The following is a 57,671-nucleotide window of genomic DNA, read 5'->3' on the forward strand; positions in this document are numbered from 1 at the left end:
CCTGGGATAACCAGCAGCTGTTAGCTGCCGTGGCAGAGGGGTTGGCGCAGTCTTCGTCTGGTACGCCAAAGTAAACTACTTACAGTGGATCGGTAGTAATATTACTTTACGGCAGGCTGTTCTGTAAAATGCTGGTGTTCATAATCTTCAGCGGTAAGAAAGGGTAAGCAGATGGTAAAACTGCTTCCTTCACCTTGTGTTGAAACGACTTTTATCTCACCTTTATGCTTTTGTACAATGCTATACGACAGAGACAATCCCAGACCAGTGCCTGTGCCCACCGGTTTTGTGGTGAAAAACGGCTCAAATATTTTTCCCAGGTTGTTTTTCGCAATGCCGGAGCCCGTGTCCCTGATGGCAATACTCAACGCCGAATCTGTTGCTGACACGTCAATATAGATATCTCCGCTCTCTTCAATAGACTGCGCAGCATTGACTAACAGATTCAGGAACACTTGATTTAACTGCATCGGCTGACAATAAAGCTTAGGCAGCGCAGTCTGATAATTACGATGTACTTCAGCTTTATATTTGATCTGACCAGCCGCAATTTTCAATGTGTTTTCCAGGCCGTCAACAATATCAGCAAGCTGCCATTCACTGTTATCAACATATGAGAATGATTTCAGACTCTTAACAATAGCCGCAACCCGTTCCAACCCCTCAATTGATTCAGAAATAAGCTCAGGTAAATCCGTACTGATAAACTCATACTGCTGACGCTGCAGCATATCCCTCTCGAGCGCTTGATAAGGTGGATGATTAACCTCAAGCATCAACTCCTGATAGAACTGCATCAGCTCAAATAATTTAACGCTATAATCCCGCAAACTTTGTAAGTTAGAGCTTACAAAGCCCACCGGATTATTAATTTCATGCGCTACACCGGCTGCCAGCTGGCCAATAGCAGCCATTTTCTCCGATTGCAGCAACTGATTCTGCGCCGCTTCCAGTTTTTTATTCAGCGCACTTAGCGCAACATGCTTCTGCCCGAGCTGCTCTGACAACGTCTTCTGCGCTTGATAGTAACTGGCTAACTCAGTCACGTCCTGCACGACTAAACACACTGTTTTTACGGCGCCGTTTTCAATATCCAGAGGAAAAAATTCAATATTCTGATACATCAGCGTTTCTTCGCCGGTAATAGGCCTGCTGCTGCTGAAGTTAAATACATGGGGCCTGTGTTCCCAATACGAGAAGCTGGCATTATTCAACACGAACACACTGTTTATCTTTTTGCTTAAATATTTTGCAGCGTCAGGATAAATAGCCAACAAATTTTTGTTGTCAGTGGCAATGTCAGCGTGGGGTAAGCGGTCAGTAAAAAAATTATTCCAGTAAACAATATCATACTTGGCATCAACAACACATATGCCAAGTGGTAAACGCGACGCCAGCTTTTGCAGCAACACCTGATGGCTCATAGTTACTCCAACAACTGCTGCAGTGTAATCAGCAATGTCTGAACTGACGACTCCTCAAGACAAATCACTATTTTTGAATCAAAATGACTGGCCTCCACATTAAACTTCACCTCCATCATAAGGGTGCTCGCCCAACGATATTGCTCAATATGCTGCATCGTCGGCGTATACATTGTTGGCATACTTAACTTGGCTTTTAATGAAAGTTGCTCAGCAAAACCCGTTAAACAGGCGCCGGCCAGAATATTTGCCAGCTCCAGCAATAATTCATCCAGGCTGTCCTGATTCAACGGCAGATCGTAATCCATTAAACGGCCAATAGCATCACTGCCCTCTTTCGAGAATACCGCAACAACCTCACCTTTTATGGTGCCGAGAAATGATTGGCGGGTGTACCATACAGCATCGTCAGTTAGCATAGACATAAACTGCTGTGGTGTAACGTCACTTATCTTGGGTATAGATAATGTTATCTTTGCTGCGATCAAACGCGCCAGGGCGTTAGCGGCTTGTCCCATTGAGATATTCATCAGCTCTTGTAAGGCATCACGCTGTTCTTCAGTAAGCAGCGTGTTCATATCAGCCCCACTTCAACAAGTGCTTGCTTCAACTCCTCAGGTTGCAGCGGCTTTTGCAAAAAACGAAACGCGCCTAATGAATCGACCAACCGTTTCGCTTCAGGCTGAATATCAGCGCTGATAACTATTACCACCGTTTTGGCATGATGCTCATGCAAGTACTTTAATACCCCAAAGCCATCTAATTCGGGCATAGTTAAATCTAAAAATAACACCTCAGCTTTACCGCTGTTTACCGCCGCCAGCGCTTCTGTACCATTACATGCTTCAGTAATCTCCACATCCCAATCAACTGGCAAAGCCCGCCTTACTACTTTTCTCGACAACGAGGAATCATCTGCAATAGTAACGGGAATAGGCATAGCATCCTCATTTCGTTCATATCTCATCTGCCTTAGCCTAGTCGGTATTCTGCAGTCGTCAACGTTTAACAAAAACCGCACCAGCCATTTGTTCTGCGTCAGAAAATCCTGCTACAAACTACACTACCATTTAGTATCAGTACGGTTCACCGTTACCAGTTCCTGCTCAATCTCATGCAGGCAGGCCGGTTTAGCATAAAAATAGCCCTGGCCAAATTCACAGCCCAACTGGGCCAGTAACGTTTGTTGCTCTGCGGTTTCTATGCCCTCGGCAATAACAGCCACCTCTATTGCCTGTGCCATTGCCAGCATGGCTTTGACCAAACTCAGGTTATGGCCTTTATCCAGAGCCTGTACAAAGGCTCTGTCTATCTTGATGTAATCAATCGGCAAAGACGTCAGATAAGATAACGACGAATAGCCGGTACCAAAATCATCAATGGCTACTTTAATCCCGGCGCTGCGAAACGCGGTCAGGTTTTCCGAAATGGTCGGCGAATTATCCATTGCCACACCCTCGGTAATTTCCAGCTGCAGACACTGCGGCGGCAACTCTAATTGCTCTAACTTAGTAGTGATAAAGCTATACAGTCCGGGGTCTGAAAAGTGTTTGGCGGTGATATTTACCGCCACCGGCTGCGGCTGCAAGCCGCTTTCACGCCATAACTTGATTTGCTGTAGCACGGTTTTCAACACCCAGCAATCGAGTTTTTTACCCAGGTTAACCGCCTCTGCTATCGGCACAAACATATCCGGCGCCACCGTGCCCAATACCGCATCATGCCAACGCAGCAGGGCCTCATAGCCGGTAAGCCGGCCGCTGAGCAAATGATACTTAGGTTGTAACACCAGGCTAAGCAAGTCTTGCTCCAGCGCCCTGCGTAAGCCCTGCTCAATCTCCAGCCGCCTGGTCAGCGCATTGTGAATATCGGCATGATACAAGCGCAACAGCAACGCCTGCTGCTTCGCATCAAACATGGCTGATTCTGCTTGCTGGATCAGTACCGCCAAATCAACCGAGTCGTCCGGGTACACACTGATACCCACACACATTGACGGTGAAATTTTTTCCTGCGCTAACCAGTATGGTTCTGTGCAGTTTTCAATAAGTTGATAAACAAAAGGCAGTAAATCAATCCGGTTAACCAGTGGCAATACCACAATAAAATCATCCGAGCCGGGCCGGCATGCTACCGCATCTTGCGGCAATAAACTTTGTAACCGGTGTGCCGCCTCTATCAGCATCAGATCGCCAAACTCGTAACCATATTTTTCATTAATAAGCCGAAACCGGTGACAATCAATAAACAGTACCGCCAGTGCCTGGCCGGCGTCTGAGCGCCGGCCGAACTGTTCCAGCAAGCCTTCTTTATTTACCAGTCCGGTTAAGGCATCAAAATTGGTAAGAAACTTAGCATGATTTTTCGCTTTAACCTGCTCGGTAATATCGATACCCACCCCCTGAACTTCGTCCGCGGAGTCTGCTGCACCGGCCAAGCTGCTAAAGGTCCAGTCGACCCAGTGCACTGTATTGTCAGGCCCCAGCATACGCACAGACAACGAAATAGTTTGCCCCTCGCCGGCCTGACGTAACTGCGTCAGCAGTGCTTCAACATTATGCCGCTCATCGGCGTGGATAAACTCGAAAATAGAAATGCCCAGCATTTGAAATAACTGCTGGTTTAACTGGCGACAAAAGGCATTATTTACAAACGTAAGCCTGGAGTTTTTACTTAACCGGCAAATAAACTCTTTCTGATTCTGCACAATATCGCGATAACGTTGCTCTGCCGAAATCAGCCGCTGCAATACCGCTTTAAATTCAGATAAATCGTGGCAGACACCAACAAACAGCCGGCCCTGCTCAGTATGCGACTCCCCCACCGATAAATGCATAGGAAATACGCTGCCATCCTTGCGCCGCGCTTGCACATCACGGCCAATGCCGATGATCTGTGCTTTACCGCCCCTTTTATAATTGCGCAGGTAGCTGTCATGCTGCGCTGCATGTGTTGATGTCATCAGCATACTGACGTTTTCGCCAATCACTTCTTGTTTGTTGTAGCCAAACAATTGCTCGGCACCGCGGTTAAAGGTTTGCACAATGCCCCACTCATCTATAGAGATGATGCCGTCTACAGTGGCTTCCAGCAGTGCATCCTGCATAGAGCGCAAGCTTAAATGCGCTTTTACACTGGCCTGATACGCAGTTAAGTCATGACAGATACCGACAAAATAACGCTTACTACCGGCTTTGGCTTCACCGACAGATAAATGCATCGGAAAAACGCTGTTGTCTTTGCGCTTTCCCTGCACATCCCGGCCTGAGCCAATAATTTTAGCGTCCATACCATGCTTAACATAGTTGGCCAGATACCCATCGTGCTCACTATGAAACGGCTCCGGCATTAACATACGTACATTCCGGCCTACACAGTCCGTCGAAGTGTAACCGAACAGTTTTTCTGCCGATGGTGAGAAAAAGCAAATTAATCCCTGCTGATCAATAACAATAATCGCATCTACAGCAGAGTGCACTATCGCATCCTGCAACTGACTAAGCTCAAAAGTATCCATACCCTGCGTAACCCTGTTGTTACCAGCAAATACAATAAACCACTAATTTAAGCTGTGATTAATTGATAAGTTTCACAAACTGTAGAAGTAATTTTTTCTTTTTTCCATACAGACAGTCGCATGAAACATGCGTTGTAGTAGTTACTACAGGAATAAAAGTAAAATATCAGGAATTTTGGACAATGCGGTGTGACAGGCCGGCTAAGTTCGTAACAGAAAGCAACCGACTGAACTACCGCCCAGTGCTGAAATAAACAAGGAAGTAAAATGGCGGAGCGGACGGGACTCGAACCCGCGACCCCCGGCGTGACAGGCCGGTATTCTAACCGACTGAACTACCGCTCCGGTGTGTATCGAAAATTGGCGGAGCGGACGGGACTCGAACCCGCGACCCCCGGCGTGACAGGCCGGTATTCTAACCGACTGAACTACCGCTCCGCACCAATTGCCCTGCAGAATTTCGTTTGGGTATCCTGCAGTGCGGCGGGAATGATACGGATTAGCCGATAGGCCGTCAACACCTTTTTTGCCGCTTTTGCCTAATCCTTAATCATCCGGCAAGGTCAGATCAAGAATGTCATCCATATCGTTGTTTTTTTGTGCATTAGCGTTATTTTTCGCCGTCGCTCCCTGCTGAGTTTCACTTTTTGCCGGCTCCGGCTCTGCGGCAACCGGCTTTTTGCGCCAGAACAGTAAATCGGCCCATTTCCGATCCGTTATCACAATCCAAATGGCCAGGCCACCGCCAGATAAAATCAGCAAATTAGCGCCTATCACCAAACCCCACGGAAATTCCGGCTCAGGTTCTGCCTGCTCGGCGGCAATCTCATCTTTAATACTTTGCGGTAGTTCGTCCAGCACCGGCGCTTCAAACACCGGCATTTTCACCACAAAACTGGTTTCCGGTAAACTCAGCATAAACTGGCGACCATCCTGCATGGCACCAAAGGCCTGCACCTCCAGTATATAACTGCCATGGCCGCGATTCTTCAGCATCACTTCACGCGCCGTTAAACCAGGTTCATTCAATGCAAACTCGTCTACCTCACCATTGGGGTAGCGCACCCGCCCCTGCAGCAACACTGTGGCTTTATCAATGCTGTCATCTGTAATGCGAAACAGCACCTGATGCGGCTTCCCCTGCTCTACAGGCTGGCCTTCCGGCAACGCCGGTGCGGCGATAATATCGGCTACAATAGGCGCAGCTTTCAGCACTACCGGTGGCTGCTCCACCTCGCGGGTATACAACGGCGTGCGTACTATGTATTTCGGGATCCATTCACCGGAGACAAACCGTAACTGAAACTCGCCGGTAAATACACCGTCGCGGGCGCGTTCATCGTAACCTTTACCGTCATCACGAAATTGCGCCACCTGCACCACGCCACGGCCAAAGTTATCATAATCAGCATTATTGGTACTGACAAAAATCACTTCCAGCATCAGTACTTCGCGAAAGTCCCGCGCATTCATTGGCTCATTACCGTTGGTTAGCCGTGCGGTTACTTTCACAGTTTCGCCAACCATTAAATTCTCCGGCAGCGGGTCGACATCCAGTTTAATGTCGGTCAGCACCATGATGCGGCTTTCCGGCAGCAGCCGGCCTATTGCCTGCCAGGGGCCCGGCATCGGGTTTTTAATTTCTATCAAATCGTAGCTGCTGGCGTCGTGCCAGCGTATTTTGTTCTGCTCTGCAGTACTAAAATGCAGCTTGCTGCCATCCGGCTGCACCAATACTGCCGAGGCCGAGCCGCGCCGGCGAAACAGCAGCAGGGTAATTTCCTCTACGTGTTCATCAATACGAAAGCGGTTTTCAAACAGCGGGATCTGATTTTTAGTCGGTAAGTCACTGAGCAGCTCAAAGCCGTTGTGCAGTTGCGGTTGTTGCTCTGCTTGCTCAGCAGCTGTCTGTGCTGTAGTCGTCTGCTCAGTGCCGGCTTGCCCGGTATCAGTCTGTTGCGCCAACACGTTAGCGCTGAACAACAGTATCGCTAACCAACTTATCAGTTTCGCCACAGGCAACTGCCTCCTTTTTTCTGCACCAGATCCAGCCGGCTTTCGTGCGCGGCCAACTCTTCATCCGAAGCGCGGATCACCTTTAAGCGGCCACTACGTTGTATGGCTATCGGGCCATCGCCGGCATTGTTGCCGTCTTGCTCGTTTGCCAGGTTTAAACTTACCTGACCACCGGTCATCAGCAGATACACATCTGCTAAAATCTCAGCATCCAGTAAAGCGCCGTGCAGCGTACGATGGCTGTTATTGATATCGTAGCGGCGGCATAGTGCATCCAGGTTGTTCTTCTGTCCCGGATGCATTTCCCGCGCCATCAATAAGGTATCGAGGATGGCACAATAGTCGCCAACCGGCGGCAGCTGCGGATGCAGCAGGGCAAATTCATGGTTAATAAAGCCGACGTCGAACGCGGCATTATGGATCACCAGCTCAGCGCCGTGAATGTAGTCGTAGAAGCTTTTGGCGATATCACGAAATTTGGGTTCGTGTTTTAACCGCTCGTTAGTAATACCGTGTACGGCAACGGCTTCAGCGTCAATAATCCGCTCCGGGTTAATGTAAACATGGAAATTATTGCCGGTAAAACGCCGGTTGATCAGCTCTACACAGCCGATTTCAATAATACGGTGGCCGTCTCTGGGGTTAAGACCCGTGGTTTCGGTGTCGAGAATAATTTGTCTTTTAGCCATGGCGGTTTCGTTTTCTACTGCATTTGGGTTAGATTATACGCCGTTTTGGTTTGAGGAAAGGCTTTATGCGCAAAACAGTTGCGATCTATACCGACGGCTCTTGCCTGGGTAACCCGGGCCCGGGTGGCTATGGTGCTGTGCTGATCTACAAACAGCACCGCAAGGAGCTAAGCGGCGGTTATCGCTTAACCACCAATAACCGTATGGAGTTGCTGGCGGCCATTATTGCGCTGGAGAGCTTAAAAGACAGTTGCGACGTAGACTTAACCACCGACAGCCAGTATGTGCGCTTAGGCATTACGCAGTGGCTGGCCGGCTGGAAGCGCAATAACTGGAAAACCAGCCAGAAGCAGCCGGTAAAAAACCAGGACTTATGGCAACGGCTGGACGCTGCGGCAGCAAGTCACAAGGTAAACTGGCATTGGGTAAAAGGCCATGCCGGCCACCCGGAGAACGAACGTTGTGATGTTTTAGCCCGCAGCGCAGCTGAGGCAAAACCGACCACTGTTGATACCGCGTTTGAATTAAGTCAAAAGGCATAGCACTGGAGACATTTTGCATAAAGCAGCTATCGGGTTACAAGGATAATCAACTGTACTTTCAGGCTGCCCGTCAACTGCTTGCGCTGCAACACTCGCCTTGGCTCATCACAGCAACTCGCTACCGCTTGCGCGTTCGCTCAGACACTCTGTGATGACCAAATCGAGGTTCCAGCCGCAGTTGACTAGTTCGGTGAAGTAATTACTCTCCTGATTTCTCAGTGCTAGCTGCAGCCGCATTTACCGCCAGCATTTTCTCCAGCTCAGCAATAAAGGCTTTATCATCCGGCGCCGTGCGGCTGCCAAAATGTTTTACCGTTTGCTCATCACTGCTTACCAGATACTTATTAAAGTTCCAGCTCGGTGACTCACCGGTTTTGGCAATTAAGGCTTTAAACACCGGGTTGGCGTCATCGCCTTTCACTTTAGAGCTGGCAAACATCGGGAATTTAACGCCATAAGTTAAATAGCACACTTCAGCGGTTTTCTCTGCGTCATCATATTCCTGCTTAAAGCTGTCTGACGGGAAACCCAAGATAACCAGACCTTTATCCTGATACTTCTGGTGCAGCGCTTCAAGGCCTTCAAACTGCTTGGTAAAACCACACTTACTGGCAGTATTTACTACCAACAGAGTTTTACCTTTATAGCTGTCGCATAAATTTACGCTTTCGCGGGTATTTAACTGCTGCATAGAATGGCCAAGAATGTCGCCACACTGGTTTGCCATCGCCGGCATCGCCAGCAAAGCTGTGGCCAGGGCCGCTGCATTTATTAACGTTTTCATTATTCTCTCCTGTAGGATCTGCATTTTAGACTGGCAATTATTACGCAGCATAACGCAAAGCCGATCTGTTTGCGCCTGGCGATAAAAATTCACGTGTGTTTTTTTGCGCATCCGCTATCATCCGCTTCCTTTTTTCTGCCGCTCTCGTATGCTTAGCGCAAAGTGGTAAACGTTAACGGCAAACCAGAGAAGCTTATGCGCATTTGTTTTTTAATGTACCCGTGGGAAAAAGTGCAGCCGGATGGCGACAGCACTATCCGTATGATCCACGAAGCGGTAAGCCGCGGCCACAGCGTCGCCATTACTCATGCTACCAATTTAACGGTGCGTGACAGTATTGCTCAGGCATTTTGCAAAGTGTTTGTTAAGGGCCAGAAAATCTCCAGCAATATTGCCAGCTTTTACCGCAATGCCCAGTTTAACCAGCAAAAACTGCCGCTGGCAGCCTTTGATGCCATCTTTATCCGCTTAAACCCGCCGCTGGACCCGATAGTGCTGAACTTTCTCGATTCTGTGCGGGAAGACACCTTTATTATGAATGATCTGGACGGTGTGCGGATTGCCAATAATAAGATGTATACCGCGTCGCTGCACGACCCGGATAATGAGTTTATTCCGGTAACCCATGTGTCGAAAAACAAAGATTATCTGGCGCGGGTGCTGGCAGAATCACCAAATGAAAAAATGATCTTAAAACCGCTGAATGGCTATGGCGGTAAAGGCGTTATTTTACTGGAAAAATCTGCCGCGCAAAGCGCGCGTTCATTACTCGACTTTTATATCGGCGATACTGAACGCGGTAACTACGTTATTTTGCAGGAATACGTAGAAGGCGCAGAGCTGGGCGATATTCGCATTTTAATGCTCAACGGCAAAGCTATCGGCGCCATGCGGCGTATTCCACCGGCAGACGATGTGCGCTCTAACGTGCATGCCGGCGGCAGCGTGGTGAAACATCAACTGACAGAGCAAGAGAAGCGGTTGTGCGCCCATATAGGCCCGAGGCTGGCACGTGACGGCTTATTTTTTGCCGGTATCGATGTCATAAACGGCAAGCTGATTGAAGTCAATGTGATGAGCCCGGGCGGCATAGCGCGGATCAACCGCTTAAACGGCGTGCGGTTGCAGGAAAAAGTTATCGATTTTATTGAGCAGGTGGTCTACAGCAAAACCTTGCTGTCGCCACGTAAACAAGCGTTCAGGCCGCTGTTGAGCGAAGCCGAAGCGCTTATTTAAAAACTTTTCATCGTCGGTAAAAAAATATTTCGCTGTGGCGAATCAATAAATCCGGTAAATAAGCAGAAAAAATCTGAGGTGCGCTTATGTCACAGGTAGAGAGTAACGATTTTGAGCTGGAAGAGCCGATAGACGACGTGGAGATCATCAAAGAGTTGTCACCCAAAGACAGCAAAGCCAGGCAAAAGCTGGAAGCCAGGCGTCGTATTGACGACCTGCTGGAGCAAAAGCGTCTGCGCCAGTTGCTGGATGACTGGGAGCTGGATGATACTGATGCATAAAACAAAACGGGCGCTTTAAGCGCCCGTTTTGTTTATCGGTGTTGGCTAACGTTTGTGATTAGCCGCGATATTTTTGCATGACTAAAGTAGCGTTAGTGCCACCAAAACCAAAGCTGTTTGACATCACGGTATTGAGCTCAGCCGGTGTCGCTTTAGTGACAATATTCAGCCCTTGCGCTGCTTCATCCAGCTCGCCGATATTCACCGACGGTGCAATAAAGCTGTGCTTCATCATCAGCAAGGAGTAGATGGCTTCATGCACACCCGCGGCGCCTAAGGCATGGCCGGTCATCGCTTTGGTGGCACTGATGGCCGGCGACTTACCGGCAAACACTTGCTGAATAGCGCCCAGCTCTTTTACATCACCTACCGGTGTGCTGGTGCCGTGGGTGTTAACGTAATCGACTTCAGCTGTCACGCCATGCATCGCCATTTGCATACAACGTATGGCGCCTTCACCGCTTGGTGCAACCATGTCATAACCATCTGACGTCGCGCCATAGCCGACCACTTCAGCATAGATAGTGGCGCCACGGGCCAGCGCATGCTCCAGCTCTTCTACTACCACCATACCGCCACCGCCGCTGATCACAAAGCCGTCACGGTTGGCATCATAAGTACGCGATGCCAGCTCTGGTGTGTCGTTATATTTGGTCGACAGCGCGCCCATCGCATCAAATTCCATCGCCAGGGTCCAGTGTACTTCTTCGCCGCCACCGGCAAAGACCACGTCCTGCTTACCCAGTTGGATCAGCTCTACCGCATGGCCGATACAATGCGCACTGGTGGCACAAGCCGAACTGATAGAGTAATTCACGCCTTTAATTTTAAACGGTGTGGCCAAACAAGCAGAACAGGTGCTGGACATGGTTTTAGGCACCGCATAAGGGCCAACCCGCTTTACGCCTTTTTCGCGCAGAATATCTGCCGCTTCTACCTGAACTTTAGATGAGGCACCGCCGGAGCCGGCGACCAGGCCGATACGCGGGTTGGAAATTTGCTCTTCGGTAAAACCGGCGTCCAGCATCGCTTCTTGCATCGCGATATAAGCATAGGCTGCAGCATCGCCCATAAAACGCATGGCTTTACGGTCAATCAGCTCTGATGGCTCCAGTTTAATGTTGCCCCACACCTGTGAGCGCAGACCCATTTGCGCAAATTCTTCTGCGCGGGTAATGCCTGAACGGCCCGCCTGTAACGACGCCAGTACTTCATCTTTGTTATTGCCAATACTGGAAACAATACCAATACCTGTGATTACCGCTCTTTTCATGCTTACTCCCATCAACCAGCCTGATGCCGGCAAGGTTAAAATAATACTGTGCGTCATTGTACGTATTTTGTGTTACTAAGTGGTCAGCTTTCAGCGCACACTTGTACTCTGTTTTCAATTCTGCGGTAGCTTAGGGTAAACTACAAGCCGAATTTTGTGGTGGACCAACCTGTTATGTCACAACCTAACGCCAATCAGATTAGCAACGCCAAAATACACTTTAATGACCAGGGTGCCCCGGTCGCGTCTGATTTTGACGATATCTATTTCTCCGAAGACGGTGGCATGGCCGAAACCGACTACGTGTTTTTACAGCAAAACGGTTTACCACAGCGCTGGCAAACACACAATAAGCCGGCATTTCATATTGTTGAAACCGGCTTTGGTACCGGGGCTAATTTTTTGCTGACCTGGCTGCGTTTTCGCCGGCACAAGCAGTTATTCGGCGGTGCAACTTGCCAACGGTTGTATTTCAGCAGCTTTGAGAAATTCCCGCTAAGCTATGCCGACTTAGAACGTGCACTGGCGGTACATACCGAGCTGCAGGAACTGTGTAAGCTGTTGCTGGCCGCTTACCCACCCGCCGTTGCCGGTTGCCACCGGCTGAGTTTTGACAACGGCAGCGTGATACTGGATTTATGGCTGGGCGATGTAAATGCACTGCTGCCTGAAGTGAGCGCCACTGTCGATGCGGTTTATCTGGATGGCTTTGCGCCCGGTAAAAACCCGGACATGTGGCAGGACGAGCTGTTCAACGGCCTGGCCAGGCTTAGCCAACACGGCAGCACAGTGTCTACTTTTACTGCTGCCGGCATAGTAAAACGCGGCTTGCAACAGGCAGGGTTCAGCGTAAAAAAAATTAAAGGCTTTGGCCGTAAACGCGACATGCTGACAGCCTGTTTTGACACGCCAGCAACGCTGCCACAGCCGGCGCCAACGCATGTTACCCTTGTCGGTGGTGGCATTGCCTCAATTTGCACCGCGCTGGCACTGCAACAGCGCGGCATTGCTGTACACCTGATTTGTGAAGACAGCAACGTGGCACTGCAGGCATCACAAAACCGCCAGGGCGCGGTGTATCCTAACCTGCACGCCAACCTGACCGACGACAGCCAACTGCATGTGCAGGCGTTTTTATATGCACGGCATTTTTATCAGTACTGGCATACACAAGGGTTGGATTTTGCCATGGATTGGTGCGGCTTATTGCATCTGGCCAGCAACAAGCTGCTGCAACAGCGCCAGCAAAAATTAATTGATAATGCCTTGTGGCCGCCGCAACTGGTGCAGGCCGTTGACGCGGCCACAGCAAGCGAGTTGGCAGGTTTAGCGCTGCCATACGGCGGCATTTATTTACCGCTGGCCGGCTGGTTAAACCCGCAGCAATTTTGCCAACAGGCACTGGCCTGGCTGCAACAGCAAGCCTCGTTCCGGCTTAGCCTGAACTGTAACGTCAATGCGATATCCGTCAATGCCAACGGCGACTGGCTGTTGCAAACAACGGCAGGCCAGCTTACCGCCCACAACCTGGTGCTGGCCTGTGGCAGCAAGCTGGCGCAATTTTCGCCAACAGCAAAGCTGCCACTGAATAAAATCCGCGGCCAGGTCAGCCATGTGCAAAGTAAAACCATGACAGCGCTGAAAACCGTGCTGTGCCATAAGGGCTATATCACCCCGGGCTGGCAGGGGCTGCATTGTGTTGGCGCTACCTTCGACCGTGGTGCAACAGAAGCTTTTGTCAGCGAGCAGGATAATAGCGAGAATTTACAACTGGTTAATGACCAACTTAACCAACCGGACTGGTTTGCTGACAGCCGGGCCGTAAGTGCGGCAGCGGCGTTCCGGGCTACGGTGCCGGATCATTTGCCGCTGGCAGGAAACATAAACGGACAACCGGGTTTATACGTGCTGGGGGCTATGGGAGCTCGCGGCATTATGTTGTCGCCACTGCTGGCAGAACACCTGGCTTGCCAAATCTGCGCCGAGCCACTACCGTTATCAGTGCAGCTAAAACAGCGGCTACAGCCGAACCGCTTTGGCGCGGCCCGGTAAAGTCAGGATGCAATATGACAAATAGAAAACGGATTTTAATCGCCGAGGACGACATGTACTTGCGCTCTTTGCTCGACGTACAGTGTCAAAGCCTGGGTGTACATACCTGCAGCGTTGAAAATGGTGAGCAGCTGGTTACGGCAGCCCTGAGCTACCAGTATGATATTGTGCTTACCGATATCCAGATGCCGGTATGTGATGGTATCCGGGCCGTGCATTTGCTGCGTCGTCTGGGCTATAACAGACCGGTGTTCGCCATGTCTGCCGACAGCGTTGCTGCTGAGGGTTTTGATCAGGTACTACAAAAACCTGTCGACATTGCCTTTCTTGCCACACTATTGCAGCAAACGCCGCAGCAACACATTGTGCCACTGCAGGTAACAGCGGAACTGGCCAGCTTGTTTTACCAGAACCTGCAGCAACTTAGCCAGCACTTTGCCGAAGCTTTGCAGCACGACGACCTTGAATTGATGCGGCAAATTTGTCATCAGGTTAAAGGTAGTGCCGCCAGCTTTGGTCATGCCGGACTAACGCAATTGGCTGATGCGTTGCAACAGCGTTTAGTAACTGAAGCCAGCAATAACGACTTAACGGAGCAATGCCGGCATTTTTTGCACTTTATCCGGCAAACAGGAGCATCAGATGAAAACGCCAAAGATTCTGCTCGTTGATGATGTTGATTACAGCCGGCAACTCCTGCGCAACAATATTCAGGCGTTATCTGATACCGGGTTGTTAACCCACACCACCTTTAGCTTTTTTAACGCCGGTACAGCAGCTGATGCCAAAGTACTGTTCACGCTGCACCAGCCACACATAGTGTTTCTGGATATTGAGCTACCTGACAGCTCCGGGTTGGAATTATTAGCACAGTTCAAGCAGACAAGGCCGCAGTGCCGTGTCGTTATGATTAGCGGCGCCAGCACTTTGGAAAATGTGACACGAAGTATTCAAATGGGGGCGGAAACCTTTATCGTCAAACCATTCAGTGGTGAGAAAATTTTGTCGGCTATGCGTTTGCTGGAGAAGAAGCAAGACTATGATTTGGCATTAGATATGCCATAACGCTGGGCAAAAGGCCCGGATATTTGCTAATGTATGGCCAGATTAATACTCACACCAAGGATAATACATGCGCGCTGCAGTTTTAATGTGCCTCACACTGGCATTCAGCAGTAATTTGGCCGCCCAAGATTTCTTTCAGATCCCTGTTGCATCTGACGCCCGGGAGTTTGCCCGGCTGGATAATAAAATACCGGCAGTGCTAAGCTATTTTAGTCAGCAGACCGAACAAAGTCTGCGTGATTTTTATATTCAACGTCTGGGCGAGCCGGTAAATGAGCAGACGCTGTACGGCCGGCAGCATTTGTATTTTAACGTCAACAGCAATCAAATCAGGATCTTAATTTCCAGCCAAGATGACTGGCGTCAGGTAGATATTATGGTACAAAACTAAGCCCTCAGGGCTTAGTCATTTGCAACACTACGCGGCGGTTTTTCTTACGTTCAAGTGCAGTATCATTCGGCGCTGCATGGCGCCGCTCACCAAAGCCCTCTACCTGCACTTTATCGGCACTCATCCCTGCTGCAACAAAAAAGCTTTTTACTTTCTCTGCCCGCTTTACCGATAGCTGTTCATTCATCCAACGGCCGCCGTAACTGTCGGTATAGCCCTGAATTTCTATGTATTCAATATCCTGGTCGTATTTTAAGTATTCGGCAATCTGTGCCAGCCGGCGCTGAGACTCACGCGTTAACTGGTCGCCGCCGGTTTCATAACTTAATACCGTAAAGGCGATATCGTCAAAGCTGTATGGCAGTAACGCTGAAATACATTGATTAAACTGCTGATATTGCTTTAAAAATTGTACCGGGTTTATCGAAGCCGCCACCTTGTCATAGGGGCTGTGCCAGTCGCTGAAATAAAAGGTCGGGCTAAAGCCCTGCTCTAATTCGGTGAGCAATGTCCAGGCAGCTTTCTTCGGTAAATCGCCGTTGTACTGTTTCAGCAGCTGCATATTGGCCACCGCTTTGGCCGGCTCTCCGGGCCGCCATGCCGGCGGTACCGACAGTACTTCGGCTAAATCATAGCCATCGGGCAAACGCAGCATTTGCAGTTCAAAATCTAAGTTCAGCGCTTTGCCGGCCACGCTGCGAAATACCGCCTGGCCAAAATGCGGTATTTCATGTTGCAACTGACATTCTAATGGCGTATTACGGTTTAACTGCCATACCGACTGCTCAATACCGGCAGAATATTGACGCAGCTGCGGCTGCGCCAGCAGATGGCAACTAAAGGCCATTACACTAAAAGCTAATAAGGTTCGCATTTTCCGGTTTCCCACCACTATCGGCATATCAAGCCATGCCCTTCAGGGTTTATCTGTACTACTGATACCTGTTACTAATGATATCTAAAGCAAACACTATGCCGTAACAAGACGCTGCGCTAATTTTTTGGCATAATAGCCGCTGATTTGTTAAATGGCGCCGTTATGACACAACCCAATTCTCAACTGGCTCAGCGTTTTCGTGGTTACTACCCTGTAGTTATCGACGTGGAAACCGCAGGCTTTAATGCTAAAACTGATGCCTTGCTGGAAATTGCCGCCACCTTGCTCGATATGGATGAGGACGGCAATTTAATTCCGCTTAAAACCCTGCACTTTCATGTTGAGCCATTCGAAGGCGCCAACCTGGATGCCAGCTCACTGGCATTTAACGGCATAGACCCGTTTAACCCGTTACGTGGTGCCGTACACGAACGTGAAGCCATTACCGAAATATGCAAGGCCGTGCGCAAAGCGCAAAAAGATGCCGGTTGTCAGCGTAGCGTAATAGTGGCGCACAATGCCGCCTTTGATCAGGGCTTTTTAAATGCGGCGATCGAACGGCTTAACTTTAAACGCTCGCCGTTTCATGCGTTTGTTTCGTTTGATACCACCAGCCTGGCCGCATTAGCGGTGGGCCAAACCGTATTGGCAAAAGCCTGTAAAGCTGCTGGCATAGCATTTGACAATAAAGAAGCACACAGTGCGCTGTACGACACCGAGCGTACTGCCGAATTATTCTGCTATATCGTCAATAGCTGGAAACAGTTGGGCGGCTGGCCGATGGCCAATATCCAGCCGGATGACAGTGCTGGGGATGATGACACTGACGCTGTCGCATAACAGCACGAAGGCCGCAAACAGCGGCCTTCGTTTTTTGCAGCAGGGTTTATTCTGCCGCAGTATCGGTTTTGTGTTTTGCCGCGGTTTCTTTAATTAACGGCTGCAATTCACCACGCTGAAACATTTCCAGCACGATATCACAACCGCCAACCAGTTCACCGTCAACCCACAACTGCGGGAAGGTTGGCCAGTTCGCGTACTTGGGTAATTCAGCACGAATATCCGGGTTTTGCAAAATATCGACATAGGCAAACTGTTCGCCACACGCTATCAGCGCTTGCGATGCCTGTGCTGAGAAGCCGCAACTGGGAAATTTCGGTGAGCCCTTCATAAACAACAGAATAGGGTTTTCAGCAATTTGCTGTTTTATTTTGTCCAGCGTTTCCATTAATACCTCACAACAAGTGCATTTCTACATTGGCTGACATTTTACGCTGTTCTGTGCGCTGTGGCACTTGAGATTTACGAAAAAATCCCCACTTCCGTGTTACAACGTACCAAACTGATCATCAAAGCGCGTTACACTGGATCAGCTTATAATCAGACACTGCAAAACTTGAGTATTTTAGTCAGGTTTTGTAGTCTACGCCATGCAGACATCATAAACAACGCCAACGGAGAACGACAATGGCCTTTGAATTACCCGCATTACCTTATGCAAAAGACGCCTTAGCGCCACACATTTCAGCCGAGACGCTGGAATACCACTACGGCAAACACCACAATACTTATGTAGTGAAGTTAAACGGCTTAATTGAAGGTACTCCTTTCGCCGGTAAGTCACTGGAAGAGATCGTTCGCAGCTCAGAAGGTGGTGTATTTAATAACGCCGCTCAGGTATGGAACCATACTTTTTACTGGCACTGTTTATCACCAAACGGTGGTGGCGAGCCAACCGGTGCTGTAGCTGACGCCATCAATGCCAAGTGGGGCTCTTTCGCCGCTTTTAAAACAGCGTTTAACGACAAAGCCGTAAATAACTTTGGCTCAAGCTGGACCTGGTTAGTGAAAAAAGCCGATGGCAGCCTCGACATCGTCAACACCAGCAACGCAGCTACGCCATTAACCGATACCAGCCTTACACCGGTAATGACAGTAGATCTGTGGGAACACGCTTACTACATCGACTACCGCAATGCGCGGCCAACCTACCTGGATGCATTCTGGGCGCTGGTTAACTGGAAGTTTGCTAACGAAAACTTCGCCAAATAACACTATTGTTCTGCACAAAACCCGGCTGATGCCGGGTTTTTTGTCCGCCTTGCTTTACATTTCGGCCGTTCGGCCTGACTAAACCTTTTCCCTGCCACAGCCTACAGCCTGAAGAAAATTGTAGATTTTTCTGTCAATTAGACAGGCGGGAATCCGCTTTACTGTCTAACCTTAGAGTAACAGCCAGGCTGCTACCCTTTCCCGATGTTTATAAGCCGGAGGTGCAAATGAGTATTTTTGAGCACTACAAATCACGCTACGAGGCTGCCAAAGAAGAAGAGTATAGTATTCAGGAGTTTCTGGCGTTATGTAAAGACGACAAGAGCTGCTACGCCAGTGCGGCAGAGCGCTTATTACTGGCCATCGGCCAACCGGAACTGACAGATACGGCACAGGACCCTAAACTGAGCCGGCTGTTTTCCAACCGGGTTATTGCCCGTTATCCGGCCTTCTCTGAATTTTACGGCATGGAAGAAGCCATAGAACAAATAGTGTCTTACCTTAAGCACTCGGCTCAGGGGCTGGAAGAGCGCAAACAAATTCTGTACTTACTCGGCCCGGTGGGCGGCGGTAAGTCTTCGCTGGCAGAAAAACTAAAACATTTAATGCAGCAAATTCCAATCTACTATTTGAAAGGCTCGCCGGTGTACGACAACCCGCTGTGCCTGTTCGATGTTAATGAAGATGGCAATATTCTGCAGCAGGAATACGGCATTCCCAAACGTTACCTGCGTAATATTATGTCGCCCTGGGCCAGCAAACGGCTGCATGAGTATAACGGCGATATCAGCCAATTCAGGGTCGTGAAAAAGTACCCGTCTATTCTTGACCAACTGGCGATAGCTAAAACCGAACCCGGTGATGAAAACAACCAGGATATTGCTTCACTGGTAGGTAAAGTGGATATCCGCAAGCTGGAGCACTTTGCCCAGAATGACCCGGATGCCTACAGCTACTCCGGTGCTCTGTGCCGCGCCAACCAGGGCTTGATGGAATTTGTCGAGATGTTTAAAGCACCGATTAAAGTGCTGCATCCGCTGCTTACCGCTACCCAGGAAGGTAACTATAACGGCACCGAAGGCCTGGCAGCGCTACCGTTTGACGGCATTATTCTGGCACACAGTAATGAGTCGGAATGGCAAACCTTCCGTAACAACAAAAATAACGAAGCCTTTCTCGACCGCGTTTACATTGTAAAAGTGCCCTATTGTCTGCGCGTAAGTGAAGAAATGCGCATTTACCAAAAACTGCTGGAGCACAGCGAACTGAATAGCTCGCCCTGTGCGCCCGGCACCTTAATTTCGCTGGCGCAGTTTGCGGTGTTATCGCGGTTGAAAAATCCGGATAACTCCAGCCTGTACTCCAAAATGCGGGTGTACGACGGTGAAAGCTTAAAAGATACCGATCCGAAAGCAAAATCCTATCAGGAATATCGTGATTACGCCGGGGTAGATGAAGGCATGACCGGCTTATCAACCCGTTTTGCCTTTAAAATTTTATCGCGCGTATTTAACTTCGACAGCACCGAAGTCGCCGCCAACCCGGTGCATTTATTCTATGTACTGGAGCAACAAATAGAGCGAGAACAGTTCCCGGCCGACGTTGCCGAGCGCTATCTGGAGCATTTAAAAGGCTATTTAATTCCGAAATATATCGAGTTTATCGGCAAGGAAATACAAACCGCTTATTTGGAGTCTTATTCTGAATACGGCCAGAACATTTTTGACCGCTACGTGATCTATGCCGATTTTTGGATCCAGGACCAGGAGTACCGCGATCCGGAAACCGGCCAGTTGTTTGACCGCGCCGCACTGAATGCTGAGCTGGAGAAAATTGAAAAGCCGGCCGGCATCAGTAACCCGAAAGATTTCCGCAATGAAATTGTTAACTTTGTGCTTAGGGCCAAAGCGAAAAACAACGGCAAAAACCCCACCTGGACCAGCTACGAGAAGCTGCGCACTGTGATTGAGAAAAAGATGTTCTCCAGCACAGAAGAGCTGCTGCCGGTTATTTCGTTTAACGCCAAAACCTCAACCGATGACCAGAAGAAACACGATGACTTCGTCAACCGGATGATGGAAAAAGGCTATACCCGTAAGCAGGTGCGGCTGTTATCTGAATGGTATTTGCGCGTACGCAAATCGCAGTAATACGCGAAGCCGGAGGTAGTATGGCGCATTTTATCGACAGACGACTTAACGGTAAGAATAAAAGCGCGGTGAACCGCCAGCGCTTTATTCGCCGCTATAAGCAGCAAATTAAAAAGGCGGTGTCTGACGCCATCAGCAAGCGTAGCGTAACCGATATCAGCAGTGGCGAAAGCGTAACGGTACCGGGTAAAGACATCAGCGAGCCGTTTTTTCATCAGGGCAAAGGCGGCCGGCGGCAAATTATCCATCCGGGCAATGATCAGTTCAGCCCGGGTGACCGGATTAAACGGCCACAAGGCGGCGCCGGTGGCACGGGCCAGGGTGATGCCAGCGCAGATGGCGAGGGCACAGATGACTTTGTGTTTTCCATCTCAAAAGATGAGTATCTGGATTTACTGTTTGAAGACTTAGAGCTGCCTAATCTGAAGAAGAACCAGTTAGATAAGCTGGTGCTGTATAAAAACGTGCGCGCCGGTTACCGCTCTGAGGGGGTACCAAGCAATATTGATATAGTGCGCTCGTTACGCGGCTCTTTGGCACGGCGCGTAGCCATGACGGCAGGTAAGAAGGCCAGATTGCGCGAGCTGGAGCAACAGTTGGCCGCGCTGGAGCACGAACCGCTACCGGATCAGCAGCAACTGCGTTTGTTAAGCGCAGAAATTGCAGAGCTGAAACAACGTATTGCTGCGGTGCCCTTTATCGACAGTTTCGACTTACGTTTTCGCAATTTCCAAAAGCGGCCGGAACCCACCAGCAAAGCGGTAATGTTTTGTCTGATGGATGTATCCGGTTCAATGGACCAGGCCACTAAAGACATGGCCAAGCGTTTTTATATCCTGCTGTACTTGTTCTTAAGCCGCAGTTACAAGAATGTCGAAGTGGTGTATATCCGCCATCATACTCAGGCCAAAGAGGTTGATGAGCAAGAGTTTTTCTACTCGCAGGAAACCGGTGGCACTATAGTCTCCAGCGCGCTGAAAATGATGTACGACATAGTGCTGGAGCGTTATAACCCGGCCGAATGGAATATCTACGCTGCCCAGGCATCAGACGGCGATAACTGGACCGACGACAGCGCGCCCTGCGCTGAGCTGATGGCTAATAAGTTACTGCCGCTGGTACGTTACTATGCTTATATTGAAATTACGCCGCGGGCACATCAGAGCCTGTGGCAGGAATACGAGAAGCTGCTACCGGCCTTTGATAACTTTGCCATTCAGCATATTCAGGATGTCAGTGATATTTATCCGGTATTTCGCGAGCTGTTTAAAAAGCAGGCAGCCTGAGCGCATCCCTGTTCACCAGTGAGGTTTTTTATGGCCAAAGCAAAAGCTAAAACAGCACCATGCTTATCTGACGGGCCCGACTGGACCTTCGATTTACTCGATGCGTATCATCAGGAAATTGCCCGGGTTGCCGCGCATTACCGGCTGGATACCTACCCTAACCAAATCGAAGTGATCACTGCCGAGCAGATGATGGACGCTTACTCCAGTGTGGGCATGCCACTGGGTTACCATCACTGGTCTTACGGTAAAAAGTTTATTCAAACCGAGCAAAATTATAAACGCGGCAATATGGGGCTGGCCTATGAAATAGTGATTAACTCTAACCCTTGTATTGCCTACCTGATGGAAGAAAACACTATTACCATGCAGGCACTGGTTATGGCACACGCCTGTTATGGCCACAATTCTTTCTTTAAAAACAATTATTTATTTAAGACCTGGACCGACGCCGGTTCCATTATTGATTATCTGCTATTCGCCAAGAACTACATTAACCAGTGTGAAGAAAAATACGGCATCAGCGAAGTAGAGGACATGCTGGATTCCTGCCACGCATTGATGAACTATGGCGTGGATCGCTACAAAAGGCCGCAACAAATTTCGTTGGACGAAGAACAAAAACGCCAGCAGGAACGTGAAGCCTATCTTCAGTCTCAGGTGAATGACTTATGGCGTACTATTCCGGTAAAAGCCAGCAGTGCCGCACAACAAACAATCCGCTTTCCGGCAGAGCCGCAAGAAAATATTTTGTACTTTATTGAAAAAAATGCCCCGTTATTAAAATCGTGGCAACGGGAAATTGTGCGTATAGTGCGTAAGATTTCGCAGTATTTTTACCCGCAAAAACAAACACAGGTAATGAACGAAGGCTGGGCGACCTTCTGGCATTACACTATCTTGCAGCACCTGTATGATGAGGGAAAAGTCAGCGACCGCTTTATGTTAGAAGTGCTGCACAGCCATACTAATGTGGTAGCACAGCCGGAGTATCACAGTAAATATTATTCCGGTATTAACCCTTATGCACTGGGTTTTGCCATGTTTTGTGATATCCGCCGTATTTGCGAACAGCCGACTGCAGAAGATAAACAATGGTTTCCCGATATTGCCGGCAGTGACTGGCTGGATACCCTGCATTTTGCCATGCAAAATTTTAAAGACGAGAGCTTTATCAGCCAGTATCTGTCACCTAAGGTGATCCGTGATTTTCACCTGTTTGCTATTATCGACGATGACGAAGAAGGTAGCCTTGAAGTGGCAGCCATTCACAATGCCGAGGGGTATCAGCGTATCCGCCAGATGCTGTCGCAGCAGTACAATCTGAGCCAGATAGAGCCGAATATTCAGGTGCACAATGTCGACTTTAACGGCGACCGTTCACTGACATTACGCTATATTCCGCAAAACCGTATCCCGCTGGCCAGCAGCCAACAACAGGTACTGAAACATCTGCACCGGCTATGGGGCTTTAGCGTGTATCTGGAGCAACAAAACGAGGATGGCAGTATTAAGCCATTGTACAGCTGCCCTGAACAAACTGAACCCGGCGATGATTAGCCGCCGGCGGCTGCAAACTGATGACAGGTGACTCTGTTGCGTCCGGCAGCTTTAGACTGATACAAGCCCTTGTCTGCCGCTTCTATCCATTGCCGGTGTTCTGTCATGCTGTTGCTGTGTTGCGCCAGACCCACACTGATGGTTGCACCAAGCAGTTGGCCGTTATAATTAATTTTTAATTGTTCGACCGACTGGCGCAAACGCTCTGCCAGGCAGGCGGCTTGTTCAATATTGGTATCGACCAGCAATATTGCATATTCTTCGCCACCATAGCGACCGGCAATGTCGGTGGCCCGTAAATTACTGCGCACCGCATCGGCAACGGCTCTGATCACCTCATCGCCGGCAGCATGGCCATAGGTGTCGTTAATACGTTTAAAGTGGTCTATATCGCACATCAACAGTGTGCTCTGATGCGTATAGCGCTGCAGGCGTTTAAATTCCTGCAGCAGGTTTTCTTCCCAATGACCGCGGTTAAACAAACCGGTCAAAAAGTCGGTTTTGGTCAGTTGCCGCAAGCGGCCGTTCATCGACTCCAGCTCCAACCGGCTTACGGCAACATCCGTAACATCATAAATAATAAAACACAGATGCGTTACTTCACCGCGGGTGTCGGTCAGCGGGAAGATGGTGCTGTTTTGATACATATATTCGGCACTGCCGGTAATAGGCCGGTAGTTGCGAAACTTAAAGATATAGGGCCTTTGCTCCCAGATGGTAAAAGCACGGTTTTTCAGCAATACCACCGGATCACACTTGCGCCGTAACCAGTCTTCGTCTATTTCCGAGAATAGATCAAACAGATATCTGTCACGCACCTGCCTTGGTGTTAACCCGCTGTGGTTTTCCATAAAACCATTCCATACCTGAATACGATAATCACAATTCAGGACTACCAAACCAACATCCACGGTTTGGAACATGTCCATTAACCAGTGAATTTCGGAAACATCAACCTGAGCTTCTGACATCGTTACTCCTCCAGCAAGAATGCGACTTTATAGTTCAACGTTTTCAAGCTGTCCTCGGTAAACAGCAGCAGTAAATCGCAGCTGATATTGTAATTTTCAATACCGTAACTCAACTCAATCGCCAGGGTTTTGCGCCAGCGTTTGGCATTAGCAATAATCAATTCACTCACCGGTGCATGCTGTCCCAGCACCACAGGATGCCCCTGGCTGAAACTCATGTCTATTTGCTCGGCCAGGCCTTTTAGCACAGCACCAATCAAAATATTGGCAATGTCCATCAACAGCTCCAACTCGACCTTAACCGTCAACTCCCCCTGATAATTCATTAAGCGCGCTATATCTTTAAAGCTGGAATCCGTCAGGATCAGCAGCGCTTCGCCGGCTACGCCGCCACCAATAAAACCCTGACATACGGCAGACGTTGTCGCCTGATGCTCTACCGACGCCAACGCCATATGCAGCTCACTGACTTCAATCAGATTAACATTGGGAATGGGTAATTTAACAAAGACATTCAGTAACCTTGCTAACAGGTCGCCGGCCTGGCCCATGGCTACGTTAGTCAGCTCCTGCAACACATCGCGCATTTCCGCGTTCAGCTCAGCAGCCGGTGCCGTAGCCTTGGGTATAACAGCCGATACCGGTGTAGCACGGGCGCTGATAGCATGCTGCTGCATCAATTGTTGTAATTTGGCACTATCAACCGGCTTGCGGATAAAATCGAGCGCGCCCAGGCTTTTAACCCGTTCGAACGCTTCAGGCTGTACATCACCGGATACCACCACCACATTCAGTACTATCTGGCGTTTTCTCAACTCAGCAAGTACCTGATAACCATCCATTACCGGCATATTTAAATCCAAAAACAACCAGTCAATGCGCTGTTGCAGCAGTGTATCCATAGCTTCAGCGCCATGGCCGGCAAAAAACAGGTTGCTTTGCCACTCCTGTGGTAGAATTCTTGCCAATTGCTTACGGGCCAGGTTGGAATCGTCGCAAATAAGTACAGCAGTTGTCATCGGCTTCTCACTTCGCGCAGGCTTCATTTCAGTCTAGACTGAAATGAACGGTTCGCGCATAAACAACGAAAATATGTTGTGTTCCAGCTGATTACTTTTAATGCATTCAATATTAACAGGAGCTGTATCATGTCAGCACTATCTCATCTTTATAGCAAAACCTGCGTTGCCGCAGCCATGCTTTGTGTCAGTTTCGCCGGCAATGCCGCAGACTTTCAGGCCTCGTTACCTGAGCGCTTAAGCAAAGTAAAAGCCGGTAATCAACAAGTGGTATTGCTGGGCAATAAACTCAGTGTCGGCGATACCGCCCCGGCTTTTAAAGTGGTAGATGCCAGCTTTAAAACGGTAGCACTGGCGGACTATCGCGGTAAAACAGTACTGATCAGCGTGGTGCCCAGTATAGACACCGGAGTCTGTTCATTGCAAACCAAGCGTTTTAACACCGAAGTGGCGAACTTACCGGCTAATGTGGTGTTATTGACCATCAGTACGGATCTGCCCTTTGCGCAAAAACGCTATTGTCAGCAGGAGCAAATAGACAAAGTAGTAGTGTTATCCGACGCAGTATGGCGTGATTTTGGCAGCAATTATGGCTTGCTTATCAAAGATATGGGCTTATTAACCCGTGCTGTGTTAATTGTAGATAACAAGGGTAAACTGGCGTACCAGCAGTTGGTGGCGGAATTAGCACAAGAACCTGACTATGCTGCGGCGTTAAATGCACTGCAACAGCTACTGCCGAAAAGTTAAGTACTCTGCACCGCTGTAGCAGACACAAAAAAGCCCTGACTGTTCAGGGCTTTTTGCTGTAAGTGCGGTCTAGCTAAGTAAGGACACCAGTTCGGCAGTTACGGCATCAACCGCCTTAGTGCCATCAATATGGTGATAACGGGTGTTACCGGCGTCGGCTTCAGCGCGGTAATAACCGACCAATGGTTCGGTTTGCTCGTGGTAAATCGCCAGACGCTTACGGACGGTTTCTGCCACATCGTCAGGACGAATAACCAGCTCTTCACCGGTTAGATCATCTTTGCCATCTGCCTTAGGCGGATTATAGCGAATATGGTATACCCGACCTGATGCAGGGTGTACGCGTCGACCGCTCATGCGCTCAACAATTACGTCATCCGGTACATCAAATTCAATAACATGATCAATAACGATGCCTTTTTCTTTCATCGCATCAGCTTGCGGAATAGTGCGCGGAAAACCATCCAGCAAAAACCCCTTACTGCAATCCGGTTCGGCAATGCGCTCTTTTACCAGGCCGATAATAATATCGTCTGATACCAGCTGACCGGCATCCATTACCTGTTTGGCCGCTAAGCCCAGTTCCGTACCCGCTTTGATTGCTGCACGCAACATATCGCCGGTAGAGATTTGCGGAATGCCGTATTTACTCATCAAAAACTGAGCCTGGGTTCCTTTACCGGCACCCGGGGCACCCAACAAAATTATGCGCATAGCAACACCCTCATGTTCTGGGATTGATCCATTAATTATAAAGGCCGGATCTTTACATAATGTATTGCCTGAGACAAGAAGTTTGTCTTGTTGCGTTAACTGGTCCGGCTATTTCATTGGCTTTTAGTCGTATAGCTGAGCAAAGACAGCAATCGTCACGTTTTTTTACGCCAAACGGCTGAAAAGCACATTCTTTTTCAGCCGTTGCCGCAGCTTACCCGACTAAAGTTGTAGCAGGTTACACCCTGAACTTAGCCAGCAAAGCTTTAAGCTGCTCGGCCAAATCGGCCAGCGACTCACTGGCCTGGGTTGACTGGGTGACATTGTCTGCCGTTTGATAAGCCACATCGCTGATGCTGTGCAGATTCTTATTTAAATCGCGTGATACTGTGGTTTGCTGTTCAGTCGCGCTGGCAATTTGCTGGGCAGTGTCATTGATCAGCGATACCGCAGCGCTGATGCTGGTTAAGGCATCACCGGCTTTGCCTGCCTGCTCTGCGGTTTTTCGGGTTGCTTGCTCACTTTTATTGGTGGCATCAACCGCCTTATCGGTGCCGGTTTGCAGTTTTTCAATCATTTGTTGGATTTCAGTGGTGGAGTCTTTGGTGCGGCTGGCCAGGGTTCTTACCTCATCCGCCACTACAGCAAAACCGCGACCGGTCTCACCGGCTCTGGCGGCTTCAATTGCCGCATTCAGTGCCAATAAATTGGTTTGTTCGGCGATGCCCTCTATGACCTGCAAAATATTGCCTATCTTATCGCTGTCTTGTTTCAGGTGATTAATAATCTCTGCCGCGCGGCTGACTTCAGCTGATAAGCCAGCGAGATCTTTTACAGTCTGGCTTACCACTAACTGGCCCTGTTGCGTCTCTTTTTCCGCCGCACCGGCGGCATCTGCCGCTTGCTGGGTATTACGCGACACTTCTTCCAAAGATGTGGTCATTTGGTTCATCGCTACTGCAGAGCTGTTAATCTCAGTATTTTGTAGCTCAATACCGCGCTGGGTTTGTTCGTTAATTTGCGACAGCTCTGTAGCCGCCGCAGCTACCTGATCAGAATAATCACGGATTTGCAGCAACATAGCACGCAGGTTTTGCTGCATCACATGGATAGACGCCAGCAAACTGGAACTGTCGCCGGCTTTTAACCGCACACTGGCGGTTAAATCGCCTTTTGCCACCTGATGCACGATATTTGCTGTGTAATCGGGCTCACCGCCTAAGGTGCGGGTAATGGTGCGCACCAGGGTGATACATACCACTATCGCCACCAACAACACTACGGCTGAGATGATCACTAAGGTCCAGAGCATTTCCCGCACTTCTGCCAGAGCTTCGTATTCACGACTTTCCAACACCAGGCCCCAGCCCAGCATAGGAATAAAGCTGTAGCTGCCAATTACCGCCGTGCCGGCTGCATTAGTGTATTGGCCAATATCACTTTGCTTTTGCCGGATCCCCTCAGCCGCCTGTGTTTGCAGCGGCTGGTCGGTATTCTTAATCGAGCTTGCCGGGGTAATGGCTTTACCTTCACTGTCGAGCAAATAAATTTCGGTATAATCGTTATGGCTCAGGTCATTCACTCTGGCAAAGATAGTCGTCAGTTGCACCGCTCCGCGCATTACCGCAACAATTTCATTATTACGCCGGATAGGAATAGCAACAGTACTGATACGGTTACCGGTAGCGCGCGACACTATAGGTTGCGAAAACGCATCCCGGCCACTGATAGCCTGCTTAAACCAGGCTCTGTCGGCAACATCAAAAGCATTTGCCTCAGCAACATCTAGAATCTGCGCCTGGCCGTTGACAAAGCTGACACCGGCCATGCCCTTACCTGAGGGCGCGACCACAAAAATGGTGTCGTAGTAGCCTTGCGCCTGCGCCAATTGCTGCATTAGCACCGCAGTGTCATCCAGTTGCAACTGTTGTGTTTGCGGTAACCGTGCTAAGTAACGCATTTCCTCCTGCCGTGCCAACAACCAATCGGTAAACGCATCGGCATTTAACACACTGGTAGTTTGTAAGGTATTTACCACCGCGCGGGTTTGCGAATTACGGTATTCAATAAACACTAAACTGGTCAGCACCAGGATTGACACCAACAACAGGCTAACCATAATCACGGTAAGCCGGCCACCAAAGCCCATATTGCGCCAGAAATTAAACATAAGCGGCTCCTTGCCGGTAACGGTAAGCTGTTGAAAGTATAGAAGCAGATTAAAATATAGATAGGATAAAAACGGAAGAAACCCGGTTTGTTGATAAGCGCCTTTGCTGCAACCTTATGGCCGCAGCAAAGGCTTTAGCGGTTACTTCGCTAACGACAGTAACAGATTATTCAGCCTGGCCACAAAAGCCGCCGGGTCTTTTAAGCTGCCGCGCTCGGCCAGCAGGGCCTGCTCCAGCAATACCTCTGCCCATTGCTTAAAGCGTGCTTCATCCTGTTCATCTGCGATGCGTTTTACCAGTTGATGCTCAGTGTTCAGCTCAAAAATCGGTTTAACATCCGGCACCTTTTGGCCAACCGACTCCATCAGCTTAATCATCTGCGTGCTCATATCGAACTCGTCTGTCACCACACAAGCCGGGCTCTCGGTTAAGCGATGACTGACTTTGACATCTTTTACCTGGTCGCCCAGCGCCGTTTTAAAGCGGCCGATAACATCGGCAAACGCCTGCTCTGCTTCCTGCTGTGCCTTTTTCGTTTCTTCATCATCCAGTTTGGATAAATCTAAACCGCCTTTGGCCACTGAGCGCAGCTTTTTACCGTCAAATTCAGTTAAATGCTGCACCAGCCATTCGTCGATGCGATCGGATAGCAGCAGCACCTCAAGGCCTTTTTTACGCAGCACCTCTAAATGCGGGCTGTGTTTAGCCGCGGCATAACTGTCGGCCACAATATAGTAAATCTCGTCCTGGCCTTCTTTCATCCGGCTGATATAGTCAGCCAACGCGACGTTCTGTGTGCTGTCATCGTTATGGGTTGAAGCAAAGCGTAACAGAGCCGCAATTTGCTCTTTGTTGGCCATATCTTCTGCCGGACCTTCTTTTAACACCTGGCCGAATTCTGTCCAGAATGTCTGATATTGCTCTGCATCTTTGCTCAACTTATCAAGCATTTTCAGCGCCCGGCTGCTGCAACCTTTACGCAGGGTTTGGGTTACTTTGGTGTCCTGCAAAATTTCGCGTGACACGTTCAGCGGTAAATCGCTTGAATCAAGCACACCTTTGATAAAACGCAGGTAAGCCGGCATAAACTGCTCGGCATCATCCATAATAAACACGCGCTGCACATACAGCTTCAGACCATGTTGTGCTTCGCGGTTCCACATATCAAACGGCGCTTTTTTCGGCACATAAAGTAAGCTGGTGTAATTGCTGTTACCTTCTACTTTATTGTGGCTCCAGCTTAACGGCTCGCTCCAGTCGTGCGAAATATGTTTGTAAAACTCCTGATACTCTTCGTCGCTAATATCAGATTTATCACGGGTCCACAGCGCAGTAGCTTTATTGGCCGCCTGCCAGTGGCCCGGCACAGCTGCAATTTTTTCGCCGTCAGCACCATCGCGCTCCGGCTGCTCTTCCTGCCATAACTCTACCGGAATGCTGATATGATCTGAGTACTTGGTAACAATACTCTCTACCTTCCAGCGGTTTAAGAACTCGTCTTCACCTTCGCGCAGGTGCAGCACTATCTCAGTACCACGGCTGTCTTTGCTGATAGGCGTAATGCTGTAATCACCCTCGCCGGCCGACTCCCATTCAATGGCTTCATTGGCGGCGGCACCGGCTTTACGTGTGCGTACCGTTACTTTGTCGGCCACGATAAAGGCAGAGTAAAACCCCACACCAAACTGGCCAATTAACTTGGAATCTTTGCTTTGGTCACCGGATAACTGCGAGAAGAATTCTTTGGTGCCGGATTTAGCAATAGTGCCCAGATGGCTTATTACTTCTTCCTGCGTCATGCCGATACCGTTATCGCTTACCGTTAAGGTACGGGTGGCTTCATCCAGGCTGATACGTACCCGCAGCTCACCGTCATCGCCGTACAGGCTACCGTCTGACAACGCCAGAAAGCGCAGTTTATCAGCCGCGTCTGAAGCGTTAGATACCAGCTCGCGCAGGAAAATTTCTTTGTTGGAATACAGTGAATGGATCATCAGCTGCAGCAGTTGTTTTACTTCTGCCTGAAAGCCATGGGTTTGCTTTTGGCCGTTGGAAGTGGCTGTGGTATCACTCATTGTGTCTATCCCCGAACATTAAAGTTTAACAGTTATTACGCAGGCTGCACCGGCAGCCAAACACTGACAACTAATATGGGGAGGATTAACCGGATTTCAAGCAGGGTTATAACAATCAGAAGGCTTTACGACCGCTAAAAGCATGTGACAGCGTGGTGCCATCGACAAACTCCAACTCACCGCCAACCGGAATACCCTGGGCAATGCGCGATACCTTTATCTGGTGCTTATGACACAGCTCAGCAATATAAAATGCGGTAGCATCGCCCTCTACCGTGGGGTTGGTCGCCAGGATAAGCTCGGTTACACCGGCGGCCGCTAATAAGTGGCTGAGTTTATCCAGCCCCAAATCTTGCGGGCCTATGCCATCCAGCGGCGACAAATAGCCCTGCAACACAAAATAACGACCTTTAAACTGGCCGGTTTGTTCAATGGCCATTTGGTCCGCCGCAGAACCTACCACACAGATAATACCGTCTGCCGCACGAGCAGGGTCTGTGCAAATATGGCACAGCGCGGTTTCGCAAAAAGTACGGCATTGCTGGCAATGGCCTACGTTGTTCATCGCAGCGCTTAGTGCCTCGCCCAACTGCAGGCCGCCCTCGCGGTTACGTTCTAACAACGAAAACGCCATGCGCTGCGCCGACTTTGGCCCAACCCCGGGCAAAATGCGCAGTGCATCAATAAGTTGTTGCACCAGCGGCGTATGACGGCTCATCAGAATGGCATTTTCATACCCGGTGGCAATTGCAGGCCGCCGGTAACTGAAGCCATTTTTTCTTTGCTGGTTTCATCAACACGGCGCACCGCGTCGTTAATTGCCGCGGCAATTAAATCTTCCAGCATGTCTTTGTCATCCTGCATCAGGCTGTCGTCAATACTCACCCGGCGTACATTGTGATTACCCAGCATGGTTACTTTTACCAGCCCGGCACCGGCTTCACCGGTCACTTCCATCGCCGCAACTTCAGCCTGCATTTTCTGCATTTTTTCCTGCATGGCTTGCGCCTGCTTCATAATGTTGCCCATACCGCCTTTAAACATAGCTTTGTACCTGCTGTAAAATTAAGTTGAAATAGCAGTGTATCGGACACTGACCTTCTACCGGCGACAAGATAATAACTTCGCCGCCAAATTACAAGTTATGCGCACTTAGCGCACAGCTTAAGCCGCTAGTTTACCACTATGGTATCGGGTAGCAGCTGTGCATCAAACAACTGTTGCAATTGCTGTACTTTGTCATCTTCCTGCAGCAAGCGGCTGACATAACCAAAGCGTTCCTGCACAATTTTCTGTTGGATAGATAACGGGCTTTGCGCCACTTCACTCTGATAGGTAATAGCAATGCTTAGCGGCTGGTTAAAACTGCGTTCCAGTACCTGTTGTAACTTAGTACGAAAGCTATCGCTATCCAGATGCTGCTGGCTTTGCGCCACGGTTAAACTCAGCTTATTACCATCCAGTTGCATAGCGGCATTGAGTAAAAACAGCCGGCTTAAACCGCCGGTATCGAGGGTTTCTACCCGCGCCGCCCAGGCATCAACCTGAGCCGCAAAACGGACGGAAAAATTCTGCTCATTAATACTGCCGTCAAAACTGTGTGTCGGGGCCTCCGGTGCCTGCGGCGCAGCAACGTGCTGCACATCCTGCTCGTACTGTTGCCATAACGCATCCGCCACTGCCGCATCATATTGCGGCATGTCGCTATCATCCGGCTCGTAAGTATCGTCACTGTGTCGCTCAGGCTCCGCAGATGCCGCAGCCACTGCCGGCGTTGATACGGAAGTAGCTTGCACCGGCGACGGCACATCAGAGGGCGGCACAGCGGGCGCTGCGGCAAGCCCGGGACGCGCTGTAGCATTTGCAGTAAGCGGCGCCTCACGGCGCTCAGGCTTTTTTGGCTCCGGCGCCGCAGTTACCTGTACGCCGCGACGCGCCATAATTCGCGCCGTTACCGGATCAATACCAGCACTATGTTCTGCAGCATCGGCTGCTGGCCGGGTTTGCGTTTCCGGCTGAGCAACGCGGTGTGTTGGCGCATCGTCGTCAACAGATAACGCCGCCGCTGTTGTCTGGTTGTTGTCTGTGCCGGCTGCTGCCGGTACCCCATGCTCTGCAGCAACAGCAGGTATTACTGTAGTTTCTGCAGGTGTTTCTGTTGCAGCTTGTGTGCTGTTAGTCTCTGTGGCGCGGGCTTGCACTGCTGTCGCCGTAGCAACCGGCTGCGCTATTGGGGCTTTAGCCGGTGCTGTCGCGTTACTTAATGTCTCCGGCACAAACGCCATCGCCCGCAATAAGGCCATCTCCAGCCCGGTTAACGGGTCCGGTGCATAAGGCAGCTCTTTTTTGCCGCTGATCAACAGCTGATAGTAAAGCTGCACCTGAGCCGGCGCTAAAGTATCCGCCAGTTGGCGGACAAAAGCCTGCTGTTCTGAAAAGGCCGCGGCATTTTCACTAAACTGTGTTAACGCTGCCAGGTGCAGGATAGACAGCATGTCATCCAATACCTGAGCAAAATTACTTTGTTGCTGTACCAACGCTGCCAGTTGAATTTGCAGCTGCGCCGCATCTTGCGCCAAAATGGCCTGCAACAATTGCTGCGCCCAGCTTTGATCCAAAAAGCCGAGCATGGTACGCACCGTATCCAGGGTAATATTGGCATTACTTTGCGCAATAGCCTGATCGGTTAAACTTAACGAATCGCGTAAACTGCCTTTGGCCGCACGAGCCAGCAGAGTTAATGCGCTTTGTTCAAAGGGTATTTGCTCTTCACCGAGCACAAACGCCAGATGCTGCTCTATTTGCAGCGGGCTTAACGCCAATAAATTAAACTGCAGGCAGCGCGATAATACCGTAACCGGCAACTTTTGCGGATCGGTTGTCGCCAGCAGGAATTTGACATGCGGCGGCGGTTCTTCCAGGGTTTTCAGCAGCGCATTAAAACTGTGCTTAGACAGCATATGCACTTCATCTATCAGGTATACTTTAAAGCGGCCACGGCTGGGGGCATATTGCACATTGTCGAGTAAATCGCGGGTGTCTTCCACCTTGGTGCGCGAAGCCGCATCAATTTCCAGCAGGTCAACAAAGTTACCGGCGTCAATTTCAGTGCAGGCAGAACATTGGCCACAAGGCGTGGCAGTAATGCCCTGCTCACAGTTCAGGCTTTTGGCGAAAATACGCGCTATGGTCGTTTTACCGACACCGCGGGTGCCGGTAAATAAATAAGCATGATGCAGCCGGTTATTACTCAGCGCATTGCCCAGCGCATTTTTTACGTGATCCTGCCCGACCAAACGGGCAAAATGCTGCGGGCGCCACTTACGGGCTAAGACCTGATAACTCATAACAGCTGCTGGTATCTTGGTTGTGGTAATCTGTGACAGACTAAACTTATTCGCCGCTATACTCAACCAGACTGAGGATATTTAACCCGGCTTGTTGCAGCCGCGCCACGCCGCCCAACTCAGGTAAAGCAATAACAAAGGCTGCATCATCAACAATGCCGCCCAGTTGCCGCACCAGTTTAGCGGTGGCATCTATAGTGCCGCCGGTAGCCAGCAAATCGTCTACCAACAGTACTTTATCGCCCGGTACTATCGCATCGGCATGCAACTCTAAGGCATCTTCGCCATATTCCAGCTGATAGCTTTGTGAAATACGCTGGCGCGGCAGTTTACCCGGCTTACGCACCGGCACAAAAGAGATACCCAGCGCATAGGCCAGCGGCGCACCAAATATAAAGCCGCGTGATTCAGTACCGACAATCTTGGTAATGCCTTTATCAGCATACAACTGACAAAAAGCGTCGATGACTTTTTTAAAGCTGGGGCCATCCTGCATCAGGCTGGTAACATCACGAAATACGATGCCTGGCTTCGGGTAATCCACAACCGTTTTAATAACTTGTTTTAACTCAAGCGCTAATGCTTGCTTATCCATGTTGGAAAACCTTTTATTAAGTGTCCCGGCCGGGACAAAAAAGCCGCCCTTGGGCGGCCTTCAACACTGCTGCTGCATTATGCCAGAATTTGAAACCAACGCACTATTGGCGCCAGACACAGTAAGGACACGAATACTGCCACCAGGGCAAGAAATTGCCACAGGTTAAACGACTCTTTAAACTTTTCGTCTGCCATTACACTTCTCTTCTGTCATCAGCGAAATTAAGGGCGCCTATGGTAATGAATTTTGCTCTGCTTGAAAAGACACCAGCACACCTTTTGCAGCAAAGTCCTGTAATAAGCTGATAGCGCCCTGCTGTAACTGCGATGCATTAAACTGTGGCAACAGCGGTAACAGTTGCTGTACCAGTTGCAGCAGCGTACTGCCCGGGGCTTGTTGTAAGGTTTGCAATAACGCCGCAGTCAGCTGGTTAATCAGCACAAACTTCACCTCATCTGCAGCATTACGGTACAGCAGGTAACATTGTACCTCGCCAGGTTGTGCCGGCCGGTAATCAACGCTAATCTGATGCACCTGATACGGATACGCCAGCAACATACTCAGTTCAGACAGCTGCAGCGGGCTATTGGCAACCTGCCCGGCGCTGATAGCAGTTTCGCTGCATGGCAGCTGCTTGGTCGCCAGATACAGCTCCGCCCACTCATAGTGCGCCAGCTGCAGCATAAACACCGGGTCCTGTTCAGTAATCTGGTAGTCTTGTTGCAAATAATGCAGAAAATGTTCGGCAATATGCAAAAAATACGGACTGGTGCACTGATAGCCGATAAAAAAGCGGCGCACCAGCTGCTGCCAGTCAGTATCGCCGTACAACGACCTTAGTACCGGAAAAGCCGTACTGACAAAACCCTGCACATTATTAAAAAACAGCTCGCGGTAAATCGCCATGCGCCGCTCTTCAATGCCGGCCGGCGCCGGTTGTTGCGGGTCTTTAATATGGGCGATAAACGCCTGTTGCACCTGCTGAAACTGCATCTGCTTACGCCCTCAACGCCAGGTGGTCAGCCGCGGCACTTTGCTGCAATATTTTGATCTGTTCCAGTTCTTCACATAACACGCTAAGTTCAGGGATATTAAAATCGCGCTCTAACAGCGTCGGTTTCACACCATGCAACTGATACGCCTGCGCCAGCAACTGCCACACCGGGTCAATCACCGCCGAACCGTGAGTATCGACCAGTAAATCGTCGGCCTCGTTAAAATGGCCGGCAATATGATAATAAGCAATACGCTCGCCCGGCATAGCGCGTAAAAACTGCAGCGCGTCATAACGATGATTTACTGAGTTAACATAAATATTGTTCACGTCCAGCAGCAGCTGACAATCCGCTTCCTGCAACACCGCGAGGGTAAAGTCCTGCTCAGACATCTGCTGACCGGGTGCGGCATAATAAGATACGTTTTCCAGCACCAGCGGTTGCTCGAGGATATCCTGCACCTGGCGCACCCGCTTTGCCACGTAGCTTACTGCTTCTTGCGTAAAGGGGATCGGCATCAAATCGTACAAATGACCGGCGCCGGAGCAATAACTTAAATGCTCGCTGTATAAACTGATGTTGTAGCGGCGTAAAAACTGTTTTACCTGGCGCACAAACACCACGTCCAGCGGCTCCGGGCTGCCAATTGACAACGACAAACCATGACATATAAAGCGATGCTGCTCTGCCAGTTGAGCGAACTGCTTTTGCAGCTTGCCACCAAAGGGGAGCCAGTTTTCCGGCGCCACTTCAAAAAAATCAATCTGTGCCGGTTTAGCCTTAAGTATATCGCTCAGCATTTCGCGGCGCAGGCCCAAGCCTGAACCCGCTAACGCCGGGGTTGGAGGCATAATCATTGCTCAGCTCCTGAAAAGTAAAAGGCCTGCAGCTGCAGGCCTTAGCCGGCTGCGTTATACACTACCGCCACATTTACCTTCACCGCACTTGCCCTCGCCACATTTGCCTTCTTTGGCTTTATCTTTCATTTTGTCGGCTTTTTCTTTCATCTTCTCTTCGCCGCACTTGCCTTCTTTGGCTTTGTGTTTCATTTTCCCTTCGCCGCACTTGCCTTCACCGCATTTGCCGTCTTTCATTTTCTCTTTGGCTTTTTTGGCTTTATCTTCACCACACTTGCCTTCGCCACATTTACCCTCGCCGGCTACCATCTCATAACCGGACGCCAATTCCATAGCAGTAAACGGGTTGGCATTGGCTGTTGTGGCCACAGTAGCCAGCGAACCAAATACTAAAGCACCTACTGCCATTGCCACGTTTGAATGTTTTGCTGTTTTCATGTTTTCACCTGTTGTGTTTGTGGATTGCAGAGCATAAGACCTGACAAGGTTAGAATATATTTCGCCGACATGCACCCCATAGCCAGCATTTAAAACCAGAATCGGCTCACCTCAGTTTAAAAGTGGACATGAATAATCTTCTTGTTAACCTGTGTTCTGCCAATCAAGACTCCAGGCAAACAGCGCATTTTCTTCATAAAATGGCGTAACCCGCAACGCGGCTAAATTAGATTGGAAAGTACTGATAAAATTATCTCTGTCGTACTGAGACCAGGTGGCGTTTACTTGATCTTCGAGCCTGGCAATATATAAAACAACAGAATGCCTGAAGCTAAGAAATGAGGTAAGATTACCTGGCTTTGGGCTGGCTAACACAGGAGCTAAACGACGTAATAAGTCATCACACCAAAAGGCTGCTGCAGTGGAACTGTATTGTGCTTTTAAAGCAGTCGCGATTTTGAATAAAATTTTATTTTGTGCCACATAATCCACATCCGTTGTCGGTGATACTCCTTTAAGCCAACAGCTTTCCGCCAAAACTAATAACTGTTCTACTTGTGTTAAAAACCCCTCTTCGCTTAGGCAATTTTTGTAGAACGCCAAACCTGCTTCAGAATCTTTAGATATGAAAGAGTCGGCGTGATGTATTAGGGCATTAAAACAGCCATCTGGCTTTAATACACGATTACATTCAGCAACTGCTTCCATCTGATTAGCATATTCAAAACCAAATTGGCTGATAATCAGGTCGATACTATTATTTTCAAAAGGGAGATTTTCTATTGCCGTAGCAGGATAAAACTGCACTTTTTTAAGTTTTGCCAGAATATCCGGTTCAGACTGAAAAAGTACTTCAGGCTTTACATCCGCGATATCACATGCGTATACCGTAAATTTTTTGTCATTCAGCTCAGAAAAGGCTACGGCTGAAATAGCTAAAGCGCCATTGCCTGAGGCAATGTCTACAATAACAGCACCAGTTGCTGTCCTGCCAAAAATATCGTGCCAGTAAAACTGCAAGTTTCCTGTATATCCCAATGCAGAATCACCTTCACTAAAGCTATTCAGGCTTTTGCTATTTTGCCAATAATGGCTCCAATGCTCTGTACTTTGTGCCATTTGAGAACCAATCCTCTCCCAAAATTTTAAGCAAATAAAAAAGGCAGGAAAACCTGCCTTTTAACGTCATTTCTATCTTAGAACGTTTGAGAGAAACGAATGTATGTTACACGTCCGTATGCGTCATACAGGTTAAAGTTATAGTTACGACCACCAGCATTGATCAACTCCGGCTCTTTTTCGAACGCATTCAGCGCGCCAACCGAAATTTTGCTGTTCCACGGCGTATTATAAGTTACCTGCAAGTCATGCGTAGTCCAGCTACCTAAGCTTTGAGTTGTGCTTAAGTCTCTGTATCTGTTCTGGCCTTCAATCATGTTGATATTCCAGCTTAAATCGAAGTCAGAGATAGTATATACGTTACTGAACGCAACACGGCTGCGCGGCATGGAACCCGGAATACCAGGGTTACGCTCACCTACCAGGTTACGGCCACCATCCACAGTACTATCCAGTGCATAGCTGACTTGTAAATTCTGGTTTAAACGACCAAATGAACCAAAATCAAAATTGGTTTTAAAGTTGAAGTCTAAACCCGACGTTTCCCAAGTACCTTGGTTTGCATAGCCACCATTTACGCTAAGGATAGGCAAAGCAGGATTACCGCCTGGTACAGGTTGCGGGTTACCGCCACGAATTACGCCTAAGCCAGCAGGAATTGGGTCACCAGCTTTCTCTAATGCAATTAATTCAACTGCGCCAAAGAACGCGATCCGGTCTTCAATTTCAATATTGTAGTAATCAATAGCGAAGTTCAACCAGTCGGTTGGCTGATAAGCAACACCCAATGCATACTGCGTTGATTGTTCAGATTTCAAACTAGGATTAGCTTGGGTAATCTGACGAACCTGCACTTCACAATCAGCCAGTTGGCCAAAGTTAAGACAGGTAGCAGCATCTTCTACACCAGGGTTACCTGATGAAGGTTGCATAGTGATGATATCCAGGGTAGGAGCACGGAACCCCTTACCGTAAGACGCACGCATAACTAATCCGTCCAGCGGCTCATAACGGAAAGACACTTTTGGTGAGAAATCATTACCATAGTCTGAATATTTGTCGTAACGACCAGCAACTGTCGCTTCTAAATTGTCAAGCAGAGGGATCAACGTTTCGAAATAAGCTGATTTAACGTCACGACCACCACCTGCAGAGTTACCGGCTGAACCACCTACCACACCAGCTTCTGACAGCGAATCATATTTATCAACATACTCTTCTTTACGGTATTCAGCACCTACAACCATCTGCACAATACCGGCATTCATTTCAAACAAGTCAAAGCTGGCAGATGCAAAAGCTTCTTTCTGTACTGACTGGCTTAAACGAGCAATAGTTACGTTCATACTGTTAATCAGCTGTTGGTAAGCAGAGGCTTGGTCTGCATTATCAGCGTAACGAGAACCTAAAGGATCACGCAGGTCGTAGAACACAAAGTTTTCATCAGCAGCCTGGCCAGCCAGCACATCGGCAGTGGTAATATTTACCAAATCATCAGCTGCGCTGCGCAGCAGATAGTTATACCCTACGTCATATGTTTTTTGCTTACTTTTACGAACACCAAAGTCAACATCAACATCACCAATCATACCCTGAGCACCAACCAGTACGTCGGTAGCATAAGAATCAACATAGCTGTCACGGTTACCGATAGAAGCAAAACGGTGCCAGTATTTCAGGTCGCGATTCTCACCGGCATTAGGGAATACACTATTACCTTCCCAATTATCCCGGTCACGTGAACCGTCAACAGCTGCTTCGTCGTATACACCACCAGCAGCTATATTGGCAGGGTTAGTCGGGTTATTCCAGCTGTCAGCGCGTAGCAAACTGCCTGGATCATTTAACGATGGAGCATAACGACCGAACGATTTGGTTTTAGCCGCGTTAAAGTTACCAAACACACGCCAATCGTCATTAATTTGATGCTCAGCATTCAGGAATAAGCCCTGGTTACCGGTAGAGGCTTCGTTTGCGTTAGTAGCGTTGAAGTTGTAACCGCACTGCTGATAAGTATCAATGGTGGTCAGTTCTTCAGGCTGTACGTCCTCAATATCGGCTGGTTCATTGATCAGCGCATTGTTATTAAGTGTATTGCCCAGAATAAAGTTTTCCGCTGTACAGCCTCCCGGAATAGAGCGGAAGCCCTGGCTGTTATTAGTTTCTGTATAGTTGTTACCGTAAATCGATGCTCCGGGCCGAACCCAAGAATAAGCATTTTCAAAAATGATGTCACGGTTGTTCCATGACACACCACCGATAACCCGGGTTGTATCGTTAGAAGAACCAAATACAACAGAACCTTCTTCCCGATCACCGCCCTCTGAAGGCAGGCTAACCTCTGATGCACCCACGCGTAATTCAACGCCATTAAAATCTTTGCGGGTAACAATGTTAATTACACCACCGATAGCATCCGAACCGTAAACAGCAGAGGCACCATCAGACAGTATTTCAATACGCTCAACTGCTGCTAATGGCACGGCGTTTAAGTCTTGGCCCTGACCTGCTGATGGTGAAGTTGGCAAACGACGGCCATCTATCAGAACAAGAGTACGTGATGCACCTAAACCACGCATACTTACGGTTGCCACACCCTGCTGACCGCTACCTGACTGAGGACGGAAAGAACCGGCAGAGTTGAAAGTAGTACCACGGATTACGTCGGTAATAGAGTTTTGGCCAGACAGATCAATGGCAGCGCGGTCGATTACGGTAACAGGTACAGACTGTTCTAAATCAGTCCGCTTAATACGCGAACCGGTAACTTCAATTCGTTCAACTTTAGCAACTTCGTCTTCTTCCGCTGCAGTTACTGATGCAGTGAAAGCAGTTGCTGAGACAGCACCAAATGCAATAGCTAAGCGCACGGCTTTGCTTAATTTATTATTCGTATACATGTATTTCTCCCTGGACCACTATCTAGTGATTCTATTTTTTAACAGTTACCAACCTTTTACGGCGCTTGGCACTCCGTTTACACCGGATAACCTCCGGTTTGTCGCCCAGTGATAATAAACGTAATTTTTCAGCAGGGTCAACAGCTTTTACGGAACAATTTGTAATTCCTGCTGTCACGGCAGATAAGTAGCAGATAAATATACAGCGTATTAAAATGAAACCTGCTGAAAGCACCTGACAAAAGCAAAATATAATATATAAAATCAATACGTTGAAAAAAACCAGCTATTAGCCGGCTGTTAATGCGCATGCAAGGGTCTAATCAAAGCCCTTGCATGCCGTAAACTAAAGGTTACAAAAAGTCATATCCAAATCATCAGTTAATTCATCCGCGGCGGAACTAAATTCCGATTACTTTGCGAGTTGGCAGTTTTTGCTAACCTGCGGTAATCAGTATACAATCCAACAACTGTATAAAAATACATAACCTTCTATGTTAACAGATCAGCTCAAAGCGCAAATCCGCACTATTCATCAACGCATTAAAACTGCTCTGCCGAACTATCAATCCCGGCCGGGGCAAAATCAACTGGTGGCGGAAATGGCGAAGATTATCTCCGGCACTTACCACCGCAATGAGCGTATTGGTTTAATTGAAGCCGGTACCGGCACCGGTAAGTCGCTAGCCTATATGTTGGCAGCTATTCCCTATGCTCTGGCGCAGAAGAAAAAAGTGGTCATTGCTACCGCCACCGTGGCGCTACAGGAACAGCTGGTAAATAAAGATCTGCCGTTTTTCCAGCAGCACAGTAAGTTGCTGTTTGAATTTAGCCTGGTAAAAGGCCGGCAGCGCTATGCCTGTATTGAACGTGTACGCCAGCAGCAAAAACATCCTGAGTTGTTTGCCACTGTTACTAATGCCGGCTTTGACTGGCAAACCCTGCTGGATAACTGGCAGCAACGCAAGTGGTTGGGTGACAGAGATACGCTGGCAACGCCGTTGGCAGAAGAGTTGTGGCAGCGCATTGTGGCAGACCCTGTACATTGCAGTAAAACAAACCGGCGCCATCTGAATTGCCCGTTTCATTTGGCGCGTGCTGAAGTCAGCTCTGCCGATGTATTAGTGGTTAATCACGCACTGCTGTTAGCAGATTTAGCCAGCGGCAACAGCATACTGCCGCCACCGGATGAAACACTGTACATCATCGACGAAGCCCACCATTTGCCGGACAGTGCACGTGAGTTTTTCGCCGCTCAGGCCCAGCTGACCCACAATAATATTTGGCTGGAAAAAGCCGCTAAAACCATACAACAACTGATTACGCTGTTACCGGCTACGGTAATGAAAGAACTGTTGCGTTTTGATGACAGCTGCAATGAGCTCAGCAGCTTACTCAAACCGGTAGAGCGTTGTGTTACGGAATTTAAACCGCGCTGGTTTGCTGAGAAAACCGAGCACCGCTTCGCCGATGCAGCCCTGCCAAAATTATTACAGCAACAAGCGGAGCAACTGGCGCAGGTTAGCCAAAAAGCCCTGACTCAGGTAGAAAAAATTCAGCAGCAGTTGCAGGAAAACATTACAGAGCAACAGTTGCCATTAAAACAGAGTATGGCGCTGTTACAGGAGTTGAGTTACCTGCGGCAAAAGTTTGAGCAACAGCAAGCGCTGTGGCAACTGTATGCCCAGCAGCAGGACAAAAATGTCTACCAGGCACGCTGGGTTGAGCTGCAAAACCAAAGCCAGTATGTTATTGCCCATGCCTGCCCGCTTGGCGTGGCCAATAAGTTGGAACAGTTGTTATTTAACGACGCCTTCGCCGTGATCCTTTGCTCGGCAACGTTAACGGCGCTGAACTCGTTTCAGTACATTAAATATGATCTTGGCTTAACTCACTTTGACGGCTTACAAACACTGCAGGTTGTTTCACCTTTTGCCTATGCCGAAAAAGGCCAAATTGTTATTCCGAAAATGCAATGTGAGCCCACTGAGCAAGCTTATACGGACGAACTGATAACTTTACTGCCGCAGTATTTACCCGACAATCAGGCCAGCTTGGTGCTGTTTGCTTCGTATTGGCAAATGCAGCAGGTGGCAGAGGCACTGCGCAAGAAAGGTTTTTCGCTGCTGGTGCAGGGTGAAGCCTCACGCCAGGCTTTGTTGCAGTTGCATGGTGAAAACAGTAAGCACAACCGCACCAGTATTTTATTCGGCACCCAAAGCTTTTCCGAAGGGCTGGATTTACCGGGTAAATTATTAACTAATCTGGTGATCACCAAACTGCCCTTTGCCGTGCCTACATCGCCGCTGGAAGAGGCCTTAGCCGAAGCCATCACGAAAAAAGGCGGCAATGCTTTTTTACAGCAGACTATTCCGGCTACCTCGAAGAAACTGGTACAGGCCTGTGGTAGACTGCTCAGGCAAGAACAGGACGAAGGCCGGATAGTTATTCTGGACCGGCGTCTGGTGACTAAATCCTACGGTGCCGCCATGCTGAACGCCTTGCCGCCGTTTCGTCGACAAATTGAGTATTAGCAGGATAGAACCTTGTTTGCTGAACTGGCTATAGACCCCTCTGTGTTACTTATCCTCTGCGCTGTAGCTTTTGCTGCCGGTTTTATCGACGCTATTGCCGGCGGCGGCGGCTTGTTAACAGTACCGGCTCTGCTCACTGCCGGCCTGCCGCCGCATGTAGTGCTGGGCACCAATAAGCTGGCCTCAACATTTGGCTCTTTTACCGCATCACTGACTTATTACCGTAAAAAGCTGTTTAACCCACTGTACTGGCGTCGCAGCTTACTGTTTACTGCCATCGGCGCAGTGCTGGGTACCCTGGTAGTAGACATGATCAGTAAAGAGGCATTGGAGAAAGTATTGCCATTACTGATCCTGCTTGCCGCCATCTACAGCTTATTTAACCGAATGCAGCCGGATGACAAACTGCAGCTACCGCCGCAAGACACTAAGCTGTTCTGGCAACAGCGTATTCAGGGGCTAACGCTGGGCTTTTATGACGGCATTGCCGGCCCTGGCGCCGGTGCATTCTGGATGGTGTCTACCATGGCGATGTACCGCATTAACCTGCTGCTGACCTGTGGCGTGGCACGCACGATGAATTTTGTCAGTAACGGGTTCTCACTGGTGGCCTTTATTGCACTGGGCCATGTCAACTTTGCGCTGGGTATGGCGATGGGTTTGTGCCTGATGCTTGGTGCCTGGCTGGGTGCGCATTCTGCCATTAAGTTTGGCAGCCGCTTTATCCGTCCGGTGTTTATCTGTGTGGTCGTCGCAATAGCACTGCGTTTGGCCTGGCAAGCCTGGAGCAATTAAATGGACTTACAGGGCACGCTGAGCCACCAATTGCAACAGTTACGCCAACAAGCTGAAAGTATTGATCGCCAGCAACTGCCCGGTAAACCGCAGAACTGGTTTGACAGCACGGTCTTCAGTTGCCGCTCACCGCATTTAACCGACTATGTTGCCGAAGCACAGCGCAACTTAGCGCATCTGCATAACGCTAAACTAAGCTTGGCGGCCAAACAACGCCTGGCACAACGCCTGAGCGAGCAAACTGCGGCGTTAACGCAAGCCTTTCGAAATGTTGATGTCCGGCGCAAACCTACCAGCAAAGGCCGTAAAGCGGCCGCGGTAGTACAGCAGCTTAACGCTGGCAGCCAACAACTGTACCAGCAATTGAGTGACACTCAGGAGTTTGAACGCCGCCTGTTAGACATGATTAGCCTGGCAGCGCGGGATAACTCAGCAGAGGCCATACAGCGCGGTCTTGCGCTGCATGCCAGGTTAGGCCGGTGCCGCAAAGCGTTGTTTGACATTGAGCAGCAAATTCAGGAACTGGAGCGGCGGAATTAAGCCATGTTAAGCGCTCTGCCAGCAATGCTGTATCACCCCTGTTACAGCGAACTGCCGTTACCACCGTTACATCGCTACCCCATTACCAAGTACCGTGAGCTGCATCAGCAATTGCTTAATATTGGCGTGCCGGCCAGTGCTTTTACGCAGTCAGAGCCGGTCAGCACAACGCTGTTAGCGCAGGTGCATTGTCCGCAATATATTCAAAGCCTGGCTGACGGCAGTATTGACGCCAAAGCGATGCGGCGTATTGGCTTTCCATGGTCTGAACAATTGTTTCAGCGCTCATTACACTCGTTGGGTGGTACCTTGCAAACTGCGCAGGCGGCGCTAACCAGCGGTATAGCGCTGCATTTAAGCGGCGGCTACCACCATGCGTTTTATGCCGAAGGCTCCGGTTTTTGTTTGTTTAATGACTTAGTGCTGGCGGCAAAAAACCTGCTTAACCAGGGGCTGGATAAAATACTGATTATTGACCTGGATGTGCATCAGGGTGATGGCAGCGCAGCAATGCTAAGTGACGAGGCGCGCATTGTCAGCTGCTCCATTCATTGTGAGAAGAATTTCCCTTACCGTAAACAGCGGTCTGACTGGGATATTGGCGTAGCAAAAGACTGTAGCGATAGCGATTATCTGCAGGCGGTACAACAAAGCCTGCATAGCCTGCTCAGTTGGCACCAGCCGGATTTAGTGCTGTACGATGCCGGCGTGGATATTCATCAGCTGGACGAGCTGGGTTTGCTGGGCATTTCTACTCAAGCGCTGTACCAACGTGATCTGCTGGTGCTGCAAAGTTGTGTCGACAGATCAGTGCCGGTGGCGGCGGTCATTGGCGGCGGCTACCAGCGCAATGTTGCTGCGCTGGTACAACTGCACCTGCAATTATTTAAGGCCGCTTTTACGCTGTGCGGTTCAGATTTCGCCGGCAAAATAGAAACCTAAACGCCGTTTTACCTGTGGTGGTAAGGCCGGTAAATCTGCTTTGGGCAATAAAAACGTCGCCATATTAAACAGATCAGTGAAAATGCGGTTTTTCTCTGTAGTACGTTTTAAATAATCATGCCCGGACGAGCCACCGGTGCCTATTTTTGTACCCAGCATCCGCTGCACCATCATGGCGTGTTTATAGCGCCAAATGGTTAACAGCTCATCTATCTCGGTTAAGCAGGTCAGTAACTGAAACGGCAGGTTAAATACCGGTTCTTCCTGATACAAGGTAATAAACAGCGCCGATAACATAGCGCGCTGGCTTAAACGGAAGGCACCTGACTGCTGCAGTTGCAAATATTTGTCTTTATCCAGCAAGGCAGCAAATTTCTCTGCAGTACGGGCAATTTCGGCCAGTTGCAGTTCGCGCTCGTGTTCAGCAATTTGTGCAATGGCCTGCACGGTGCTTTTATCTTCTGCCAGCATGGCGTCGGTAGCTTGTTGATACATTTGCCAAAAACTGAAATCTTGCAACTCCAGAAACGGCATGCGCTCCAGCCATTTTTCAATCCGTTCAAACAGGCTGGGTTCATGCTCCAGTTGCTGCAGGAAAGTACGGTCTTTTTCATTCAACCGGCTGTAAAATGAGTTTTTATCAAAATCGATACGGAAATCACTTTTCAAGCCTAAACCGATTTCCAGCATTTTAAACTGAATACTCTGAAAGCCGGACGCCGGTACCAGGTAATCACGAAAGGACATAAAATCCTGCGGCGTCATGGTTTCCATAACGCCAATTTGCTGGTTCAACAACTGCTGAATCGTCATAACCCGCTTCAGTTTATGCACGATACCGGTTAGTTGCTCGTCTTTTACTTCTGCACCGGCAAACACGTCCATCACGGCTTTTAACTCGTGCAAGATTTGTTTAAACCACAGCTCATATACCTGGTGCACAATAATAAACAGGGTTTCATCGTGCGCTTCGTTGGCATATTTGGCACTTTCCGGAGCCTGAGCGGTCAGGACTTTGTCCAGCTGCAAATAATCGCCGTAATAGCAGGGGGTAGTATTTTTTTGCATCAGTGTTCTTCTGTTAACGCATTTTGCGCATTGTAGCAGCCGCTGTTGCTAACTCAATCTTTCAGTGGTGTTTTCTGTCAAAGCTGATTATGCTTTGGTAAACACTAAACTACCGGGGCACAGCGATGAAACTTGACGACGACATCCACAACTATTATGAGAAACTTACGCTGGATCATGTGGTTGAATTGGGATTGGATCAGGAGAAAGATGCCGAATACCTGGCCGATCTATGCTGTATTTCACTAAACCTGCTGCCACCGCGTTATATCCGTTATGAAGTCGATATGGCGTTTTACCTGCCGCAAAGCGAACGTTTTGAAATGCAAATGAAAGTTAAAGAAGCGGTAGCACGGGCGCGGCAATTTCTAGACAGTAATGCCTGAGTATAAGCTGTGACAACGAAACTGGCACAGGCGCCTGAGCATATCAAACTGGCGGTAGATTTAATTATGCTGCTAGAGCAACAGCAAATTGACATCGATACCGTGTTACAGGCGCTGGAAATTGTGACACGGGATTTTACACAGAAGCGGAATTTGGGTGGCAACCCCACCAGCCACATCCCGGCACATACGTCATAAACTGTGGCTGCTTCCTTCCGGACCTGACCAGGTTCGCCTACTAGTATTGCGAGAGGACCAATGGGGTTACCATTGAACTGCTGAATCCTCAACAGGCGCGCATTATGCAAAAAAGCGCAGGTTGTTGCAAGCCTGACTGCTGCTAAACCTTAAAAACCGCCGCCTGTGATTGCAATTTCACCGCCAGCTGAGCCAGCATATCACTGGCTTCTGCGCTTTGCTTCGCGCTGTGTGTCACTTCACTGATACTGACGGTAAACTCACTGATATTTTTGCTTATGTCTTCTGCCACTATAGTTTGCTGCTCGGTAGCAGTAGAAATTTGCACATTCATATCAACAATAGCGGCCACAGAATTTTTGATTTGCTCAATCACCGTTGCCGCGCCATTTGCATTGTCGACACTGGTCTCCGCATAGCGTTTTGAGTCATCCATTGAGCTGACAGCCTGCTTCGATGAGCTTTGCAGATTATCGATCATACCCTTGATAGACTCTGTTGCTTTTTGGGTGTTAGTCGCCAACTGCCTTACCTCATCAGCAACCACAGCAAAGCCGCGCCCGGCATCACCGGCTCGGGCCGCCTCAATAGCAGCATTTAATGCCAACAAATTGGTTTGCTCGGCAATAGTGCGTATAACGGCCAATACCTGGGTTATTTTTTCCGATTCTGTATTCAGGTGGCCAATAACATTACCGGCGTCGGTCAGCGTAACGGCCAGCTGCTCAATAGAGCGCATGTTCTGCATCACCCGTTCAAAGCCATCCTGCGAGTAGCCATCTGCTTCGTTTGCTTGTTCTGACGTACGCAAAGCACTGTTCGCCACTTCCTGGATCGCCGCAGACATTTGTGTGACAGCAGTGGCAATTAAATTGGCTTTTTGCTCCTGCTCCATCGCAGTACTGCTGACTTGTTCACTGATATGGCTCATTTCCTCAGATGCTGCAGCGAGTTGAGTAATAGCTTGCCCCAGTTCAGTAAAAAACTGCTGCAACCGTTGCAGGGTTTCATTTAGTGCCAGTGATGTCGCTGCAATTTCGTCTTTGCCACATACATCGGCCCGAACACGCAGATCCAGATCATTACCAACAGTGACGATGCTGTTTTGCAATAACCGTAACGGATGTTGGATAGAGCGATAAATAAGCCAACCCAGCAGGCCAAGTCCTGCAAATACAACAACAAGAACAACACCAAATAATAATTGAAAGCTGTCGTATTCCTGCTGCGCCTGCTGACGGAATCTGTCGGCTTCGCTCAGCTGTAACACAATCAGTTTATCCAGTGCACTACTGAGCGGATCGGCAACCTGATACAGCGCCTGGTTGAACGCGTCGGCATTGTCGGCACGTAAGCTGTTGTCACGTATCGCAAGCTGATACCCCTCGATGGCAGCCAAAAACGGTGCCATTTTTTGCTCTGCGTCAGCAACTAAACGGCGCTCTTCTGACGTCAGTTCAGTTTGCTTATAGGCTTTCCATGCCATTTCAGCACTGGACAATGCTTGATTGAGATTTGCTGCGGCCGTATCACTATCCTGTATTTGCCCGCGATATTTATGCAGTGTATCTACCGCGGTAACCGCATAAGCGTCTGACACCTGCTTAATTTGCTGCAACGGTTTTACCCGGTCGATATACAAGCTATTGATACCACGGTTAAGCAGTTGCATCTCTTGCAATGCAACCCAGGTAACGATCAACAGTATTACCAGCGGCACAGCCGCCAACACCGTCAAGCGGCTTTTTACAGAGTAGTTGTTCAGCATAAACCGGCAAACCTCGCTAAATGTTAACAATCAACATTCAGCATAGGCGAGTTTTTTTATTCAACCACTTGTTTTTACGGCGAAGAACAAAAAGCGTTGCCAGGCTGCTTAACCGCAAACAGCCCGTAGAAATTTAAGGAGTAGATGTTAACTCTGCCCGATATCGCTGCAATAACGCTCTGACTTTCTTTTGATTATCCGGCCCCAAGCGAATCATTTGCTTTTGCGGCGCCGGCAATTGTTCTATGGCAGGATCGGCAAAAATATACACCACTGACGGCCGCTCCAACTCTAATGGGTACTGTACCTGCGGTGTTGCCAGCAACAGATCAATAGCGGCAATCAGTTTATTTTTAAACAGCTCATCGGGGTAACCCAACTCAGCATACGCCTGCTGCAACAGTGGCTCGTAACGTTCAAATAACGGCATCAGCTGCTGCGGCGGCACACTTTCCAACAACTGAATATAAGGCTCGTAACGGCCAAAGCTCTGCTGCTCCAACAACAGCGGTTCGCCCTCATCCAGGCTAAAGCGCTGCTCCAACGGCATTAACACCGGCTGCCCGGCAACCAGTTGGCCCTGGGCAATATTATCAACCTGTACTACCAGGCTGCGCAGCATATCTTCAGTGACAAATAAATTGGCCAGCCCCGGCCGCCAATCCAACGCCAGCAAACGCTGTTTAACCTCAACATCGGATTGCTCCAGTGCAGGCAATACCGGCTCTTCTACCGCAGGCTCCGGGTCGGGCTGCGCTGGTGCTGTAACCGGCGTTTCTGCTTCACCGGCGTCAGTTACCGGCTCCGGCTCTGGCTGCGGTTCTGCTTCAATCACTGCGGGCACCTCTACCGGCGCAGGCGCCTGTACAGCCGGCTTCGGTTGCTGCGGCGCAAACAGCCACCATAGCGCCACCAGCAGTACAATAACGACGGCGGCTATACCGGCATAGTATAACTGTTGACTGTTGTTTGATTTTTGCTCTGTCATAACTTCTCCGCTCGCGATCTGACATTGAAACGCTTTTAAGCGTTGCATTCCTGAATTATTCCAGCACTATACTAGGCAAAGAGCCTGTTGTATGGAAAAAGTTCAACCCCGTTATGTCTGAACCAGAAGTAAAGCCAGAAAAAAAGACGGCCCTGCTGCTCTCCGGCGGCGGCGCCAGGGCGGCATATCAGGTTGGTGTGCTCAAAGCTATTGCGCAGCAATATCCCAGAAGCGCTAAATTACCGTTTCAAATTATCAGCGGGACGTCCGCCGGTGCGATAAACGGCGCAGCCATGGCCTGCTATGCCTCCTGTTTTCATCTGGGGGTAAAAAAGCTGGAATGGATTTGGCGTAACTTCCACACCGACCAGGTGTATTACTCTGACTATCCGCGTATTTTCCGCCAGTTATTACGCGGTATTTTCAGCTCGTTTCAGGCCGACTATGCCAATAAGCATGCCGTCAGTTTATTCGACAACAAACCGCTGCGGCAGCTGTTGAGTAAGGTGCTGGATTTAAAGCGGATTGACCGCAATATTATGGGCGGCTACCTGTCCAGCGTGTCTGTTACGGCGTCGTGCTATAACAACGGCGATTCCATTACCTTTTTCCAGTCTGACAGTGCGCAGGAGTGGCGTCGCGCTAAACGCTGCGGCCAGCGGACTTTGTTAGGCGTGCATCACCTGATGGCGTCAGCCGCCATCCCGGTGGTGTTTCCAACCGTGCGTATTCATCAGCAATATTTCGGCGACGGCTCGGTTAATCAACTGGCACCGCTAAGCGCGCCTATTCATTTAGGTGCCGACAAAATAATGATCATTGGTGTGGCCGACCCGCGCAAAAATGAACACAACCAACGTATGTTGCACCACCCGGATTTGGCTACCATAGCCGGCCATTTACTGGATACGGTGTTTACCGACAGCCTGAACTCGGATTTAGAGCGCATGCAGCGGGTAAACAATACCATTAATACCTTGCAGCAACATGGCGTTAAGTCCGACTTAAAGCCGGTACAAAGCCTGCTGATAAACCCGAGCCAAAATTTTGGCCAGATTGCCAGCGAACACTTCCTGTCGCTGCCGCTGGCGGTTCGCACTATGCTGCGTTTTACCGGTATCCGCCAACACTCAGATTCCAGCCTGGCCAGCTACCTGCTGTTTGAACAGCGCTACACCCGCAGATTGATTGAGCTTGGCTATGAAGACGCGCTGGCGCAAATGGACACTATTATGCAATTTCTTGCCGATTAAACAGCCTTTGTAGTGTCAACGGCTTGACAGCTTTGGCTTAACACTGCCCCTGTGTTTCTAAGGTGTTGAATTAAAGTATATTTCATATATGGCCTGATATTTGCTTATAAGCAAGCAGATAAGTACCAAAAAGGTCGTTTTATGGAATACGCATTACTACACGATGTCGCGTTAAGCAGTGCGCCTTGTTATGCCGCAATAACCAAGCTGCAGCACTGGCCCGAGCTACCGGCAAGTGCAGAGCAAAGCTTGATCAGCCAGTTACAAACCACTCTGGATATCCAGCAACAGGTAAATATCGTATCAATGGCGGTGGGCAAGATTTTGCCGCTGTCGTTACTGCAGCTTAATACTGCCGTAGGCGAGTTCCCTGCCCGCGGCTCTCAAACCGCAACCTTTGAGCATCGCAGTATGCTGGTATTAAATCAGCAATGTCTGGCCGAATTGGTGTACCAAAGCGACTATGCCTTCACACCTATGCTGCAGCGTGAACTGCTGTTACTTGAATCAGAGTGGCTGTTTTCACTGCGTAATGCGCTGGTGGTAGCCCGCTTACAGCAACTGGCACTGAAAGATACCCTGACCGGCTTAGGTAACCGTCGCTTTTTTGACGATGCCATTGCCAAAGCAGTTCAATTGGCACAGCGTAACGACAACAGCTGCGCGTTGCTGCTACTGGACTTAGACAACTTTAAGCAGGTAAACGATGTTGCCGGCCATGCGGCTGGCGATGAAGTGCTGTTAGTAGTTGCCGGCTGTTTGCGCGACACGCTCAGAGCGACAGACAGTATATTCCGTTTTGGCGGTGATGAATTTGCCGTGATCTTATCCGGCCAGGATGCGGACAGTGCGCAACTGGTGGCCAGAAGACTGCTGAAAGTGATTAATCAACACCATCTTTGTCAGCAGTACAACGTTAGCGCCAGTGCCGGTTTGGCACAGTTAAAACCGGGCCAGGATGTCGGCCGGTTATTCAAAGCGGCGGACGACGCCTTGTACGACGCAAAAAACGCCGGTAAAAGCACGGTACGTTTTGCCTGAGAAAAGCAGCTAGCGGCGCCAGCTCAACCAATAAACGGCCTCAGGTGGCGTATAGCTGCTGGCATAGCCGGCTACGGCAACCAGCTCATTGTTAACCAACAGCAAGGGAATGCGCTGGCGCTGCCAGGGCGGTACCCGCCACAATTTAAACCATTGTTTTAAAGGTTTATGCACCGCAGCACCGGCCGGTTTAAAGCGCAGGCTAAGCTGGCCGAAAACCACACTGGCCGCGCTAACCGCAAGCGGTAAAGCGCCCTGTTGCGGCTGAACGCTAAAGTACAACTGCCCGCACTGTGCCGGCAGCACTAATTCCGACTCCTCCTGCCAGGTCAATACCTGCTGCGGCTGTTGCACCTCTGCGGCACTGAGCAAATACAACTTGCCATCATAACGGCGTAGCTGATAGTCAGCCAGCACCAGCACAGGCGTGGCGTCAACCCTGGCGGCTATTACCTGTCGTTTTAGTGTGTTTAACCACTGACTTTCCGGGTTTAACCCATAGCCACTTAACCAACGCCGGATAACCAAATCCTGCTGCAGCGGCAGCAAGCTTGCCAGCGCCGCCAGTTGCAGGCAGTTGTCCGTTACGCACTGCGCCAATGCCTGCTCTGTGTAATGGTCGGCCAACTGCTGTAAATCGGCCAGATGCTGCATGCTGCGGGCGGCGCTGGCAGCAAAATGCGGCCAACGCTGCAGCAATACCGGGCTGACCTGATGGCGGATAAAGTTACGCTCAAAGCGCAGATCGCTGTTGCTGTCATCGCTAACCCAACTTAAGCGGTTTTCATCGGCATAGCTTGCCAGCTCAGCGCGGTTAAACGCCAATAAAGGCCGCACTAAGGTGCCCGCAGCAAAACGGCGCTGCGCTGCTATACCACTTAGCCCGGCAGCACCTGAACCACGTTTTAGCGCCAGCAACAGACTTTCCAGCTGATCATCGCCATGATGTGCGCTCAGCAGCATATGGGTGTCGTCGCGGATAAACTCTGCCAGCGCATCGTAACGCGCTTGCCTTGCTCTGTGCTCCAGGTTATCACTGCCGTGCAGCTCAACCTGGCGCTGAGTAAAACTTACGCCACGCACCTGGCATTGCTGCGCACAAAAGTCACCCCACTGCGTAGCAAAGGAGCTGATGCCATGGTTAACATATACTGCCTGCAGCGCAAATGGCTGCAACAACCGGGCTTTAGCCAGTAAATCGAGCAGCACCACCGAATCCAGCCCACCACTAAGCGCCAGCACCACATGGCTGTCAGCTTGCAGCGCTAACGTCTGCAATAAATAGCGTGGGCTCAGCTCAGGTGTTAATTCAGACATCGGATGTTTTACCGGGTTATCAAGGTGCTCAGGCTACCACAAAATAAAAAGCCAGTGCAGAGGCACTGGCTTGGTGGCGCTAAATTAGTGTTTAACAGTAACCGTAAGACATCAGACGCTTGTAGCGCACGTCCAACAGCTCTTTGCTGCTCATCTTCTGCAGTTTCTGTAGATCACGCAGCAAGGCTTGCTTTAACGTTTGTGCCATTTGCTCCGGTGAGCGGTGTGCACCACCTAACGGCTCAGGTACCACTTCGTCAATCAGCTTCAGCTCTTTAATGCGCTCGGCGGTAATACCCATGGCTTCGGCCGCTAACGGCGCTTTTTCAGCACTTTTCCATAAAATGGAGGCACAGCCTTCCGGTGAAATTACCGAATAAGTGCTGTACTGCAACATATTCACTTTATCACCAACACCAATTGCCAAAGCGCCACCGGAGCCACCTTCACCAATCACGGTGCAAATTACCGGTACTTTAAGCCCGGCCATCACTTTTAAGTTGCGAGCTATGGCCTCAGATTGGCCCCGCTCTTCAGCACCAATACCGGGGTAAGCACCAGGCGTATCAATAAAAGTAACAATGGGCATATTAAAGCGCTCGGCCATTTCCATCAGGCGCAGCGCTTTGCGATAACCTTCCGGGCGTGGCATACCAAAGTTACGCTTTATTTTCTCGCGCGTGTCACGGCCTTTCTGATGACCAATAACCATCACCGGAATGTCACCCAGGCGCGCGGTACCACCCACAATCGCCTGATCATTGGCAAAGGTACGATCGCCGGCTAAATCGTCAAAATCAGTAAACATATGCTGGATATAATCCAGCGTGTAGGGCCGCAGCGGATGGCGCGCTAATTGCGCAACCTGCCAGGCGCCCAGCTCAGCAAAGATTTTTTTCGTCAGGCCCAGACTCTTTTCTTTTAATTTGTTGATCTCTTCTTCCAAGCCCAAATCGTAGTCGCCATTGCGGCTGACATTACGTAATTCGTCTATTTTTGCTTCAAGTTCAGCAATAGGTTGCTCAAACTCTAAATAATTCAGCATCATCGACAGTCACTACCTAATTAATTAAATTCCAGTTCTATTGTTGCCAATTGCTTTAACTGGTGCAACAAAGCGTCGGCCGGCGTTACCCACCATTGCGTTCCAAGCTGTAACATTACCTCGCCTTCCGGGCGTTGATAGCGGAGTTTAACCGGCACCGTACCTGCTTTAAATTCACCCAGTACCTGCTGCAATCTTTGCAGGTAATTGTGGTCTATTTGTGCCGATTGTACAGTGATATTCAACGATCTCAGAGATTTTTCCCGTACTTGCGTGATCTCGCTGACATCGCGGCCGGTCATTGTAAGGCCACCGTTAAAATCATCAAAGCTGACCTGTCCCGTTATTACCAGGATCCGGTCTTTTTGTAGCTGTTGCTCGAAGTTTTCCAGCAGATCCGGAAAAAACCGTACATCAAGCCGCGCCGACTTGTCATCCAGCGTAACAATAGCCCAGCGCCGGCCCTTCTTATTAATCATCACCCGCACCGATACAACCAAACCGGCGACAGTGACACTTTGATCTTTTCTCGTTGGTTGTAATTCTACTAAGCGACAAGAAATGTACCTGGGTATCTCTTGCAGGTAACGATTTATCGGATGACCGGTTAAATACAGGCCCAGGGTTTCACGCTCGCCTTCCAGCCAGACCTCATCCGCCCAGGGTTCTACTTGCTTAAAGGCGGCGGCAGCGTGCTCCGGTTCCGGGCTTAATAAACCAAATAAATCATCCTGACCCACCGCCTGCGCTTTGGCATGCTGCTCGGCCGCCTTCATCGCTTCTTCCAGGGTGGCAGACAGCGCCGCGCGGTGCGGGCCCAAGCGGTCCATAGCGCCGGATAAAATCAGCTTTTCTATAACACGCCGGTTTAGCTTTTTTAAATCTACCTTGGCACAAAAATCAAATAAGTCGCTAAAGCTGCCGTGCTTATTGCGCGCCTCCAAAATGGCATCTATCGGGCCTTCGCCGACGCCTTTAATGGCACCGATACCATACACAATATGGCCTTGCTCATTAACCGTAAACTTATACACCCCGGCGTTAACATCGGGTGGAATAAGTTTCAGCTTCATGCGCTCGCACTCATCCACCAGGGTCACAATTTTGTCGGTGTTATCCATATCGGCCGACATTACCGCCGCCATAAACTCGGCCGGGTAATGCGCCTTCATCCACAGCGTTTGGTAAGACACCAACGCATAAGCCGCCGAGTGCGATTTGTTAAACCCGTAACCGGCAAACTTTTCTACCAGGTCGAAGATCTTAATCGCCAGGTCGGGGTCGATGCCATTTTTTGCCGCGCCTTCCTGGAAGGTATCGCGCTGCTTGGCCATTTCTTCCGGCTTTTTCTTACCCATGGCACGGCGCAGTAAGTCAGCGCCACCGAGCGAGTAACCCGATAGCACCTGGGCTATCTGCATTACCTGCTCCTGATACAGGATTATGCCGTAGGTCGGCTCCAGAATCGGCTTTAATGAATCATGCTGCCAGGTGGCATCCGGATAAGAGATAGCTTCACGGCCGCGTTTACGGTCGATAAAGTTATCCACCATGCCCGACTGCAAAGGCCCTGGCCGGAACAGCGCTACCAAGGCTATCATATCTTCAAAACAGTCTGGTTGCAGGCGGCGGATTAAGTCTTTCATACCGCGCGATTCGAGCTGGAATACCGCTGTGGTGTCAGCCTTTTGCAATAAGTCGAAACTTCTCTTATCCACCAGCGGAATGCTGTTAATGTCGATGCTGTCGCGGCCTTCTTTTTTCAGCCGCGTGTTGGCCATATTCACTGCCCACTGCAAAATAGTGAGGGTGCGCAGGCCTAAGAAGTCGAATTTTACCAGGCCGGCATATTCAACGTCGTTCTTATCAAACTGGGTAACCGGGTTATTGCCTTCATCATCACAATATAGCGGGGAGAAATCGGTAATTTTGGTTGGCGCTATTACCACTCCACCGGCGTGTTTACCGGCGTTGCGGGTTACCCCCTCGAGCTGACGCGCCATATCAATCAGATCTTTTACTTCCTGATCCTGAGCATACAGCTCCGGCAGGCGTGGCTCTTCTTTAAACGCCTGCTCCAACGTCATGCCGGGCGTGGGTGGAATAAGCTTGGAGATGCGGTCAACAAAGCCGTACGGGTGGCCCAGCACCCGGCCAACATCGCGTATTACCGCTTTGGCCGCCATGGTACCGAAGGTAATAATTTGTGATACCGCCTCGCGGCCATACATATCGGCGACGTGGTCGATAACTTCGTCACGCCTGTCCATGCAAAAGTCGACGTCAAAATCCGGCATCGAGACCCGTTCGGGGTTTAAGAAACGCTCAAACAGCAGATCAAATTCCAGCGGGTCTAAATCGGTAATTTTAAGCGCATAAGCAACCAAAGAACCGGCACCAGAGCCCCTGCCCGGGCCAACCGGAATGTCGTTATCCTTACTCCACTGGATAAACTCCATTACCACGAGGAAGTAACCCGGGAAACCCATTTGGTTTATTACGTCCAGCTCAATTTGTAGGCGCTCGTCGTATTCAGTGCGCTTTTCTGCGCGGACGGCCTCATCGGGAAACAGTTGCACCAGCCGTTGTTCCAAGCCTTCGCGCGATTTCAGAACCAGAAAATCCGCGTCGGTCATGCCACCGGTAG

Annotated in this window: 51 protein-coding genes, 2 tRNA genes, 1 other RNA gene and 1 pseudogene (2 of these 55 cut by a window edge); 22 read left to right on the forward strand and 33 right to left on the reverse strand. The window is 49.6% G+C overall.

Features of this window, described 5'->3' with window-relative positions; all coding sequences use genetic code 11:
* Positions 1–74, forward strand: the 3' portion of a protein-coding gene (locus ACTZWV_RS11810; RefSeq protein ID WP_444786737.1) for a response regulator. The gene continues 334 nt to the left of window position 1, outside the view; the window shows 74 of its 408 coding nt (coding positions 335–408); the start codon falls outside the window, past its left edge; the stop codon is at positions 72–74.
* A 27-nt stretch (positions 75–101) separates the two neighbouring features.
* Here ACTZWV_RS11810 and ACTZWV_RS11815 read toward each other — a convergent pair whose 3' ends face one another.
* The 8 genes from ACTZWV_RS11815 to dnaQ all read right to left on the reverse strand — a co-directional run bounded on the left by ACTZWV_RS11815 (position 102) and on the right by dnaQ (position 7,646).
* On the reverse strand, positions 102–1,424 hold the full coding sequence (locus tag ACTZWV_RS11815) for a sensor histidine kinase (RefSeq protein WP_444786738.1): 1,323 nt from the start codon (positions 1,422–1,424) through the stop codon (positions 102–104).
* A 2-nt stretch (positions 1,425–1,426) separates the two neighbouring features.
* Entirely contained in the window at positions 1,427–2,002 is a 576-nt protein-coding gene (locus ACTZWV_RS11820; protein WP_444786739.1) for a chemotaxis protein CheC, read from the reverse strand.
* Positions 1,999–2,364, reverse strand: a complete 366-nt coding sequence (locus ACTZWV_RS11825; RefSeq protein ID WP_444786740.1) for a response regulator — start codon at positions 2,362–2,364, stop codon at positions 1,999–2,001. The genes ACTZWV_RS11820 and ACTZWV_RS11825 overlap by 4 nt, the downstream gene beginning before the upstream one ends.
* A gap of 123 nt (positions 2,365–2,487) precedes the next feature.
* Positions 2,488–4,941 carry a sensor domain-containing protein gene (locus tag ACTZWV_RS11830; RefSeq protein ID WP_444786741.1) on the reverse strand — a complete coding sequence of 818 codons (2,454 nt, stop codon included), beginning with the start codon at positions 4,939–4,941 and terminating at the stop codon, positions 2,488–2,490.
* A 268-nt stretch (positions 4,942–5,209) separates the two neighbouring features.
* A tRNA-Asp gene (locus ACTZWV_RS11835) sits at positions 5,210–5,286 on the reverse strand.
* 16 nt (positions 5,287–5,302) lie between these two features.
* Positions 5,303–5,379, reverse strand: a tRNA-Asp gene (locus ACTZWV_RS11840).
* A gap of 108 nt (positions 5,380–5,487) precedes the next feature.
* A complete protein-coding gene (locus tag ACTZWV_RS11845) occupies positions 5,488–6,957 on the reverse strand; it encodes a TIGR03503 family protein (protein WP_444786742.1) in 1,470 nt (489 codons plus the stop codon).
* The gene (dnaQ, locus tag ACTZWV_RS11850; RefSeq protein ID WP_444786743.1) at positions 6,945–7,646 is read right to left on the reverse strand and encodes a DNA polymerase III subunit epsilon; all 702 of its coding nucleotides are present in this window, start codon (positions 7,644–7,646) and stop codon (positions 6,945–6,947) included. The genes ACTZWV_RS11845 and dnaQ overlap by 13 nt, the downstream gene beginning before the upstream one ends.
* A 65-nt stretch (positions 7,647–7,711) precedes the next feature.
* On the opposite strand from dnaQ, the gene rnhA reads away from it, so the two are divergent.
* Positions 7,712–8,188: a ribonuclease HI gene (gene rnhA / locus ACTZWV_RS11855; RefSeq protein ID WP_444786744.1), complete on the forward strand. Its 477-nt coding sequence runs from the start codon at positions 7,712–7,714 to the stop codon at positions 8,186–8,188.
* 199 nt (positions 8,189–8,387) lie between these two features.
* Here rnhA and ACTZWV_RS11860 read toward each other — a convergent pair whose 3' ends face one another.
* The gene (locus ACTZWV_RS11860) at positions 8,388–8,972 is read right to left on the reverse strand and encodes a glutathione peroxidase (RefSeq protein ID WP_444786745.1); all 585 of its coding nucleotides are present in this window, start codon (positions 8,970–8,972) and stop codon (positions 8,388–8,390) included.
* 195 nt (positions 8,973–9,167) lie between these two features.
* On the opposite strand from ACTZWV_RS11860, the gene ACTZWV_RS11865 reads away from it, so the two are divergent.
* Positions 9,168–10,208, forward strand: a complete 1,041-nt coding sequence (locus ACTZWV_RS11865; RefSeq protein WP_305552892.1) for a glutathione synthetase — start codon at positions 9,168–9,170, stop codon at positions 10,206–10,208.
* 86 nt (positions 10,209–10,294) lie between these two features.
* The gene (locus tag ACTZWV_RS11870; protein WP_305552891.1) at positions 10,295–10,489 is read left to right on the forward strand and encodes a PA3496 family putative envelope integrity protein; all 195 of its coding nucleotides are present in this window, start codon (positions 10,295–10,297) and stop codon (positions 10,487–10,489) included.
* A 58-nt stretch (positions 10,490–10,547) separates the two neighbouring features.
* On the opposite strand, the gene fabB is transcribed toward ACTZWV_RS11870, so the two are convergent.
* Positions 10,548–11,762: a beta-ketoacyl-ACP synthase I gene (gene fabB / locus ACTZWV_RS11875; protein WP_305552890.1), complete on the reverse strand. Its 1,215-nt coding sequence runs from the start codon at positions 11,760–11,762 to the stop codon at positions 10,548–10,550.
* Between the two features lie 174 nt (positions 11,763–11,936).
* Between fabB and mnmC the strand changes: the two genes are divergently transcribed.
* The 4 genes from mnmC (at position 11,937) to ACTZWV_RS11895 (ending at position 15,270) form a co-directional block, all read left to right on the forward strand.
* Complete coding sequence (mnmC, locus tag ACTZWV_RS11880) at positions 11,937–13,814, forward strand: bifunctional tRNA (5-methylaminomethyl-2-thiouridine)(34)-methyltransferase MnmD/FAD-dependent 5-carboxymethylaminomethyl-2-thiouridine(34) oxidoreductase MnmC (protein ID WP_444786746.1); 1,878 nt, start codon at positions 11,937–11,939, stop codon at positions 13,812–13,814.
* 14 nt (positions 13,815–13,828) lie between these two features.
* Positions 13,829–14,485 carry an Hpt domain-containing response regulator gene (locus ACTZWV_RS11885; RefSeq protein WP_444786747.1) on the forward strand — a complete coding sequence of 219 codons (657 nt, stop codon included), beginning with the start codon at positions 13,829–13,831 and terminating at the stop codon, positions 14,483–14,485.
* Positions 14,457–14,879, forward strand: coding sequence for a response regulator (locus tag ACTZWV_RS11890; protein WP_444786748.1), 423 nt, complete (start codon positions 14,457–14,459; stop codon positions 14,877–14,879). Before ACTZWV_RS11885 ends, ACTZWV_RS11890 begins: the two co-directional genes overlap by 29 nt.
* Positions 14,880–14,946: 67 nt before the next feature.
* Positions 14,947–15,270: a hypothetical protein gene (locus tag ACTZWV_RS11895; RefSeq protein ID WP_444786749.1), complete on the forward strand. Its 324-nt coding sequence runs from the start codon at positions 14,947–14,949 to the stop codon at positions 15,268–15,270.
* 4 nt (positions 15,271–15,274) lie between these two features.
* Here ACTZWV_RS11895 and ACTZWV_RS11900 read toward each other — a convergent pair whose 3' ends face one another.
* Positions 15,275–16,144, reverse strand: coding sequence for a flagellar protein MotY (locus tag ACTZWV_RS11900; protein WP_444786750.1), 870 nt, complete (start codon positions 16,142–16,144; stop codon positions 15,275–15,277).
* Between the two features lie 165 nt (positions 16,145–16,309).
* Between ACTZWV_RS11900 and rnt the strand changes: the two genes are divergently transcribed.
* The gene (gene rnt, locus ACTZWV_RS11905) at positions 16,310–16,987 is read left to right on the forward strand and encodes a ribonuclease T (protein ID WP_444786751.1); all 678 of its coding nucleotides are present in this window, start codon (positions 16,310–16,312) and stop codon (positions 16,985–16,987) included.
* Positions 16,988–17,033: 46 nt separating this feature from the next.
* Here rnt and ACTZWV_RS11910 read toward each other — a convergent pair whose 3' ends face one another.
* Complete coding sequence (locus tag ACTZWV_RS11910; protein WP_444786752.1) at positions 17,034–17,375, reverse strand: Grx4 family monothiol glutaredoxin; 342 nt, start codon at positions 17,373–17,375, stop codon at positions 17,034–17,036.
* 239 nt (positions 17,376–17,614) lie between these two features.
* Here ACTZWV_RS11910 and sodB point away from each other — a divergent pair, with 239 nt between their 5' ends.
* The 4 genes from sodB to ACTZWV_RS11930 all read left to right on the forward strand — a co-directional run bounded on the left by sodB (position 17,615) and on the right by ACTZWV_RS11930 (position 23,195).
* Entirely contained in the window at positions 17,615–18,199 is a 585-nt protein-coding gene (gene sodB / locus ACTZWV_RS11915) for a superoxide dismutase [Fe] (RefSeq protein WP_305552884.1), read from the forward strand.
* Positions 18,200–18,426: 227 nt separating this feature from the next.
* A complete protein-coding gene (locus ACTZWV_RS11920; RefSeq protein ID WP_444786753.1) occupies positions 18,427–20,349 on the forward strand; it encodes a PrkA family serine protein kinase in 1,923 nt (640 codons plus the stop codon).
* A gap of 20 nt (positions 20,350–20,369) precedes the next feature.
* Positions 20,370–21,635 (forward strand): YeaH/YhbH family protein, encoded by a 1,266-nt coding sequence (locus tag ACTZWV_RS11925; RefSeq protein WP_444786754.1) that lies wholly within the window; start codon positions 20,370–20,372, stop codon positions 21,633–21,635.
* A gap of 30 nt (positions 21,636–21,665) precedes the next feature.
* Positions 21,666–23,195 (forward strand): SpoVR family protein, encoded by a 1,530-nt coding sequence (locus tag ACTZWV_RS11930; protein ID WP_444786755.1) that lies wholly within the window; start codon positions 21,666–21,668, stop codon positions 23,193–23,195.
* Here ACTZWV_RS11930 and ACTZWV_RS11935 read toward each other — a convergent pair.
* Both ACTZWV_RS11935 and ACTZWV_RS11940 read right to left on the reverse strand, forming a co-directional pair.
* The gene (locus tag ACTZWV_RS11935) at positions 23,192–24,166 is read right to left on the reverse strand and encodes a sensor domain-containing diguanylate cyclase (RefSeq protein WP_444786756.1); all 975 of its coding nucleotides are present in this window, start codon (positions 24,164–24,166) and stop codon (positions 23,192–23,194) included. The two genes, ACTZWV_RS11930 and ACTZWV_RS11935, sit on opposite strands and share 4 nt — an antisense overlap.
* Positions 24,167–24,168: 2 nt before the next feature.
* On the reverse strand, positions 24,169–25,185 hold the full coding sequence (locus ACTZWV_RS11940; protein WP_444786757.1) for a response regulator: 1,017 nt from the start codon (positions 25,183–25,185) through the stop codon (positions 24,169–24,171).
* A gap of 129 nt (positions 25,186–25,314) precedes the next feature.
* On the opposite strand from ACTZWV_RS11940, the gene tpx reads away from it, so the two are divergent.
* Positions 25,315–25,935, forward strand: coding sequence for a thiol peroxidase (gene tpx, locus ACTZWV_RS11945; RefSeq protein WP_444786758.1), 621 nt, complete (start codon positions 25,315–25,317; stop codon positions 25,933–25,935).
* A 69-nt stretch (positions 25,936–26,004) separates the two neighbouring features.
* Here the strand turns inward: tpx and adk are convergent, their stop codons facing one another.
* The 12 genes from adk to ACTZWV_RS12005 form a co-directional block, all read right to left on the reverse strand.
* The gene (gene adk, locus ACTZWV_RS11950) at positions 26,005–26,649 is read right to left on the reverse strand and encodes an adenylate kinase (protein ID WP_444786759.1); all 645 of its coding nucleotides are present in this window, start codon (positions 26,647–26,649) and stop codon (positions 26,005–26,007) included.
* 238 nt (positions 26,650–26,887) lie between these two features.
* A complete protein-coding gene (locus ACTZWV_RS11955; protein WP_444786760.1) occupies positions 26,888–28,819 on the reverse strand; it encodes a methyl-accepting chemotaxis protein in 1,932 nt (643 codons plus the stop codon).
* A gap of 141 nt (positions 28,820–28,960) precedes the next feature.
* Positions 28,961–30,895: a molecular chaperone HtpG gene (gene htpG, locus ACTZWV_RS11960; protein WP_444786761.1), complete on the reverse strand. Its 1,935-nt coding sequence runs from the start codon at positions 30,893–30,895 to the stop codon at positions 28,961–28,963.
* A 115-nt stretch (positions 30,896–31,010) separates the two neighbouring features.
* Positions 31,011–31,613: a recombination mediator RecR gene (gene recR / locus ACTZWV_RS11965; RefSeq protein ID WP_444786762.1), complete on the reverse strand. Its 603-nt coding sequence runs from the start codon at positions 31,611–31,613 to the stop codon at positions 31,011–31,013.
* Positions 31,613–31,939 (reverse strand): YbaB/EbfC family nucleoid-associated protein, encoded by a 327-nt coding sequence (locus tag ACTZWV_RS11970; RefSeq protein WP_068232296.1) that lies wholly within the window; start codon positions 31,937–31,939, stop codon positions 31,613–31,615. Before ACTZWV_RS11970 ends, recR begins: the two co-directional genes overlap by 1 nt.
* A 128-nt stretch (positions 31,940–32,067) precedes the next feature.
* Positions 32,068–34,242: a DNA polymerase III subunit gamma/tau gene (gene dnaX, locus ACTZWV_RS11975; RefSeq protein WP_444786763.1), complete on the reverse strand. Its 2,175-nt coding sequence runs from the start codon at positions 34,240–34,242 to the stop codon at positions 32,068–32,070.
* A 46-nt stretch (positions 34,243–34,288) separates the two neighbouring features.
* Complete coding sequence (gene apt / locus ACTZWV_RS11980; RefSeq protein ID WP_305552872.1) at positions 34,289–34,837, reverse strand: adenine phosphoribosyltransferase; 549 nt, start codon at positions 34,835–34,837, stop codon at positions 34,289–34,291.
* A gap of 234 nt (positions 34,838–35,071) precedes the next feature.
* Positions 35,072–35,833 (reverse strand): HvfC family RiPP maturation protein, encoded by a 762-nt coding sequence (locus ACTZWV_RS11985; RefSeq protein ID WP_444786764.1) that lies wholly within the window; start codon positions 35,831–35,833, stop codon positions 35,072–35,074.
* Between the two features lie 4 nt (positions 35,834–35,837).
* Positions 35,838–36,686, reverse strand: a complete 849-nt coding sequence (locus ACTZWV_RS11990; protein WP_444786826.1) for an HvfB family MNIO-type RiPP peptide maturase — start codon at positions 36,684–36,686, stop codon at positions 35,838–35,840.
* 60 nt (positions 36,687–36,746) lie between these two features.
* Positions 36,747–37,130 carry an HvfA family oxazolone/thioamide-modified RiPP metallophore gene (locus tag ACTZWV_RS11995; protein ID WP_444786765.1) on the reverse strand — a complete coding sequence of 128 codons (384 nt, stop codon included), beginning with the start codon at positions 37,128–37,130 and terminating at the stop codon, positions 36,747–36,749.
* A 144-nt stretch (positions 37,131–37,274) separates the two neighbouring features.
* The gene (locus ACTZWV_RS12000; RefSeq protein ID WP_444786766.1) at positions 37,275–38,249 is read right to left on the reverse strand and encodes a class I SAM-dependent methyltransferase; all 975 of its coding nucleotides are present in this window, start codon (positions 38,247–38,249) and stop codon (positions 37,275–37,277) included.
* Between the two features lie 77 nt (positions 38,250–38,326).
* On the reverse strand, positions 38,327–41,149 hold the full coding sequence (locus ACTZWV_RS12005; RefSeq protein ID WP_444786767.1) for a TonB-dependent receptor plug domain-containing protein: 2,823 nt from the start codon (positions 41,147–41,149) through the stop codon (positions 38,327–38,329).
* Between the two features lie 494 nt (positions 41,150–41,643).
* Here ACTZWV_RS12005 and dinG point away from each other — a divergent pair, with 494 nt between their 5' ends.
* From dinG to ACTZWV_RS12025, 4 genes are read left to right on the forward strand one after another with little or no spacing between them, the layout of a single operon-like run.
* On the forward strand, positions 41,644–43,683 hold the full coding sequence (gene dinG / locus ACTZWV_RS12010; RefSeq protein ID WP_444786768.1) for an ATP-dependent DNA helicase DinG: 2,040 nt from the start codon (positions 41,644–41,646) through the stop codon (positions 43,681–43,683).
* A 12-nt stretch (positions 43,684–43,695) separates the two neighbouring features.
* On the forward strand, positions 43,696–44,478 hold the full coding sequence (locus ACTZWV_RS12015) for a sulfite exporter TauE/SafE family protein (protein WP_444786769.1): 783 nt from the start codon (positions 43,696–43,698) through the stop codon (positions 44,476–44,478).
* Positions 44,479–45,018: a primosomal replication protein PriC gene (priC, locus tag ACTZWV_RS12020; protein ID WP_444786770.1), complete on the forward strand. Its 540-nt coding sequence runs from the start codon at positions 44,479–44,481 to the stop codon at positions 45,016–45,018.
* Between the two features lie 3 nt (positions 45,019–45,021).
* On the forward strand, positions 45,022–45,960 hold the full coding sequence (locus ACTZWV_RS12025) for a histone deacetylase family protein (protein WP_444786771.1): 939 nt from the start codon (positions 45,022–45,024) through the stop codon (positions 45,958–45,960).
* On the opposite strand, the gene ACTZWV_RS12030 is transcribed toward ACTZWV_RS12025, so the two are convergent.
* Positions 45,931–47,028 carry a tryptophan 2,3-dioxygenase family protein gene (locus tag ACTZWV_RS12030; RefSeq protein WP_444786772.1) on the reverse strand — a complete coding sequence of 366 codons (1,098 nt, stop codon included), beginning with the start codon at positions 47,026–47,028 and terminating at the stop codon, positions 45,931–45,933. The genes ACTZWV_RS12025 and ACTZWV_RS12030 overlap by 30 nt on opposite strands.
* 125 nt (positions 47,029–47,153) lie before the next feature.
* Between ACTZWV_RS12030 and ACTZWV_RS12035 the strand changes: the two genes are divergently transcribed.
* Both ACTZWV_RS12035 and ACTZWV_RS12040 read left to right on the forward strand, forming a co-directional pair.
* The gene (locus ACTZWV_RS12035; RefSeq protein ID WP_173500918.1) at positions 47,154–47,414 is read left to right on the forward strand and encodes a late competence development ComFB family protein; all 261 of its coding nucleotides are present in this window, start codon (positions 47,154–47,156) and stop codon (positions 47,412–47,414) included.
* 9 nt (positions 47,415–47,423) lie between these two features.
* Positions 47,424–47,549 (forward strand): annotated as a pseudogene (locus ACTZWV_RS12040) (DUF2496 domain-containing protein); the annotation flags it as partial.
* A gap of 29 nt (positions 47,550–47,578) precedes the next feature.
* Here ACTZWV_RS12040 and ffs read toward each other — a convergent pair.
* From ffs to ACTZWV_RS12055, 3 genes are all read right to left on the reverse strand, one after another.
* Positions 47,579–47,675: signal recognition particle sRNA small type (gene ffs, locus ACTZWV_RS12045), an RNA gene on the reverse strand.
* 79 nt (positions 47,676–47,754) lie between these two features.
* Positions 47,755–49,380 (reverse strand): methyl-accepting chemotaxis protein, encoded by a 1,626-nt coding sequence (locus ACTZWV_RS12050; RefSeq protein ID WP_444786773.1) that lies wholly within the window; start codon positions 49,378–49,380, stop codon positions 47,755–47,757.
* A 133-nt stretch (positions 49,381–49,513) separates the two neighbouring features.
* Positions 49,514–50,368, reverse strand: a complete 855-nt coding sequence (locus ACTZWV_RS12055; protein ID WP_444786774.1) for a DUF3014 domain-containing protein — start codon at positions 50,366–50,368, stop codon at positions 49,514–49,516.
* Between the two features lie 113 nt (positions 50,369–50,481).
* Between ACTZWV_RS12055 and ACTZWV_RS12060 the strand changes: the two genes are divergently transcribed.
* Both ACTZWV_RS12060 and ACTZWV_RS12065 read left to right on the forward strand, forming a co-directional pair.
* On the forward strand, positions 50,482–51,621 hold the full coding sequence (locus ACTZWV_RS12060) for a patatin-like phospholipase family protein (RefSeq protein ID WP_444786775.1): 1,140 nt from the start codon (positions 50,482–50,484) through the stop codon (positions 51,619–51,621).
* A gap of 141 nt (positions 51,622–51,762) precedes the next feature.
* Positions 51,763–52,662 carry a GGDEF domain-containing protein gene (locus ACTZWV_RS12065; protein ID WP_444786776.1) on the forward strand — a complete coding sequence of 300 codons (900 nt, stop codon included), beginning with the start codon at positions 51,763–51,765 and terminating at the stop codon, positions 52,660–52,662.
* 9 nt (positions 52,663–52,671) lie between these two features.
* On the opposite strand, the gene tilS is transcribed toward ACTZWV_RS12065, so the two are convergent.
* From tilS to dnaE, 3 genes are all read right to left on the reverse strand, one after another.
* Entirely contained in the window at positions 52,672–53,979 is a 1,308-nt protein-coding gene (gene tilS, locus ACTZWV_RS12070; RefSeq protein ID WP_444786777.1) for a tRNA lysidine(34) synthetase TilS, read from the reverse strand.
* Positions 53,980–54,070: 91 nt separating this feature from the next.
* Positions 54,071–55,027: an acetyl-CoA carboxylase carboxyl transferase subunit alpha gene (accA, locus tag ACTZWV_RS12075; protein WP_444786778.1), complete on the reverse strand. Its 957-nt coding sequence runs from the start codon at positions 55,025–55,027 to the stop codon at positions 54,071–54,073.
* Positions 55,028–55,044: 17 nt separating this feature from the next.
* Positions 55,045–57,671: the 3' portion of a DNA polymerase III subunit alpha gene (gene dnaE, locus ACTZWV_RS12080; protein WP_444786779.1), read on the reverse strand. The gene runs 844 nt beyond the window's last position; the window shows 2,627 of its 3,471 coding nt (coding positions 845–3,471); its start codon lies off the right edge, out of view; the stop codon is at positions 55,045–55,047.

This window comes from Rheinheimera sp. NSM (assembly GCF_052380015.1).
Taxonomy (GTDB): Bacteria; Pseudomonadota; Gammaproteobacteria; order Enterobacterales; family Alteromonadaceae; genus Alishewanella.

What these genes read in the sequence shown, in the direction of transcription:
- ACTZWV_RS11815 (WP_444786738.1), bottom strand. Translation starts at nt 1,424, where the DNA reads ATGAGCCATCAGGTGTTGCTGCAAAAGCTGGCGTCGCGTTTACCACTT.
- ACTZWV_RS11820 (WP_444786739.1), bottom strand. Translation starts at nt 2,002, where the DNA reads ATGAACACGCTGCTTACTGAAGAACAGCGTGATGCCTTACAAGAGCTG.
- ACTZWV_RS11825 (WP_444786740.1), bottom strand. Translation starts at nt 2,364, where the DNA reads ATGCCTATTCCCGTTACTATTGCAGATGATTCCTCGTTGTCGAGAAAA.
- ACTZWV_RS11830 (WP_444786741.1), bottom strand. Translation starts at nt 4,941, where the DNA reads ATGGATACTTTTGAGCTTAGTCAGTTGCAGGATGCGATAGTGCACTCT.
- dnaQ (WP_444786743.1), bottom strand. Translation starts at nt 7,646, where the DNA reads ATGGCTAAAAGACAAATTATTCTCGACACCGAAACCACGGGTCTTAAC.
- rnhA (WP_444786744.1), top strand. Translation starts at nt 7,712, where the DNA reads ATGCGCAAAACAGTTGCGATCTATACCGACGGCTCTTGCCTGGGTAAC.
- ACTZWV_RS11860 (WP_444786745.1), bottom strand. Translation starts at nt 8,972, where the DNA reads ATGAAAACGTTAATAAATGCAGCGGCCCTGGCCACAGCTTTGCTGGCG.
- ACTZWV_RS11865 (WP_305552892.1), top strand. Translation starts at nt 9,168, where the DNA reads ATGCGCATTTGTTTTTTAATGTACCCGTGGGAAAAAGTGCAGCCGGAT.
- ACTZWV_RS11870 (WP_305552891.1), top strand. Translation starts at nt 10,295, where the DNA reads ATGTCACAGGTAGAGAGTAACGATTTTGAGCTGGAAGAGCCGATAGAC.
- fabB (WP_305552890.1), bottom strand. Translation starts at nt 11,762, where the DNA reads ATGAAAAGAGCGGTAATCACAGGTATTGGTATTGTTTCCAGTATTGGC.
- mnmC (WP_444786746.1), top strand. Translation starts at nt 11,937, where the DNA reads ATGTCACAACCTAACGCCAATCAGATTAGCAACGCCAAAATACACTTT.
- ACTZWV_RS11885 (WP_444786747.1), top strand. Translation starts at nt 13,829, where the DNA reads ATGACAAATAGAAAACGGATTTTAATCGCCGAGGACGACATGTACTTG.
- ACTZWV_RS11890 (WP_444786748.1), top strand. Translation starts at nt 14,457, where the DNA reads ATGAAAACGCCAAAGATTCTGCTCGTTGATGATGTTGATTACAGCCGG.
- ACTZWV_RS11895 (WP_444786749.1), top strand. Translation starts at nt 14,947, where the DNA reads ATGCGCGCTGCAGTTTTAATGTGCCTCACACTGGCATTCAGCAGTAAT.
- ACTZWV_RS11900 (WP_444786750.1), bottom strand. Translation starts at nt 16,144, where the DNA reads ATGCGAACCTTATTAGCTTTTAGTGTAATGGCCTTTAGTTGCCATCTG.
- rnt (WP_444786751.1), top strand. Translation starts at nt 16,310, where the DNA reads ATGACACAACCCAATTCTCAACTGGCTCAGCGTTTTCGTGGTTACTAC.
- ACTZWV_RS11910 (WP_444786752.1), bottom strand. Translation starts at nt 17,375, where the DNA reads ATGGAAACGCTGGACAAAATAAAACAGCAAATTGCTGAAAACCCTATT.
- sodB (WP_305552884.1), top strand. Translation starts at nt 17,615, where the DNA reads ATGGCCTTTGAATTACCCGCATTACCTTATGCAAAAGACGCCTTAGCG.
- ACTZWV_RS11920 (WP_444786753.1), top strand. Translation starts at nt 18,427, where the DNA reads ATGAGTATTTTTGAGCACTACAAATCACGCTACGAGGCTGCCAAAGAA.
- ACTZWV_RS11925 (WP_444786754.1), top strand. Translation starts at nt 20,370, where the DNA reads ATGGCGCATTTTATCGACAGACGACTTAACGGTAAGAATAAAAGCGCG.
- ACTZWV_RS11930 (WP_444786755.1), top strand. Translation starts at nt 21,666, where the DNA reads ATGGCCAAAGCAAAAGCTAAAACAGCACCATGCTTATCTGACGGGCCC.
- ACTZWV_RS11935 (WP_444786756.1), bottom strand. Translation starts at nt 24,166, where the DNA reads ATGTCAGAAGCTCAGGTTGATGTTTCCGAAATTCACTGGTTAATGGAC.
- ACTZWV_RS11940 (WP_444786757.1), bottom strand. Translation starts at nt 25,185, where the DNA reads ATGACAACTGCTGTACTTATTTGCGACGATTCCAACCTGGCCCGTAAG.
- tpx (WP_444786758.1), top strand. Translation starts at nt 25,315, where the DNA reads ATGTCAGCACTATCTCATCTTTATAGCAAAACCTGCGTTGCCGCAGCC.
- adk (WP_444786759.1), bottom strand. Translation starts at nt 26,649, where the DNA reads ATGCGCATAATTTTGTTGGGTGCCCCGGGTGCCGGTAAAGGAACCCAG.
- ACTZWV_RS11955 (WP_444786760.1), bottom strand. Translation starts at nt 28,819, where the DNA reads ATGTTTAATTTCTGGCGCAATATGGGCTTTGGTGGCCGGCTTACCGTG.
- htpG (WP_444786761.1), bottom strand. Translation starts at nt 30,895, where the DNA reads ATGAGTGATACCACAGCCACTTCCAACGGCCAAAAGCAAACCCATGGC.
- recR (WP_444786762.1), bottom strand. Translation starts at nt 31,613, where the DNA reads ATGAGCCGTCATACGCCGCTGGTGCAACAACTTATTGATGCACTGCGC.
- ACTZWV_RS11970 (WP_068232296.1), bottom strand. Translation starts at nt 31,939, where the DNA reads ATGTTTAAAGGCGGTATGGGCAACATTATGAAGCAGGCGCAAGCCATG.
- dnaX (WP_444786763.1), bottom strand. Translation starts at nt 34,242, where the DNA reads ATGAGTTATCAGGTCTTAGCCCGTAAGTGGCGCCCGCAGCATTTTGCC.
- apt (WP_305552872.1), bottom strand. Translation starts at nt 34,837, where the DNA reads ATGGATAAGCAAGCATTAGCGCTTGAGTTAAAACAAGTTATTAAAACG.
- ACTZWV_RS11985 (WP_444786764.1), bottom strand. Translation starts at nt 35,833, where the DNA reads ATGCAGTTTCAGCAGGTGCAACAGGCGTTTATCGCCCATATTAAAGAC.
- ACTZWV_RS11990 (WP_444786826.1), bottom strand. Translation starts at nt 36,686, where the DNA reads ATGCCTCCAACCCCGGCGTTAGCGGGTTCAGGCTTGGGCCTGCGCCGC.
- ACTZWV_RS11995 (WP_444786765.1), bottom strand. Translation starts at nt 37,130, where the DNA reads ATGAAAACAGCAAAACATTCAAACGTGGCAATGGCAGTAGGTGCTTTA.
- ACTZWV_RS12000 (WP_444786766.1), bottom strand. Translation starts at nt 38,249, where the DNA reads ATGGCACAAAGTACAGAGCATTGGAGCCATTATTGGCAAAATAGCAAA.
- ACTZWV_RS12005 (WP_444786767.1), bottom strand. Translation starts at nt 41,149, where the DNA reads ATGTATACGAATAATAAATTAAGCAAAGCCGTGCGCTTAGCTATTGCA.
- dinG (WP_444786768.1), top strand. Translation starts at nt 41,644, where the DNA reads ATGTTAACAGATCAGCTCAAAGCGCAAATCCGCACTATTCATCAACGC.
- priC (WP_444786770.1), top strand. Translation starts at nt 44,479, where the DNA reads ATGGACTTACAGGGCACGCTGAGCCACCAATTGCAACAGTTACGCCAA.
- ACTZWV_RS12025 (WP_444786771.1), top strand. Translation starts at nt 45,022, where the DNA reads ATGTTAAGCGCTCTGCCAGCAATGCTGTATCACCCCTGTTACAGCGAA.
- ACTZWV_RS12030 (WP_444786772.1), bottom strand. Translation starts at nt 47,028, where the DNA reads ATGCAAAAAAATACTACCCCCTGCTATTACGGCGATTATTTGCAGCTG.
- ACTZWV_RS12035 (WP_173500918.1), top strand. Translation starts at nt 47,154, where the DNA reads ATGAAACTTGACGACGACATCCACAACTATTATGAGAAACTTACGCTG.
- ACTZWV_RS12050 (WP_444786773.1), bottom strand. Translation starts at nt 49,380, where the DNA reads ATGCTGAACAACTACTCTGTAAAAAGCCGCTTGACGGTGTTGGCGGCT.
- ACTZWV_RS12055 (WP_444786774.1), bottom strand. Translation starts at nt 50,368, where the DNA reads ATGACAGAGCAAAAATCAAACAACAGTCAACAGTTATACTATGCCGGT.
- ACTZWV_RS12060 (WP_444786775.1), top strand. Translation starts at nt 50,482, where the DNA reads ATGTCTGAACCAGAAGTAAAGCCAGAAAAAAAGACGGCCCTGCTGCTC.
- ACTZWV_RS12065 (WP_444786776.1), top strand. Translation starts at nt 51,763, where the DNA reads ATGGAATACGCATTACTACACGATGTCGCGTTAAGCAGTGCGCCTTGT.
- tilS (WP_444786777.1), bottom strand. Translation starts at nt 53,979, where the DNA reads ATGTCTGAATTAACACCTGAGCTGAGCCCACGCTATTTATTGCAGACG.
- accA (WP_444786778.1), bottom strand. Translation starts at nt 55,027, where the DNA reads ATGATGCTGAATTATTTAGAGTTTGAGCAACCTATTGCTGAACTTGAA.